Raw genomic sequence first — 57,671 nt, 5'->3', positions numbered from 1 at the left:
TTATCCAGCTCATTTTTGAAACCGGGTATCTTCCAGAGTAAAACGCCGTTGCCGGTGGTTGCTTTGTGGATTTGCAGTTCCAGCTCAAGCTTCTGTATTTGTGATTGCTGGCTAACAATGGCTCTGCACAGTTCATCGACGCTATCGGCCTGGTTTTGATAGGCACGCCTTAGCCCGGCAAAGCCATTGAGTACCTCCCCAAACTGTTTAACCATGGCTTCGTACTGGGCATAGGCTATTGTCGGAGTCGCCAGTGCCCCTGCTGTTGCTCCTTCAGTCTCGCTGGTTGCAGTGGTTGGCTCAGGCAGTATCAGCGGGTTGACCCCAGGCTTTTTGCAAACAGAGGCCAACGTCCGGGCGGGATGTTCATCATCATTATGGTAATGGGCGGGCAGTTCATGCAGAGACAGCCACTGGCCGCATTCGATGCCCGGAGGAGAATCTTCAGCGCCCTTGAAATTATTCAGCATTACGCCTCTGGCACAGGCAACCTCCAGGCTTTTCGACAACTCAGTCAACACCTGGCACTGTGCAAACTGATTAATCTCAGGACAAAATTTTCTGGCACACCGAATGTCAGCGGGCAGGGGCATGGCATCAATGTCGTCTTGGTGAGGTAGTGTAGATGGCGACTGCCTTGCCAGGTCGATGACCCCGCAATGCTGATCACCCTGAGCGCTCTCCGGCGGGTAGGGTGCGCTTTCAATAACATGGGAAGGATCATAAATTTTACTTGAGTCGCGCGTCTTGATTGACTTACTGGTTAAATTTGAACACGGGAAGCAATACAGCTGTGGCAACAGATCAGCGTCAGCTGGCCTGCACCTGAAGCAGGCACCACTGGTGGTTCGGAATAATATTGAAGTTTTTTCTTCGGATGACCGGTGAGCAGGGGCTTTATCTTTACCCTCAGTATTGAGCGGCGGTGACTCAACCTTGCCAGAGTCAACGGGAGTGGAATGGGCAGGATAAAAAAACATATACACCAACTCCTCTGGTCAGGCATTAAAAAACCTTGAAAAGCATAAATCTGTAAAATGACCGTCAGGGCTCAACCCTCCGTCATTGGGACTTATTGACAACAAATCAGATATTTGGTTCACCAGATAAAATGACCGGATGCTGCTGCGGTCCTGATGCCTGATCAAATATAATACTCTGGCATTATATTTTGGTGATTTGATGTACGTTATGTTATAACGATTTGGATTTTGAGATTGGGTGCTAGTCCCTCCGGAACAGGGTGAGGGCAATACCGAAAGGAATCGCAGAAGATGACCATCAGCCTTTGCCGGACAGCCCGTGGAAAAGACAGTAAGCAATTGCTGTCTTTTCTTATGGTGGCTGTCTATCTGCTGGTGGTGCACTACACACTGAGCCACGTCCATACGGCTTTGGAGGAAAATCAGCAATCTGAAATATTCTGGCAGAATCCAGTTATTTCGATGGTCGATGATGCCAGTGATCAACAGCACAATGAGCACCCGCATTCATCGGCCTGTATGCTGGTGTCTCAAGCCGCTTCACCCGTTCATTGGTGCAAAGTAAAGGTGCGGTTTGGTGCGGTACTTAACGACCGTCCCTATCGCTTATCAATCCATTCTTCCACGCCAACCAAAAGACACACCCGCGCACCGCCTCCCAGGTGTTGATACCCATACCGTTCGTGCTGAGCTTGTCGAAGTGCGGTGGCACCACCCTTCGACAAGCTCAGGATGAACGGGGTGTGCGGGTATTAACGCTAGCTCTGAAGTTTGATGGTTCATCACTTATTTATTTCTTTCTTTCAGGAATTGTGTATGCGTTGTGTTGCAAAAGTGGCCGCTGTTGCCTGTGCCTTGATAACAGCAGGTGTTTCCGCTGATGGGCATCGTCATGCCGGAGCCCATGTACATGGAGCCGGTCATTTGAATTTTGCCATTGAAGGTCGTCAGGTTCATATTGAACTGGAAACGCCGGGGTTTGATATTCTTGGTTTTGAATCCATCCGTTCGGAGGCTCAGCGCAGGCAACTTAAAGATGCCTTGCAGGAACTGGAAAAAGACGATTTATGGTCTTTTACGCCAGCGGCGTCCTGCACGTTGAAAGCGGCATCGGCTTCGGCCAGCGGTGAGCATGGAGAAGATCATCATGGTGATGCAGATGGACACCACCATGACAAGCATGAACATGACGACCATCATACAGATGGTCATCAGGATTCCCACCATCACAGTCATGGACACGATGACCACCATAGCGATGGTCACCATGAGTCAGCGCATATGGATATTGCTGCTACTTATGTTTATGAGTGTGCCAATATTGCCGGGCTTAACAGCATCTCTACCCGACTGTTTCAGCGGTTTGCAAACAGTGAACAGTTGAAGGTTCAGGGCTTTACCGATTCTGGCCAGGTAGCGGGTCAGATGAACCGTGAGCGACCAGAGGTGCGCTTCTGATATGAGCAGTCTCGGTCAACCGGTGATTCACCTAAAGGATGTCCAGTTTGGCTGGCAGCCGGGAACTGCGGTTCTGGATATACCAGAGCTGTTAATCCATCAGGGTGAGAAGGTGTTTATCCGGGGGCCTTCAGGGTCGGGTAAAACGACGCTGTTGGGGCTGCTGGGCGGCGTGCTCACACCGGTTGCCGGTGCTGTCTCTGTGCTGAGAAACGACATTGGTCGTTTCTCCCCGGCACGGCGGGATCATTTCCGGGCCAATCATATCGGTTTTATCTTTCAGATGTTTAACCTGATCCCTTACCTTTCAGTAGTTGACAATGTCACACTGCCGCTGGGGTTTGCCAGCAAGCGCCGTGAAAACGTGCAATCCATGGGCGTTGATGCCGGGCAGGAAGCGATTCGACTGCTAAACCATCTGGAGCTGACCGAGCCGCAGTTGCTGCAAAGGTCAGTGACGGAGCTCAGTATCGGCCAACAGCAGCGAGTGGCAGCAGCCAGAGCGTTGATTGGTCGTCCTGATCTGGTGATCGCAGATGAGCCCACCTCGGCGTTGGACAGCGATACCCGTGAGGCATTTATTCGTCTGCTGTTTGCTGAGTGTGAGGCTGCTGGCAGTACGCTGGTTTTTGTCAGCCATGACTCTGCCCTGGAAGCCTTGTTTGATCGCTCTGTGGCCTTGAATGAAATTAACCGGGCCAGTCAACATCGGCCTTTAGGCCAGCCGGAGGTGGTGTAATGTCAATACTTCATCTGGCGGTGAAAAGTCTGAGTAATCGCAAAACCACGGCATTGCTGACCATTTTCTCCATTGCCATCAGCGTAGCTTTGTTGCTGGGCGTGGAAAGGGTGCGGGTTGAGGCCCGGAACAGTTTTACCAGTACCGTGTCCGGTACCGATCTTGTGGTTGGTGCCCGCAGCAGTTCGCTTAATCTGCTGCTTTATTCGGTGTTTCATCTGGGTAATGCGACCAATAACATTACCTGGGAAACCTACCAGGAATTGTCTTCCAATAAGGCAGTCGCCTGGACTATCCCTATTGCCCTGGGGGACTCCCATCAAGGTTATCGCGTGGTGGGTACCGCTCAAACCCTGTTTGAACACTTCCGTTTTGGTGATGATCAGCCCATCAGTTTCAAAAATGGTAAGCCATTTGATGATCTCTATGATGCGGTGATTGGTTCTGAAGTGGCGGCGGTTCTTGGCTATCAGGCTGGTCAGGAAATAGTGCTCAGTCATGGTGTTGAAAGCCGGAGCCTGCAGACGCATCAGGATAAACCCTTCAGGATTTCTGGTGTGTTAAAGCCCACCGGCACCCCTATGGACCGAGTGGTAATGATCTCTCTGGAGGGGATTGAGGCGTTGCACATTGACTGGGTCAATGGGGCAGCACCTAATGCACTGTTCTCGGTTTCTGCCGACAGGGCACGGGCCATGGATTTGCAACCGTCCAGCATTACCGCCTATTTTGTTGGTTTGAAGTCCCGGGTGGCGGCTTTTCGGTATCAGCGGGCAGTGAATGAGTATCGCCAGGAAGCACTGACGGCTATTTTACCGGGTGTCGCCCTGGGAGAACTCTGGCAATTGGTGGGTTCAGCGGAAAAGGCATTGCTGGCGGTTTCCGTGATGGTGGTGATTGCGGGGTTGGTGGGTATGCTGACCACCATTCTGACGTCGCTTAATGAACGGCGCAGAGAGATGGCCATTCTCCGTTCAGTAGGTGCCCGGCCCTGGCATATCTTTACCCTGATGATGACCGAGTCCCTGATCTATGCCATCACTGGTACACTGTTGGGCTTCCTGCTGATGTATGGAATGCTGTTCGCCATTCAACCGGTATTGCAAGTGCAGCTGGGTTTGCACATTACCATTGCGTTACCGGGGATGTTTGAGTGGATTCTGGCGGTCGTCATTGTTATCTCGGCGACCATACTGGGTGCAGTGCCTGCCTGGCGGGCCTATAAAAATTCATTGGCGGATGGTCTGACGGTCAGGCTGTAGGAGAGCAAATAATGATAGCTGGAAGACAACACCCTGGCTGGATGGCCGTGGTGCTTATGCTGGCTTTTATGCCGGTGAACTTTGCCATGGCTGCAAGCACCGAAAAGCCTGCGATCAAAGAGATCAACTGGGATGATCTGATGCCGCCGGTGGATGAGGACATTGTCCGTAAATATGAGGCGGGTGAAATCAGTCAGGAAGAGGCTATTGAGTATATTGAAGAGCTGGGCAAGATTCCGGTAGCAAGTATGAATCAGCAACGGGTCAAAATTCCCGGTTACCTGGTACCGCTGAATATTGGCAAGGATCAATCAGCCACAGAGCTGTTGCTGGTGCCAACCCTGGGAGCCTGTATTCATGTACCGCCACCGCCACCCAATCAGACCATTTTTGTCCGCTATGACCAGGGCATAAAAGTCACAGAAGCGGGCTATACCCCTTACTGGCTGGAAGGAGTGATCAGGGTTGAAAACAATACCTCCGAGTACACTGACGTTGTCTATGCCATAACGGTGGAGAGTTTGAAGGAGTTTGAATAGAGAGAGAATGCTTTGCCCCGATGCTCCGGGGCAAGGCATGTTTCCCTGGCAACAGTGCTGTGAAATGGTGCATTCAATGATAACTTGTGAAGACTGCCCCTAATCGTGTTATAACATCCTATCCTGATTGGCTCCTCTGATAACCGTACTGGCGAGTGACCATGGAACCTGCACTGCATTCTGCTACGTCCCCCATTGTCAGGGAAATTGCTGAACTCCTGATGTCCAGGGGCTGGACCCTGTCTACCGCTGAATCCTGTACCGGTGGTGGTATTGGTCATGTCCTGACCGTGTTGCCGGGAAGCTCGGCCTGGTTTGACGGTGGTGTCATCTGCTATGCCAATGGCGTAAAGGCCAATCTCCTGCATGTGCCGACAGTGTTGCTGAATAAATACGGTGCGGTCAGTGAGCAGGTGGCCATCGCCATGGCCCGGGGTGTCCGCAAGCTGCTGGCAACGGATATCTCTATAGCCGTGACCGGCGTTGCCGGACCGGGGGGGGCGACACCGGAAAAACCTGTGGGAACCGTCTGGATTGCCTGGAGTGCCGGCCAGGAAACAACTGCAAGGCACTTCCATTTTGAGGGTGATCGTGATCAGATCAGGGCGCAAACGGTTGTTCAGGCGTTGCTGGGTGTTCTGACCCTGTTGACCTGAGAAACGTTAACCTGAAAAAAGATTCCTTCCTGTCGAAGCGATAAATATACTGGACAAATATCCAGTATCTGTTTAAATATACAGTATTACTTATTGAGCTGTTCCTGATGAAATCAGAATCGAACTGAGGGCGTGAAAAAATGGATGATAACAGAAAAAAAGCGTTGGCAGCAGCACTTGGCCAGATTGACCGACAGTTTGGTAAAGGTGCCATCATGCGGATGGGGGATCAGAAGCAGGAAGCAATTCCCGCAATTTCTACCGGTTCTCTGCAACTGGATATTGCCCTGGGCATTGGTGGCCTGCCGAAAGGCCGTGTTATTGAAATCTTCGGCCCTGAATCTTCCGGTAAAACCACGCTGACCCTGAGCGTTATTGCCCAGGCCCAGAAGCACGGTGCCACCTGTGCCTTTGTTGATGCTGAGCATGCCCTGGACCCACAGTACGCCGGTAAGCTGGGTGTAAATGTGGATGACCTGTACGTCTCCCAGCCGGATACCGGTGAACAGGCGCTGGAAATTACCGATATGCTGGTTCGTTCCGGTGCCGTGGATGTTATCGTGGTTGACTCTGTCGCTGCCCTGGTACCCAAGGCTGAAATTGAAGGTGATATGGGGGACTCCCACGTTGGTCTGCAGGCCCGTCTGATGTCTCAGGCACTGCGTAAGCTGACCGGTTCCATCAAACAGACCAACTGCATGGTCATCTTTATTAACCAGATCCGTATGAAGATCGGTGTGATGTTCGGCAACCCGGAAACCACTACCGGCGGTAACGCGCTGAAATTTTACTCTTCTGTACGTCTTGATATTCGTCGTACCGGTTCGGTGAAGCAGGGCGATGAGGTGATCGGTAACGAAACCCGCGTTAAAGTGGTGAAGAACAAGGTATCGCCACCATTCCGTCAGGCTGAATTCCAGATTCTGTATGGTCAGGGCATCTACCATATGGGCGAAGTGATTGATCTGGGTGTCAAGCTGAAGCTGGTGGACAAATCCGGTGCCTGGTATGCCTATAAGGGAACCAAGATTGGCCAGGGTAAAGCCAATGCTGCCCAGTATCTTTCTGATAATCCGGAAGTGGCGGCTGAAATCGAAGCCCAGATCCGTGCTGAGTTAATGAGCACTCCAGAGAAGGACGCTGCAAAAAAAGCCGAAGTTGACGCCGGAAAAAGTGCTGGCAAAAAAGGTGACGACGATGCAGCGGCAAGTGTACAGCAGGACGAGCTGCTGGCTGAGTAATTGAATGTCTGCTGATGTCATTCAATCGGTAAACGATGTCCGCCGGGCTGCTATGGATCTACTGGCCCGGCGGGAACATGGTTTTACCGAACTGGTCCGAAAACTCTCGGGCCGTTTTCCCCGGGAACTGGTATTAGACGCGCTTACCCGCTTGCGGGCAGAGCGGCTGCAAAGTGATGACCGCTTTGTTGAAAGTTTGGTCTACAGTCGTCAACAGCGGGGCTACGGTCCGGTTCGTATTAAATCGGAACTGTTTCAGAAAGGAGTTGATAGCGAGTTGATCGGTCAATACCTGCTGGAGCAGGACGATCACTGGGATGAACTGGCAAAAGCGGTAAAAGAGCGAAAGTTTGGTGCCTCTGTACCCCGGGACCATAAAGAAAGAGCCCGGCAGACCCGCTTTCTGGCCCAGCGCGGCTTCTCCATGAGCCAGATATACTCCGCTTTCTCTTCTTCATAACAGGCAGTGGCATTATAATTCCGGGAGTGAACGTAAGGTTGCCTTCATTATCATTGATGCAACCTGGCAACAGGCCAGGAAAATGTATCGTCAAAGCCCCTGGTTGCATGGTTTGAATTTACTGAGCTTGCAGCCTGAAGAGCCATCCATCTACCGTCTCCGACGTAATCGTCAGGAGCAGTACTTGTGTACCGCTGAAGTGGCAGCAAGAGCACTGGGCGAGTTGGGTGAAAACACCAATCGTCAGCTGATGGAGGCCCTGGTTCAAGTCTATTGTGACCGCTATTTATGGGCACGCAAAGGCCAGCGAAGGGAGGAGGATTCGCGCTCTCTGCACATACTTAAGCAGTACCGCTCTGCTGCTCATTAGGCCATCAGTGAAAAAAGCCCGGTAAAAAGCCTGTTAATGATGGGGTGAAGTGATCATTTTTTCCCACCATTCCTATATAATCCCCGGTTTGCGTAAATTTACTGTGAAAAGGCTGCTCATTGTGATTGCGCTGCCATTTTTGTGTTTGGGAGTGAGCGGCCTTTTCCGCTCATGGCTGACAAGAGATAACTCCCCCGGTGGGAACTGTATATGAAGACTAACGAAATACGTTCTGCTTTTCTGGAATACTTCAGGGAAAACGGCCATGAAGTGGTTGCCAGTAGCTCTCTGGTACCCCATGACGACCCAACCCTGCTGTTTACCAATGCCGGGATGAACCAGTTCAAAGACACTTTCCTGGGGCGTGAGCAGCGTGACTACAACCGTGCCACCACTTCCCAGAAGTGTGTACGTGCCGGGGGCAAACACAATGACCTGGATAACGTCGGTTATACCGCCCGTCACCACACCTTCTTTGAAATGCTGGGTAATTTCAGCTTTGGCGATTACTTCAAGAAAGAAGCGATGCACTTTGCCTGGAACTTTCTGACCGGCACGCTGAAACTGCCTAAAGAGCGTCTTTGCGTCACCATCTATGCCTCTGACGATGAAGCCTACAATATCTGGTTAAACGACATTGGTATTGCAGCGGAGGATATTATCCGCATTGGCGACAACAAGGGAGCGCCTTACGCTTCCGATAACTTCTGGCAGATGGGTGATACTGGCCCCTGTGGCCCCTGTACCGAAATTTTCTATGATCACGGTGACCATATCTGGGGTGGTCGTCCGGGTACGCCAGAAGAAGACGGTGATCGCTTTATTGAAATCTGGAATATCGTATTTATGCAGTACAACCGTCAGGCCGACGGTGACATGCAACCACTGCCCAGGCCATCGGTTGATACCGGCATGGGCCTGGAGCGAATTGCCGCAGTGATGCAGCATGTCAACAGCAACTACGAGATTGATCTGTTCCAGTCTCTGCTGAACGATGCTTCTGATATTATCGGTGGCGTTGCCACCACGGAAGCGTCCCTGCGGGTTATTGCTGACCATATCCGTTCCTGCAGTTTCCTGATCAGTGATGGCGTTATGCCCTCCAATGAAGGCCGGGGCTACACGCTGCGCCGGATTATCCGTCGTGCCTGCCGTCATGGCCACAAACTGGGGGCCAAAGAATCCTTCTTTTATAAGCTGGTGGGGTCACTGGTGCAGGTGATGGGTGACGCTTATCCGGATCTGGCGAAGAACCAGGAGCACATCGAGCGGGTTCTGCTGCAGGAAGAGGAACAGTTTACCCGTACCCTGGATAAAGGGATGAAACTGCTGGAAGAGAGCATTGCTGCTCTGCAGGCCAGCGGGCAGGGGGATGTGATCTCCGGTGAAACCCTGTTCACGCTGTATGATACCTACGGCTTCCCGGTGGATCTGACGGAAGACATTGCCCGTGAGCGTAAGCTGACAGTGGATATTGAGGGTTTTGAACAGGCACTGGAAGCTCAGCGTGAGCGTGCCCGTGCATCCAGCAAGTTTGGTGTTGATTACAATGACCAGTTGGTGATCGAAGGCTCAACTGCTTTTACCGGCTATGAGAACACGGCGGGTCAGGCTCGCGTTCACTCCCTGTTTGTGGGTGGTGAGCAGGTAGAACAGATCAATGAAGGCCTGCAGGCAACGGTTATTCTGGAACAGACGCCATTCTATGCGGAGTCTGGCGGCCAGGTGGGTGATACCGGCCTGCTGAATTTTGCCACCGGTTCTGTACGTGTTGTGGATACTCGGAAGCAGGGTGATCACCACCTCCATATTGTCGAAGTGGTATCCGGTGAACTGAAGTCTGGCGATGAAGTAGCCGCTGATGTTGATGCTGACAAGCGTCATGCTACCTCACTGAATCACTCGGCAACTCACCTGCTGCATGCGGCCCTGAGACAGGTGCTGGGTGATCATGTAACCCAGAAAGGTTCTCTGGTTGATCCGGAGCGTCTGCGCTTTGACTTCTCTCACCTTGAAGCGGTGAAGCCGGAAGAGTTAAAGGTCATAGAAGCGCTGGTGAATGAACAGATCCGTGCCAACACTCCGGTACAGACTGAACTTATGGATATGGACGCAGCCAGGGCAAAGGGAGCCATGGCATTGTTTGGTGAAAAGTACGCGGACGAAGTGCGAGTACTGACCATGGGCACCGACAACTTCTCCATCGAACTGTGTGGCGGTATTCACGCCAGTCGCACCGGTGATATTGGTGCGTTCCGAATTGTTGCGGAAAGTGGCATTGCCGCCGGTGTGCGTCGTATCGAAGCGGTGACCGGTGCGGGTGCTGAAGCTTTTGTGCAGACGCGCTTTGCCGAGCTGAACAACGCTTGTCGTGTGCTGAAAGCCAAACCGGAAAGTCTCGACGCCAAATTGCAGGCGCTGGTTACCCAGAGCAAGAGCCTGGAAAAAGAGCTGCAGCAGCTGAAGCAGAAGCTGGCCAGCGCTGGCAGTTCTGACCTGGTGTCTCAGGCGGTTGAGGTAAATGGCGTTAAGCTGCTGGCGACGGAGCTTGAGGGTGTTGACCCCAAATCATTGCGCGACATGGTTGACCAGCTGAAGAACAAACTGGGCTCTGGTATCGTTTTCCTGGCCACCAAAGCGGATGGCAAGGTGCCTCTGGCTGCCGGTGTGACCAAAGATCTGACCGGACGTGTCAAGGCGGGTGATCTGCTGAAGATGGTGGCTGAGCAGCTGGGTGGCAAAGGCGGTGGTCGTCCTGATTTTGCCCAGGGTGGCGGTTCTCAGCCAGAGAATCTTGAAAAAGCGTTGTCGTCTATTAAAGGGTGGTTGGAAGCGCAGTTGTAAGCGGTTTTGTCAGGATGGTTAGCTATTCTGACAAGTCAGCCTCTATGGGTCAGCCCGTTTTTTATTGCTTTGAGGCATACACCCCGGAGGGGATTCATGGTACATTTTGCCATCCACTGAATGATAGAGATGGCAGCTTTTGCTGTCCGGCTTCTGAATGTCTGTATTCTGTAAATTATGTTGGGCTGTTGCAGCAGGAAGCTGGTACAGGGAAGCTTGATCATCAGGAGGCTGTCCGGGAATAGTGTTCGCAGTAAGGCGCTCTATTCCCGGTCAGCCTCCGGGTCATGGCTGATTGAAGTAGAACGAATAAAATGGCGCTAATAGTACAGAAATTTGGCGGCACCTCAGTAGGCACCACTGAACGCATTCAGGGTGTTGCTGATAAGGTCAAAGGGTTCCGCGAACAGGGGCACGACGTGGTCGTTGTGGTTTCCGCCATGAGTGGTGAAACCAACCGGCTGGTGGAGCTTGCCCGATCCATGCAGTCACAGCCGACGCCACGGGAGATGGATGTTATCCTCTCGACGGGCGAGCAGGTGACCATCGGTCTTTTGAGTATGGCCCTGAATGAGCGGGGCTGCCCTGCGACGTCCTATACCGGTAGTCAGGTAGCTATTGTTACTGACAGTGTCCACACCAAGGCCCGCATCCAGCGCATTGATACCGAGCGTATCGTCAGGGACCTGGAGTTGGGGCGCGTGGTTGTGGTGGCCGGTTTCCAGGGGCGTGACGAAGAAAATAATATCACCACCCTGGGGCGGGGAGGTTCGGATACCACGGCAGTAGCCCTGGCAGCGGCCCTGAAGGCTGATGAATGCCAGATATACACGGATGTCGATGGTGTTTACACCACTGACCCGCGAGTGGTTGAGGGAGCCCGTCGGCTGGACAAGATCACCTTTGAAGAAATGCTGGAAATGGCCAGTCTGGGCTCCAAGGTCCTGCAGATCAGGGCTGTCGAGTTTGCTGGCAAATACAATGTTAACCTGAGAGTTCTGCACACCTTCCAGGATGGCCCTGGAACACTGATTACACTGGATGAGGGTATCGCCATGGAATCACCGGTAGTTTCCGGCATCGCATTCAACCGAGATGAAGCCAAGCTGACCATTAAGGGCGTGCCCGATATTCCCGGTGTGGCATCCCGGATTCTGGGGCCGGTCAGCCGGGCCAATATTGAAGTGGATATGATTGTCCAGAATACGGCTGAGGACAAAACCACCGATTTCACCTTTACCGTTCATCGTAATGATTATGAGCGGGCAAAAGTGGTGGTTGAGCAGATTGTTAAAGAGCTTGAAGCCCTTGAATACCACGGTGATATGAAAATCGCCAAGGTTTCCATTGTCGGCGTTGGCATGCGCTCCCATGCGGGGGTAGCCACCAAGATGTTTGAAGCGCTGGCGGCTGAAGGGATTAACATCCAGATCATCTCAACGTCCGAAATCAAGGTTTCCGTTATCATTGCAGAGAAATACCTGGAGCTCGCTGTTCGGGCGCTCCACTCGGCTTTTCAGCTGGACAGGGAACCAATGGAAGATAATGGGGTCTAAAACGTCAATATAAATAAAATCGTGAGCCTCGTAAGGGGGCTCTTCTGCTCCAAACCCACCTGAAATTGCAAGGGTGGAAAGAGCAACAGGTATTCAAAAGCAGTCAAAAGTAAAGCGCGTAGAGTTATCAAGCCCAAAAACCATTTCCGGCAGGTAGAAATACGAATGGAAATCCTGAACTTGGTGACTAGACTGGGTTTGCTGAATAATTCTTAAGCATGAACGGTTGAGCTGACATATACTTCATTACTTTGAACTGAGTACTAAAGCAGTTTAAAGGTCAGGCAATTTTAAGGTGAAATAATGTCTGTACTGGGGTTGGTGTCGTGTAATTTCACGCGATCATTCTGGGTGATATCATCAGCTTCTAACCAATGCACCAGCGTGCTCAGAATTGACGGTTGTTGACTTAACAGAGATGTAAATAAGGAGATTGAAATGCTGATTCTGACTCGCCGCGTAGGAGAGACACTGATGGTAGGGGACGAGGTCACTGTCACTGTTCTGGGTGTTAAAGGTAACCAGGTTCGTATCGGTGTTAACGCACCAAAAGAGGTTGCAGTTCATCGGGAAGAAATTTACCAGAGAATTCAAAAAGAAAAAGAGCACAAGAAAGGAGGAACTGGTCGCTCTTATGAAGAAGATGAAGGTTACGAGTCCGGATACGAGTCTGAATCTTACGAGTCTTACTGATAACTATTAAACTGTCGTTTATATCTCTGATTTGATTAAGGGAACCTTGTTAATCCCGGCAGACAGTTTCAAAAAAGCCTGAAAGTTTGTCAGGCTTTTTTGTATCTGTATTTGGTCAAATGGTATCGAATGATTGTTCGCAACGCGATGTCTTAAGGGGCTATTCTGCTCATCACGGGACTTAGCCCGGATATTTCATAAACGTGCTCCCGATCTCGCTTGTCCTTTGCCGCTCTAAGGGAGTTTTGCTCAGTCGACCGTACTCCCCGGTACGGTGCTCCCTCACAAAATCCCTTAGAGCGACAAAGTCCTGCGCGAGATTCGGGGCAGTTTATGAAATATCCGGGTTAGGAGGCTGGCCGAGAATAGACTGCCCTACGCGGCAACTGCTCCTGCGTTGTTCTAGCTCCTGCATCCATGCAGTCGTGCGGTGGCAGCAAATTGGTCTAAAAAGTCGGAAATTTTTAGCAAATAGAACCACTATTCACTAAAAATTTCCGACTTTTTATCCTCAATTTTCTGCCATCCTCGCTACGGGGTCGCCTAGTCGCCTAGACGGGCGCTATTCTCGGTCAGCCTCCCAGACGGCATGATTGGTATCATGACCCTGAATTAAAAAAATCTCTTAAAGCAGGAACTTTTGTCAAATGCGCTGATCTACAGTTCAGAAGCTGAATGGTCAGACAGTCAAAAAAAAGGGTGTTTCTGACTCATCGCCTCATTGATTAGTCCCCTTTTTGTCAATACGACCGGAGTTATTTATCATGCATCCAACAACAGCAATCAGTGTGCCAGCGGCCAGATCAGAAGCCGGTGGGCTTCAGACACTTGATGATCTGAAAAAACTGCATGGGGCAGCGGAGGCCTTTAATAAATGCATCGAGAAAGTCCCTGCATCGGATCAGACACCATCGCTGAAACAGTTGACACCAGATCTACCACCTGAACCGGGTATCACCACTACTACCGATCAACGCAAGATTGCCGAGCTGCCTGTTTCCATGATGCAGCAGTCATCAAAAGATGGTTTGTCCGGTGCAATGCAACAGCATGGACAGTTACCGGATGTTGCTGTCAATAACAGGCAGCCGGACACAATTGACCCAATGGTGGAAGATATCTTCCACTGCCAGAGAGATTACCTGCGATTAACAGCTCAGTTCAGCTTTAATTACGGTGTTTTTGATGCCAGTTTCAGCCCAGAGGATCAAGGCCTGGTTATCCATGGCTGCTCCAGGGACGATTATCGCCTTGGCATCTGGCGACCGGGTACGGATGGCAAATGGCTGGATGAACACAAATGGCATTCCCTGGCTCCTAACGCTGTCTTGCGTTACGACAACGAGTCGGGGGGGCTCACAATCCTGAGAGACAACCACGATGGCAGTGTCCTGGTGAGTAAGAGTAAAGATATTGATCCTGGCCAGGATGAGGTGGCGTTTGATCGCACCCCCGGAAATGAAGAAAGCCCTAAAGAGATGCCAGACTGCAGCCCTTTGCAGGACAAGATCATAACCAGGGATGTTCAAACCGGTAAAATCAGCGTATGGGGGGAGGATATCAATGGCCGTTGGACCCCTCTGACCCAGAATAAAGAGATCCGTCACTGGCCGATGAAGGATTCTGTTCAAATATGCTTCGGGGCCAGGAGCAATTGTATACTGACGTGCGAGGACAGAACAGCGACCTTTTGGAACTGTGATGATCAGAACAAGTGTCTGGAGAAAATAAAGACCATTGAGTGTAACAGCAAGATTTTAAGCGTCCAGTTCAGTGATGATGAGCGGCATGCCCTGATCTTGACCGAGGGTAACGAGGAAGTCTTTGTGGGATGCGATGCTGATGGCAATTGGTTGCAGATTGGGGAAATCATTCATCCTGAAGGTAGGTTAAATCACCTCAACGAGCATGAGGGAAGCGTAGATTATGCGTCCATTAATGCCTCCGGCCAACACACGTTGACTGTTGATAAAGATCGTAACGCCTTGATTTCTGGCTACAATGATGACGGTGCCTGGGTAGTACAAACTGAAATGCAGAATTGTGCCTATGCACGATTCAGTCCCTCCGGGCGTATGTTACGGGCAAGTCTTTATAAACCAGAGGGCAGCGGCAGCGAAATCATCTGCAGACCGACCAATGTCATCTATAAAGTCCTCGACTGCCGCAGGCCGGGTAAAGCTCAAACCCTAGAGCACCCAGGCAGTAGCGACATCATCTTCAGCCCCTCAGAGGACCTGATGTTGAGCTATGGCTTTGATTCGGAATTTGCCTGCATTTGGGGTGATGATGGGGCGGGTAATCTTGTTGAGAAAGCAAGGGCAGGTAATTATCAGATGGGGATTTCCCATGCTGCCTTCAACGCTCAGGAGGACAGTGTACTGACCCTTGATCTTAGAGGGAATCTCAAAATTCAGGGCCTGGACAGTCAGGGAAATCTGCATAAACAACTGGTGGTTAAACATTCAGATCATATTCTTGATGCCCAGTTTTCCCATTCAGGGAACCTTGCCTATAGCACTAGTTTGGGCACCGCCAGTATTCTCGGGCGTGAAACGAATGGTGAGTGGATCAAGCTGGCGCAGACGAACTCGACCTCGAATCTTGGTGTCTACGGGATCGAAGGAGTGCGTTTTAATGGTCCGGAAAATCATTTTCTGACCTACGGCAACAAACTAGACAGTAACGACCAGCGCCAGCCAGGCCTTGTGCAGCTTTGGGGTATTGATGCTGACGGCAAATGGGTTGAAAAAGACAAGATAGTACTGGATCATCGCGTTGGAATGGTCAAGTTTAGCCCCGACGGTGATCATTTATTTATCTACTGCTTCAATGAGCAAAAAGATCGTGATGCTGATTCAAATTTCAGTACTGTTTTAGTCTGTAAGATTCCTGCAACTTCGGGGCAGGAAACAGCACATACCTGAGGCTTTGGAAGATGGCTAAAAAATTCCCTGGTTAAAAAAAACTTGCTTTTCAAGGCGCTCAGGGTAACATAGCCATCGTTCCCGGTGAGGTGGCCGAGAGGCTGAAGGCGCTCCCCTGCTAAGGGAGTATACGGTTTGTAGCCGTATCGAGGGTTCGAATCCCTCCCTCACCGCCATATTTCCTTCTTTTGTTTTCAAAAACTTTTTCTACTCCTTATCACCTTGAATGTATTTTAAGGCAGTTTGGATGTATTCAGGCAGGAAGGCTCTGTCACGCTTTGGTGGTAAAGAATCACTACTCATTGCGTTCCTTTCAGACTGTAATATTTCATTAGCTATTTCAAGAACGCTGCTACAAGAAGTGCTTTCCTGCAATGCTGGTTCACCTTTCGTTCGTCTATATCGATTAATGGCATTCAGCAATTCAAAGTATTCAGATTCTATTTTGTCTTCTTCGCTTTGCTCATACCAGTCATTGACTAGCTTGGCCATCTCCGGGTTGACATCCTCAAGTGGATTGTCTGGCTCATTTGGCTGGTCCATTAAAAGGCCTAATCGCAATATATGCATCGTGGCTTCGGTTATGTTGCCGTCAATGGCATCTGCGGCAATAATTAATGCCTGTGCGGTGGTAATCCAGGGCAAATCCAGTTTTTGTATACCCAATAGATTTTCGGTCCCGTGGATTAATGACACAATCTCGTCAGACTCCCTCTGAAACTCAGGAGCTTGCCAATTAAAATCAACCTCATTGCTACTGTCATCAGATGCTTTACTTTCCGGTGACGGGGGGGTGTGTGTTTCTTTACTGGTATTTTTGGTCTGGGTATCAGGGTAATCCGTGCTTTGTTGCAAAGTATTGGAATCTTGTGGTGCTGATTTGTCCGCGGGAGCAATCAGGGATGATGAGCCTGGTTGATCAGCGGAACGTGACGAAACCGAAACCGGAACAGGATAACTGTTTGCCGAGTGCTCAGGCCTTGTTGACTGCCCGGGAGGTAAAGGTCTGGCGGCAAGATTTTGTACATGTGGTGTTGGGAGGTTTTGCGTCATATAGCTTTTGTAGGCTGCGGTCTGAGCCATTTGCTGCTGGAAATAATCACTACTGGCCGCTGAGTAAGCAGGCTGGGTATTTGCAAAACATTGCAGTTCGTTTGAGTACATCCAATGGTTCATTTGGTTCGCAGTAAATAAGTTTTGGTAATTGGCACCATTTGATTTTGTGGTTGAATTGCTGTTGTAAGCCGTGGTGTTGAGATAAGGTTTTGTGGGAGTAAACGCACCTAATTTTGCCTGATGACTCAAGTCCTGATTTTGCAGACGCTTTCTTGGTGATGAAAGGAGAGGGCTTGGTATAAAGTTTTCTGATTGTGCGATTGTTGGTGTGAGGGGCTGCTGTCCGTAGCCCATGATACTGGCATTTTCGCCTGCTCTGAATCCAGGATACGAAGTATGAAAGGCTTGATTGCCCTGCGAAAAGTGCCAGAAGGCTGACTCTTTCGTGTCTGAAAACCGCGTGCCCGGATAAATAGAATGACTGGCATAAATGTTCGCAGGCTGGTATGTCGTAAAGGATGAGCCGGTCTTGCCCATTTGATTTTGTGGTGGAACGGATGCTTGGTCACAAATCTCACTCAGGAGGTCAGTAATTTCGTTTTGTGTTTGTAGATCTGTTGTGGGTTTTGCCAGCACCTGGTTACATTGTACCTTGTCCAGATGGCTGTCAGAGCGAGTAATCTGATGGGCTGGTATGGGCTGGCTGGCTGAGGTCATGGAGGTGTTACTGTAGTGGTTGGTTGCCGGGTAGTTCAGGGGCTGCTGATTAAAATATGGCTGGTGTGCATAGTCAGCTCTAACTCTACCGGGTTGTAAGGGGTTGCTTGAAGGTTGTTTTGAATGAAAGCAATGCAGATCGGGCTTCAGGCCTTCTGTTCGAATGGTTCTGGTGATTTTAATCCGTTCATGTTGAACGGCTCCGTTTGGATCTGGGCCATTGGTAGCAGATTGACCATAAGCTGTTTGCTTTGGTGCGGAGCTTGTCGGGTAATAAATACTGCTTGTCTCGTGAGGAAAACCTGGATTCATAAAGTCAACCAACTATTTTAGTTTGATTTAAATGATCATAAAGAGACCCATTCATGGCTCATAAGTTCAAAATGATAATCTGTCCGGCGTTATCGAGTGGATGGTCCTTGACTATATCTCTTTTATCTTTTCCATTTTTATACTCAATTCTGTAGGCTGTATGTCTCTTATAAAAACGACAAAGTACAGAGATCTCCTGAGTTTATGAATAATCAATTTGATGTGATTGTATTCGGGGCGACCAGCTTCGTTGGACAACTACTTTGCCAGTACCTGGTTGATAGATTTAACGACAATGACCAGGAACGCCTTAACTGGGCGATAGCAGGGCGCTCTCAAGCGAAACTGGCTCAATTAAAGCAGAACTTACAACAGCCTGAGCTACCTGTGCTGCTGGCTGACGCTGCTGATGAGACTTCATTGAAAGCATTGTGCCAGCAAACCCGGGTCATTGTTTCGACAGTGGGACCTTATGCACTTTACGGCGAATCACTGGTCAAGACTTGTGCAGAAAGTGGTACTGATTATTGCGACCTGACCGGAGAGGTGCAATGGATCCGACAGATGTTGGACCGGTATGAGGAAACGGCACGCAACAGCGGTGCACGCATTGTTCATTGCAGTGGCTTTGACTCAATACCTTCTGATTTGGGCGTGTACTTTACCCAGAAAAAAGCCAGGGAAGTTTTGGGTTCATTCTGTTCAGATATCAGCATGCGGGTGAAAGCCGCCAGAGGTGGTATATCCGGTGGCACGCTGGCCAGTATAACTAACCTCACCCGTGAGGCGGCAAACAACCCGGCATTACGCCGACAGTTGGCCAACCCTTATCTGCTCTGCCCTGACAATGAAAGCTTGAAGGCCAGACAGGAAGTTGTTAAAACACCGACGTATGATTCCGGCTTTGGGGCGTGGCTGGCACCTTTCATTATGGCTGGCATTAATTCCCGGGTGGTCCTTCGTTCCAATGCATTGGCTGAATTTCCTTATGGCAGGGATTTCAGGTACAGCGAAGCCATGCTGATGGGGGCTGGTTTTAAAGGTCGTTTACAGTCTTCCGCCCTGGTTGGCGGACTGGGTCTGTTTATGCTGTCCATGGTGATTAAGCCAACCCGCTGGTTTATGGAGCGATTTGTGTTGCCCAAACCGGGTGAGGGACCTTCTCCCGAAGCCCAGAAAACCGGGTTTTATGATATTCGCTTTCTGGGCAAAACAGCAGATGGCCAGGAAATTCGCACCCGTGTTGTTGGCCAGGGCGATCCGGGGTATGGCTCTACCGCCAGAATGCTGGGGCAGGTGGCTGCAGGATTGGCCCTGGACTTCCACGATAAGCAGCAGAAGAGCGGGAGGGAGGGCGGTTTCTGGACAACATCCACGTTATTTGGTGATCGGCTTATTGAGCGGCTGGAAAAAGATGCTGAGATAAAATTTGAAGTAGTACCTTCCTGAAATAGCCTGATGCTATCTGTCTTTCCCGGATAGGTAGCAACCGTTTCGGCTGACTTTCTCTCCACAATTTGCTCCGTTTTCTTGCAGAGCTTTTTTCATCTAATTGAAACTTGATAGCAATAAATCTGTAACAGTCATCGCCTAATCTCTCAGCAAATCATTCTTTCAATAACAGTGTGTTTACTTAACGATGAGGGATAATCATGGAAGCCGGATCTTCAAAGTTACAGAACCATCGTGATTTTCATGAACAGCTGGAGTCGCTGGATGATCAGCCAGATAACTTCTCTGGCAACAGTACCCTGGATGACGTGGTAGAAAAAAGTCGGCGGAACTTTATGAAAGGTGGCCTGGGTCTGGCCATGGCAGGCTTTCTGGCTGGCTGTATGGGCACGACCGGGCAGAGTCATAATGCTCTGGGTGGCAGTACTGTTGGAAACCTGCGGCGGGCGGACATCGGATTCAAGCCCATTCCCATTGAGCAGGACCCCATGTTCGATGCCATCAATGTGCCTGAAGGCTATACGGCCAGCGTCTTTTTTTCATGGGGTGACCCGGTAGAGAAAGGTGCCAGACCCTGGCGGCCAGATGGCAGCAACAGCTGGCGGGAGCAGATGAAGCAGGCAGGCCAGAATCACGATGGGATCTGGTTCTTCCCATTTGCGGACCAGCCGGACGACCATGGCCTGCTGGTCATGAATCATGAGTACATTAATCCTACGCTTCACCCCAACGGTCTGACCATCACTGAAAACCCGCAGGGATTTAAACAGCGCCCGGCGCATGAAGTGAAGAAGGAGATGGCGGCCCACGGTGTCAGTATTATCGAAGTTCGCAAGCAGTCCGATGGTCACTGGCAGCAAGTCAAGGATTCCCGCTATAACCGCAGGATCACCGGGTTTACCCCCATGGATCTGACCGGTGAAGTGGCCGGTACTGATTTTCTGAAAACCGTGGCAGACCCTGCTGGTCTTGAGGTGCTGGGCACTTTGAATAACTGCGCCATGGGCGTAACACCCTGGGGGACTTATCTCACCTGTGAAGAGAACTGGAAGAACTACTTTGTTAACCGTGATGCTGAAGATTATCAGCAACGCCCAGCCCACCAGCGGTATGGTGTGGCCCAGGACAAGAACAGTAAATACTATGCCTGGGAGTCAGTAGAACCCCGTTTTAATGCGACACCTGATCACCATGCCCCTCATGGCGGTTATGTTAACGAACCCAACCGTTTTGGCTGGGTAGTGGAAATTGACCCTTTTTCACCGGACAGCACCCCGAAAAAGCGCACCTCCATGGGACGACTGGTCAGAGAGTGTTCAACACTTTCGCTGGGTGATGATGGTCGTATGGCATTCTATTTTGGCGACGATACCCGCGGCGAATACGTGTATAAGTTTGTGCCGGATCAGGCCTATAAACCCGGTAATCCAGCGGCCAACCGGGATATTCTGGATCATGGCACTCTTTATGTGGCGGTGTTCCATGATGATGGCCGTGGTGAGTGGCGGCCACTGGTGTTTGGCCACAACGGCCTGACCCGTCGCAATGGTTTTACCAGTCAGGCCGATGTGCTGGTACACGCCCGTCGTGCTGCGGATATTCTGGGGGCCACAACCATGGACCGCCCGGAATGGGTTGCCGTGCATCCGCAGACCCGGGAAGTCTATGTCACGCTGACCAATAATAAGCACCGGGGCCAAAAAGAGGATCAGCATACCAATGCCGCCAATCCCCGGGAAGATAACCGCCATGGTCAGATTGTTCGTTTTACCGAGGCAAACGCTGATCCCACGGCCACCCATTTCAACTGGGAGATGTTCCTGCTGGCCGGTGACCGCCCTGGCGCGACACTGGCGGATGGCAGCCCGGTACCTGAACACTTCGTGGGAGATATCAAGGGTGATATTTTCTCTTCGCCGGATGGTATCTGGTTTGACTATCAGGGCCGCCTCTGGATTCAGACCGATTACGGTGACGATGAGGAACGCAACAGCAATATGGGCACCAATCAGATGCTCTGCTGCGATCCGGTCACCGCAGAAGTGAAACGCTTTCTGACTGGCCCGAGAGGGTGTGAAATCACTGGTGTGACCACCACGCCTGATGGCAAAGCCATGTGGGTTAATATCCAGCATCCGGCCATCAGCTTTCCGGCCAGTGATGGAATTACACGGCCCCGGTCGAGTACTGTGCTGATTACCAAAGATGATGGCGGGGTGATTGGCACTTGATTGAACCGGGTTTCGTTTTTACCAGGGGCGAATTGGCTGATTCGCTCCTGGTCTTTACCGCTGGTGCTGAAAAGGCCTTTTTATTACCTGTCTACAGGAACTTTTTTCTGGCTTGAACATCCAAGTGGTTAAATTACGTTAAATACCCATTTTTTAATCAAGGATATGCTCAACAATGAATGTCAACCCAGGTGCTGGCACCAATGCCAATGCCAATGGCGTGAATAACACTTCTGAATTCGCTGATATTGTGGTTACGGGAGTTACCACTCTATCGTTTTTTTTGGGCTATGGTGTCTCTACTTATGCTGGCGACAACTATCTGAATCGCGCCTGTCTTGCTGGCGTTGTTGGCGCCACGGGATACCTGTTAGCTGAAAGTGTCCATCACGGTGTTGCCGCCCTCTGGAACTCAGCTGTGGCTGTACATGATTCCGTAACCACGCTTATGACTAATCTGCCCATTACCCCTTTCAATGAGGAATCTCACATTGTCAAAGCATCAACCTACGCAGGAGCTTACTTAGGCTTGAGGTACAGCCCCTTGCGGCAGCGACCAGCCCGGAACCTTGTCGATCCGTCAGCACCTCCTGATCCTTACATTGACAACACCTTTTACGCTGCCCGGGTTCTGATGGCTGGCACAAGCTCGGCCATGTTAGGTGGGGGTGTTGGATATCTATTGGGGAAAGGGCTGGACCTTACCGCAAAGGCAGCCATTTCCGGTGCCAAAATGGCTGCTGATCGTCTTGGATTGAAAACCACTGTGAGCGAGAGCCCTGAGGTTGCCTCGGGTAGCTCAGGGAGAATCCATCAGCATTCAGAGTCTGCTGAAGAAATCCTGCTGAGCCGTTCCGCAGAAATGGTACGGCAAAGATCACCTGATGGAACTGAAACAGAAACTCATTTCCAGGAAGCTGGCCGAGAATAAAAATTTCCATTTTGCAAACACAGCCACGTGTTGCGTACCAACCCCCGTAATGTCTGAACGGCACGGGTGTGGTCGTGAATGTGCCGAAAATTCCCTCATTACCTGCCAGCAGGAACTTTTTGCTGGCTTGGGCATCTACAGGGTTACCTCACGTTAAACGTTAGATTCTTCCATCGATAGCGGCTTAACTATGAATATCGACTCAGGCGCAGGTTCGACGACCAATGTTGTTATTTCTTCCTCTGTAGCGAAGGATGCCCTGACCTTGGCAGGTACCCTGTCAGGGCTTGCTTTCGGCTTTCTTGTAACCCGCCTCCCGAACGACGACAGTTTTCGGAATCGCGCCTTATATATGGGCGCTTGCAGCGTTGCGGGGCACCTCATCGCCAAAACTGCCTATCACAGTTGTGCCGCCTTCTGGCAACGAGCTGTGGAAATTCCTGATACAGTATCCACACATATCAATAACCCTGATGTTACCCCCACCAGTCAGGATTCTCATATTGCCCGGGATAGCGGCTCAACTGTGAATACCAATTCAGGTGCAGGTTCGACAACCGACTTTGTTATTTCTACCTCTGTAATCAAGGATACTTTGTCTGTGGCAGGTACCCTGTCAGGGCTTGCTTTTGGCTCTTTTGTATCTATGTCCTCGGACGACGACAATGTGCTGACTCATCGCGCATATTTGGGCGGTTGTGGCACTGCTGGATACCTTATTGCACAAAATGCCTATCACGGTTGTGCCGCCTTCTGGAAAGGCTCTGAGGTTATTCGTGCTACCGTATCCACGTGTATGAATAACCTTGGTTTTACCCCCTTCAGTCAGGATTCTCATATTGTCCAGGCATTTACCTGCGCAGGAGCGTGGTATGGCCTGTGTTGCAGTAGTGCCCTCGAAGCTCCATTACTGATTCTGTCAGAAGAGGCAATAGAAATTGAAAGACGTGGGCACTGGGGCCGCAATTATGAGCCTCCTCCTTGCTGGCCTCCTCCTGATGTTATGGACCGAATCAAGTCTGGCCCAGGCTCGGTAATGCTCGGTGCCGGTGTCGGATATCTGGTGGGAAAAACGCTGGACTATACGGCAAAAGCCGCCTTTTCCGGTGTCAGAATAGCGGCTGAATGTCTTAGATCGATAGCCACTGGTCGCTGAACAGGTAGACAGCCACCTGTTTGTGCACAAAGCCCTCTAGTTCATGGTTTCAATGAGTTTGATGTGTACCATCTCCGTTCACCCTGAGCGGAGTCGAAGGGTGCTTAGCGCGATCTATCAGAGTCCGGAGTTTCCGCCCTTCGACAGGCTCAGGACGAACGGAGTGCGGAGGCACGACAACCCGTCAAAACCTGCCAGCAGGAACTTTTTCCTGGCTTGAGTATCTACATGGTCGCCTTCCGTAAAACGTCACGTTCTTATATCTGAGAGGGACTTAACAATGGATATCAACTCTGGTACAGGCTCAACGAACAACATTATTGTTCCTGCCTCAGTAATGAAGGATTCTCTGGCTTTGGCTGGTACCATGACAGGGCTGGCTTTTGGCTTTCATACAGCCCGCTTCGCGGTCGATGACAATTTTCTGAATCGCGCCTTATATGCGGGCGCTTATGGCTTTGCGGGAAACCTCATCGGGAAAGGGGTCTATCACGGTTGTACCGCCTTCTGGCATGCTTCTGTGAAAATTCGTGATACCGTATCCACGTATATGAATCACCTTGGTATCACTCCATTCATTCAGCAGGATTCTCATATTGTCCAGGCGTGTACCTACGCAGGGGCGCTCTGTGGTCTGGGTTGCAGTAGTGCCATCACAAGTCCATTAATGCTACTGGGGCCACCAGAAAAACATGCGGCCATACGTGCGAATCATCCTGATGCTTTGAACCGAATCCTGTCTGGCACAGGCTCCGTCGTGGTTGGTGGAGGTGTCGGGTACCTGGTGGGAAAAGCGCTGGACTATACAGCAAAAGCAGCCTTTTCCGGTGCCGGAATGGCTGCAGAACGCCTTGGTTTGACAACCACTGTGGGCGGGAGCCCTGACGAACAGACCAAGAATAATCTCGACTGAGTCAATTGGTGCAACTGAAAGGATTATACAGCAGAGATCACCAGACAGAAGCAAAGGATAAGAGTGCTTCAGCAGCGGGTGGTGAATCTGTTACGATTCCATCCTGTAGAACCGGTTTTGCGACAACCTCGGGACCATGGGAATGAGTCCGGAGAGGTTGTGGCAACGAGGTGTTTATTTATGTATTTCAGAGCTTGGCTGCACTAACCCGGGAACATCTCCTGGTGGTAATCTACCCGCGCACTCCTGCTTAAATTCTGCCTTTGGCTATTTTCTATAGGTGTTTTTCTTTCATGCCCCGTTATGCTGCCAGTGTTCAATACGATGGCTCCCGTTTTTTTGGTTGGCAGGTTCTCAAGACCGGTTTGCCCACTGTGCAGGCTGCTGTAGAAGCTGCGCTGTCAAAAGTGGCAAACCATCCTGTTGCCGTTGTCTGTGCAGGAAGAACCGATGCCCGGGTTCATGGCTGTAACCAGATTATTCATTTTGATACGGATGCCGTTCGTACCGAGCGGGGCTGGGCTTATGGCGCTAATGCCAATTTGCCGGATGACGTGGCCGTAAACTGGGTGAAGCCGGTTTCTGATGATTTTCATGCCCGCTTTTCTGCCCTGTGGCGACGTTATCGTTACGTGATTTATAACCATCCCATTCGGCCAGCACACCTCTCCAAAGGGGTGACCTGGAACTATCGGCCATTGGATGTTGAGCGCATGAAGGCAGCAGCAGGGTGCCTGGTAGGCGAACATGATTTTACCTCTTACCGTGCGATTCAGTGTCAGGCAAAGAACCCGGTCAGAAATGTGACCCGGCTGGATATTTCCCGCCACGGACCACTGATTGTTATTGATGTGCAGGCCAATGCGTTTTTGCATCATATGATTCGTAATTTTGCCGGGGTGTTGATGGCGGTGGGTTGCGGCAAGCGTGAGCCTGGCTGGGCAAAAGAGGTGCTGGATGCCCGGGATCGTGCCCAGGGTGGGGTAACCGCTTCGCCCTGTGGGCTTTATTTTGTCGATGCGGGATACGATAAGGTGTTTGGGTTGCCGGCCAGTGAATCGAACCCGCACTTTATTGCGCCATTAATTCCGCTTTAAATCGGCGGTTTTTCCGGAGCTGGCATACGTTTTCCGTGCAATGGATGGGTTCCTCTCTATTGCGCTGAAAACTCTGTTCGTCCTGTAGCGGAGAACTTACTGAGCTGCAGAACCACGTTCATTCTGAGGCTGTCGAAGGGGGTGGACTGTGAACCAACCGTAAAGACGGTGCCAATCACCCTTCGACTCCGCTCAGGGTGAACGGAGATTGTGCTCATTAAAATCGTTGAAATGATTTGCCAGGTGCAGTAATCACCGAAATGTTCTGATAAGATCATTGATCGCTCAGGGGTTGCCTATTCTTTCGCATTGATCTTCGGATTGACAGTGTGAAAGCACCTTCAAACCCTTACCCTGTGGTTGGCTCTGTGTCCCGGGTAATCTCCCGACACAGGGCGTGGGAAAGAGAACACCGGGAAATGGAAGTATCTCCTCGTATAAAAATCTGCGGAATTACCCGTGTTGATGATGGTTTGATCGCTGCTGATAGCGGGGCGGATGCCATCGGTCTGGTGTTTTACCGGAAAAGCCGTCGCTGTGTTACGGTTGAGCAGGCCGTGGAGATTGTCCGGGCTCTGCCGCCGTTTGTCTCGGTGGTTGGGCTGTTTGTCGATGCCTCCGATGAGCTGATTCAATCGGTTCTGGACGCGGTTCCTCTTTCACTTCTGCAATTTCATGGCAATGAACCGGAAATCCAGTGCGCCCGCTGGGGGGTACGTTATATGAAGGCCTTCCGTGTTCATCCGGATATTGCCGTGGCCGACATGGTGGCTCCCTATACCAGTGCCTGTGGCTACCTGCTGGACAGTTATAAGCCAGGGGAGGTGGGTGGCACCGGTGAGTCTTTTGACTGGGATTTGATACCCCATGAGCTGAATAAACCGATGGTGCTGGCCGGAGGTCTGAGTCCTGATAATATCGCTCAGGCAGTGAACAGGGTTCGACCCTATGGAGTTGATGTCAGCAGTGGCGTAGAGAGTCAGCCTGGCATTAAGGATCACGATAAAATCAAAGCCTTTATCAAGGCGGCAGGAAGATGATGGTCGATCAGGAAATTTTTGAGTCCCCCGTTCTTTCTTCTGAAGAACACAAGTACGATCAACCGGATTTAATGGGGCATTTTGGCCGTTACGGTGGACGTTTCGTGGCTGAAACCCTGATGGGTGCGCTGGAAGACCTTGATCGCACCTGGCGTGAGCTCTGGCAGGACAAGACCTTTCAGGAAGATTTTGATCGTGACCTGGCTGACTTTGTCGGCCGTCCTTCACCGCTCTATTTTGCTGAGCGATGGACTCAGGCGCTGGGTGGCGCAAAAATCTACCTGAAGCGTGAAGATCTCAATCATACCGGTGCCCACAAAATCAACCATGCGGTTGGTCAGGCGCTGCTGGCCAAACATATGGGGAAAACCCGGATTATTGCCGAAACCGGTGCCGGTCAGCACGGTGTTGCCTCGGCGACGGTGGCCGCCCGTCTTGGGTTGGAGTGTGTCGTTTATATGGGTGCCAAGGACGTAAAACGTCAGGCATTGAACGTCTATCGCATGAAACTTTTGGGGGCCACCGTAGTACCGGTAGAAACCGGTTCCCAGACGCTGAAAGACGCGATTAATGAAGCGCTCAGGGATTGGGTAGCACGCCCTGAAGATACCTTCTATCTGCTGGGCACAGTTTGTGGCCCTTCACCCTATCCTGAAATGGTGCGTAATCTGCAGAGTATTATTGGCCGGGAAGCCCGTCGGCAGATTCTGGAAAAAGAAGGCCGCCTGCCGGATGCCCTGGTTGCCTGTGTGGGTGGTGGTTCCAATGCCATGGGGCTGTTCCACGAATTTATTCAGGATAAAGAGGTAAAGCTGTACGGTGTTGAAGCGGCAGGGCACGGTGTTGATACCGATAAGCATGCGGCCCGGATGAGTTCCGGTCGTCCGGGCGTTTTACAGGGCGCAAGAACCTATCTGATGACCAATGAGTATGGCCAGATTATTGAGAGCCACTCTGTATCGGCCGGATTGGACTATCCGGGGGTTGGGCCAGAACATAGCTACCTGAAAGATATCGGCCGTGCACAATACCCGGCGGCAACGGATGAAGAGGCCCTGGCGGCCTTTCGCAAGCTGACCCGCCTGGAAGGCATTATGCCAGCGCTGGAAAGCGCCCATGCCCTGGCCTGGATTGATAAACTGGCACCCACGATGAGCCAGGACCAGATCATTATCTGTAACCTGTCTGGCCGTGGTGATAAGGATATTCATACCGTTGCCGCTATTGATGGCCTCGAAGTATAAGGTGGGCACAGCATGAGTCGTGAAATAAACAGAATCAAAGCCCGCTTTGCAACCTTGCAGGGGCGTGAACGTAAAGCACTGATACCCTACATTCTTGCCGGTGACCCTCCGGGCAAGACCGTCGAGGTTATGCACCAGCTGGTGGACCATGGTGCGGATATGATTGAGCTGGGCTTTCCGTTCTCGGACCCGGTGGCGGATGGTCCGGTGATTGCCCAGGCCCATGAGCGGGCGGTATCACACGGTGTTACATTGCATGACGTTTTTGCAATGGTTTCTGAATTCCGGGAAAGGGATAATGACACACCGATTGTCCTGATGGGCTATCTCAATCCGTTAGAGATCATGGGCTACCAGCGGTTTGTTGAGTTGGCCAGTCAGGCGGGTGTTGATGGTGTGCTGATGGTGGATCTGCCACCGGAAGCCGCAGGTGATTTACTGGATATGCTGCATGACCGTGGTATTGACATGATCAACCTGATTACCCCGACCACATCCGATGAACGAATTGCCAAGATCTGCCGGGTTGCCAGTGGTTATCTCTATTATGTATCCCTGAAAGGGGTAACCGGTGCGGCAACCCTGAATACGGCAGAAGTTGAACAGCGGGTCAACCACATCCGGCGTTTTGCTGACGTTCCGGTGTGTGTTGGCTTTGGTATCCGCGATGGTGCCTCGGCTGCCGCCATCGGGCGAATGGCAGACGGTGTTATTGCGGGCAGTGTGCTGGTATCTGAGCTGGCTCAGTATGGCAATGAGGGACAGGCCTCCATTGACCGCGTTGCCAGCCGAATTGCCGAAATGCGCTCAGCTATGGACGATGACAGGACGAATGAATGAGCAACTGGTTAGTCGATAAACTGATTCCATCGTTATCACGCGCTGCTATTGCGCAGAAAAGCAGCAGTGTGCCAGAAGGGCTTTGGCGCAAGTGTGTGAAGTGTGAGGCCTTTCTCTATCGCCCCGAGCTGGATAGAAACCTGGGTGTTTGTCCCAAGTGCCAGCATCATATGCGAATCAGTGCCCGCACGCGACTGGATTACTTTCTTGACAAGGAAGGAAAGGCAGAGCTGTTTGCCGACCTTGAGCCCAATGACCGGCTGAAGTTTCGCGACACTAAAAAGTACCGTGACCGACTGGCAACGGCGCAAAAGCAGACCGGCGAAAAAGATGCCCTGGTGGCCATGCGGGGTACCGTCGAGGACATTCCGGTCGCGGCCGTTGCCTTTGAGTTTTCTTTTATGGGCGGCTCCATGGGGTCGGTGGTCGGGGAAAAGTTTGCCCGTGCTGCCGAGTTATGCCTGGCAGAGAAGATGCCGCTGATCTGTTTTTCAGCCAGTGGCGGTGCCCGAATGCAGGAAGCCCTGTTTTCCCTGATGCAGATGGCGAAAACCAGTGCGGCCCTGGAAAGAATGCGCCAGGCGGGTATTCCTTATATCTCTGTGATGACTGACCCGGTGTACGGCGGTGTTTCTGCCAGTCTGGCCATGCTCGGTGATATCAACATGGCTGAGCCCGGTGCCCTGATTGGTTTTGCCGGTCCCAGGGTGATTGAACAGACCGTCCGGGAAAAGCTGCCGGAAGGCTTCCAGCGCAGTGAATTCCTGCTGGATCACGGTGCTATTGATATGATCGTTTCCCGTTCTGATTTGCGATCCACTATCGCCAGGCTTTGCCGGAAAATGCAGGGCAGGCCGGATGCAGATGTGGAGCTTGCTGATCCTGCAGAAGAAGTTGCCTGATCCCACCTTTTATCTCTCTCATTCCCACGCAGGCCCTGAGGGGCTTGCATGGGAATGCATACGTCTGGAGATGTGACGTTGTCTTCTTTTGAAAAGAAAGAAAAAAGCCTTGCACAGTGGTTAACCTGGATGGAAGAAACTCGTCCGGAGCATGACATCGACTTTGGGCTGGACCGGATTCGGCTGGTGGGTGACAGGCTGGATTTGCTCAAACCCGCGCCGTTCATTATCACCGTGGGGGGCACCAATGGCAAAGGCTCGACGCTGGCCGTTCTTGAAGCTGTTTTGCTGGCTGCCGGTTACAGGGTAGGTCTATTTACATCACCTCATTTTCTCAAGTTTAACGAAAGAATTCGCATTAATGGCGAACAGGTCAGTGATGACTGGCTATGTGATGCTTTTGAGACGATAAATGAAAGTCGAAAAACGACATGGCTAACCTATTTTGAATTTGCCACCCTGGCTGCCGTTGACTGCTTTAAAAGGGCGGAGGTGGATGTGGCATTGATGGAAGTCGGCCTGGGTGGACGACTGGATGCTACCAATGCGATTGACCCGGATGTGTCGGTAATTACTACGGTGGCGCTCGACCATCAGGAATACCTTGGCTTTAGCATTGAAGCGATTGCCAAAGAGAAGTCAGGAATATTTCGTGCCAGTAAACCTGCGATCTTTGGTGATCAGCCCGTGCCGCAGGCAATCACCGACATGGCTGAGCGTCTTGGCAGTCCCCTGTATTGCAGAGGAGAGGCGTTTACCCTGGCAAGATCGGGTAATACGTGGCACTGGTCAGGTAGTGAAAATCAACAGCTGAACAACCTCCCTGTTCCCAATGTCGTGATTGATAATGCCGCGACGGCATTGCAAGCGCTGCAATTTTTGCCAAAGCCTATCGCTATTGAAGCTGTTCGAGAAGGTTTGTCACAGGTATCGGTTACCGGACGGTTCCAGAAGCTGATGATGGAAAATGAATCAGGAGAGTCTATCGATGTGGTGCTGGATGTTGCCCACAATCCTCAGGCAGCAGAAATGCTCAAGCAGCGTCTGGACGAGTCTCCGGCAGAAGGTAAGACACGAGCAGTGATTGCCATGTGTAAAGATAAGGATTATATGGCGGTTGTTGACTGCTTAAGTGGCGATATTGATGAGTGGTACGTTGCTCAGTTTGAGTCTCCAAGGGCGCTGGCTGAACAAGAGCTGGCAAAGAGGCTGGTTGATCGAGGGTATTCAGTTAATCGCTATCAGCAGGTTGCTGAAGCATTGCATCATGCACTTGAACGCTCAACATCTGGAGATAGGGTGCTGGTTACTGGATCATTTATGACGGTATCTGCTGCCTTGACCAACAGCCACTGAGTACACGATTTCAGTGAAATTGATGGACTCCCTCTATCAATGACTTCCAAACTCCGTTCGTCCTGAGCGGAGTCGAAGGGCGTAAACACCATGCCCTGGACAAAGATTGTGCCAATCACCCTTCGACTCCGCTCAGGGTGAACGGAGATTGTACGTCTTAAGTTCATTGAAATGGTGTGCTGAGTTTGCCTTCCACGGTCCCCGACGGAATGCAGCTAACCCCATGGACAATAAAGGTTTCACGAAAGGCACACAATATCGAGTCAAAACAGGCTGCTCCACATTCACCAAGCCCGGGGCAGTCTCACAAATTACTCAAATATCAGGCCAGAATTGTTCATTCATAATTTGTTCGTAGGTCCATGGGCATGAGTCTGGAAAATGCTCCTTGCTGATGCCGGTTTCCTTAAAGGCAGAAATCCGTGCCGCTGGATAGGCATCGTCCATCGCACCATTAATCTTTGGCTTTAGCCCAGGGTTTTCTTTCATCAATTTCCGAATGCGAAATCGCTGCTCTTCGATAGACCCCTGCCAGCTACTGCTCCTGTGATCAGGTTGATAAGCCCACTTCAGCAAATGCATGAGCAGAATATCCAGCCGGTGACTCAACAGCCGGTATTCGCTTCTGCCCATGCTTTCAATTTCCTCAAGGATATTGTCCAAATCCAGTTCTCCCAGTCTGCCCTGGCGAACGAGTTCTGCCTGTTGCTGTGTCCAGCTGTAAAAATCAGTTTCGTATAATGGTTCAGTCATACTGATAAGTCCCTTCGGTATTGCACGCTTAATTGTTGTAGGTTTGGTTGGAATTCGCTTAAGATGCAATGAGTTTCAGGCATTGACCTTTAATTGACTTCCCGCCATCTTTGCAGGGATGAATACTGTTTATCTATCATTACGGAGCGTATCTTGGGCGAGGGACTTAAGCAAAGACTAATAGGTGCTGTGGTATTGCTGGCCTTATTGATCATTCTCGCGCCCGCACTGTTCAGGGGAGGGGAGACTCATCCTCTGGTCACCTCCAGGCCTTCCCCGGCAGCCCCTAAGCTTGAATCCCCCCCAGTGCCTGCATTTGTCGACCAGCTGGATATTCCCCCGGATGTTGTTGAAGTGGTGCCTTCCTCCACTGAAACTGTGCTCGAGCCAGAAAGTGATCGTACTGAAAAAGCCACAGGTGTGGATGAATCAGGACATCTGAAAGCCTGGTCTCTCCAGTTGGCAACCTTTGCGGATAAAAACAATGCCCGAAACCTGGAAAAGCAGCTAAAGACTAAAGGGTATAGTGCTTTTCAGAAGAAAATTTCTACAGAGACAGGCAAGGTTTTTTATCGGGTCTACATAGGGCCGGAAGTAAGGCCGGATGAACTTCAGCAGCTAAAGGTTACCATCAAGAAAGAGTTAGGGCTTGAGGGTATACTGGTTCGTTATGTTCCATAATAGGCTCTCTTACGGTAGACATTCCGCCTACTACCTTCCTCGGGAAGTCAAAGACTGAACCACGAAGGTCACGAAGAGTACGAAGAGATTTTCTTGCCCTTCGTGCTCTTTGTGTCCTTCGTGGTTCCATCTGAAACTCATGGAAAGGGGAGGGGTAAGGAATTGTCCCGAAATAATTTCGGCATTTTGAGTTCGATCTCCGTTCATCCTGAGCTTGTCGAAGGGTGATAGGCACAATACATGAGGCCGGAGTTCCTGAGCTTAATGTCGACCCTGAGAATAGGCTCAAAACTCGAACTTATGGTGACGCTTGAGGTGACAAATTCAGGAAAACTTATGACAATAGATACAATGATTGACCTCAGGGATAAGGATCGCAAGGCAATCTGCACTATTGCTGAACAGATATTTGCCCCGGATACTTAAATCTGGGCTTACGGCAGCCGGGTCAAGGGAACCAATCATGACAACAGTGACCTGGATTTGGCTGTGCACTTTCCCCCGGATCAGGCAAGATGACAGACTATGAGCAGTTGAGCCTGTTTCTCGAAACCCTGCGGGACTCCAATATACCCATTATTGTCCAGGCACTTGCCTGGCAAAGTATTCCCGATAGTTTTCGTGAGGAAATAGATAAAAAACACCAGGTGCTCTGGCGCTGACAGTGAAGGAGCAACCACCGGTAGTTTTGCCTGAAGATGGGCAATCCAAAGATATTCGGTGCCTTGGTCATGAACCTCATAAAAAAATCACGAATAAGTGCTTTTCCGGTCGTGATTACTTCGTGGCTGTCGTGTAGAATCCCCGTTCTTGTAAAGCTAATAAAACAATAAGGCCTTAAACAGGCATTATTACGTTAGGGAGCTACATAAAAATTTTTACGCTGATGCAACTTTTGCTCGAGTAGATTGGTTGTTTTCCGCGCAGCTGTTTCGGCATATGCTTAAGCCGATGGGCGGTAGCGTACTTTTCGGTTGGTTTATAAGATTGAGCAGCTTATAAAACGGCTGCTAACCTTTCTTTCTACTGCTAAGTATTCACCAGTTAGTGCTGAAAAATATAGATGATGGCAATGCAGGTCGCTACCGGCAGCAGAATGTTGTTATTGCTGGTGCAGAACACACCCCCCCGGACCATTACCACCTACCACAGCTGATAAATGATTTGGTTAAATGGTACCATCCGCCCGGCTGTTAATGAACTTTGATTTGATGGGCAGTGGTTATTTACCGGTCATTATCCGCAAAGAAAACCGTCTGGCCTATTATGAGGCGCTGGACAAAGCGCCTACCCGAGAGGACTACGGGGGATTTATGGACATAGTGGCCAGCGCCCAGGAAGAGGCTTTGAATCGTTATATCAGTATTATTGAATAATAATAGTTATAACCGCATCAATGGATTCTGAGATGACCCTGAATACTTCATACCTGAAATTGCTGACGCAGAACTGGTTTCAGGCCTGTCGCACGGCTACCCGGTTGTCTGTTTCTGTCGTCAGGCTGAAGGCAGATTTACCGCTGACAGCGGACGATTTGCAAAACGCAGATGAAGACCTGATGGAAAAGCTGGATGCTTTTCGTGTTCGCTATGGTGATCTTCAGGACTGTCTTGGTGGTAAAGTGTTCCGTACTTTGCTGATGGCTGAGGATGAAGAGCCGGTCAGTATGGCAGATATTCTTAACCGGATAGAAAAACGAGGGATTCTGGACTCTGCTGATCAATGGCGTCAGTGGCGTGAGATCCGAAATGCGTTTGCCCATGACTATCCGGAAGCAGAGGCAGAAAGAGTGAATGCGTTAAACATGGCATGGCAGAATACGCCATTGCTGCTTAAGGTGGCTGAGAATGTCTACCGTTACTGTGAACAGCAAGGAATAGAGCTAACGGAGATAGAGCGTGCGGATATCTGAGGCGATGGCACAGAGTATCGTCGAACTCGCAAGAAAACATGTAGCAGAAAATGCCCGCGTCTGGCTGTTTGGCTCCCGGGCTGATGATACAAAAAAAGGGGGGGATATTGATCTTTATATTGAGGCAGACAATATCGGTAATACCCTGGAACGAAAAATTAACTTCCGGTTGGCATTTGAAGACCGCTGGGGTGAGTTGAAAGTGGATATCCTCATTCATGATACCCGGCATGAAACGCTGGCCATTCATGAAATTGCCAGGCAAGGGGTCAGGCTTGGTTAGTGATTAAAGATTAAACGACATTGACAACAGACCTGGATTGTCTTTTTACAGCGCTTTTCACAGCCTTTCTAAATAGGTTAAGCAATATTGAGACTCACGAACGAAGAGCAAAACGCCATTAGAAAGGTGATATATCAGGCAGACCCTCAGGCGCAAATATGGTTGTTTGGCTCAAGGGCGAATGACCAGGCAAAAGGAGGGGATATTGACCTGCTCATCCTGTCAAAAACACTGGGTTTGAAAGACAGGACGGGCATACGGCTGGCGCTGTACGAGATTATCGGAGAGCAGAAAATTGACCTGGTGATTGCCGCAGACGATACTGATCCATTCACCCGTATCGCGCTGGCAGAGGGAATCCGGCTATGACTAACGAGTCAGGCAAAAAGCAACAGGCAGGGAAAAAAAATACCGACAGAATCCTGTTATTAGAACAGCAGCTGTTGGCCATGGCCCAGATGGAAGCCCTGCTAAAATGGTCTCTGGATCGCTGTCAGGCCATACTACTGACTAATGACCAGATGCCGGAACAGGAAGACTTGGAAAAATTCGAATCACTCACCGCACGATTTGCCCGCTTTAACGATATTCTGTTACAAAAAATATTTCGCCTGATCGACACCATTGACCTGGAAGATGTCGGCACCGTCAGGGACAGAATCAACCGTGCAGAAAAAAAAGGGCTGATTGAGGATGCCCACCGGTTTATCGAAATCCGGGAATTGCGTAACAGCATTGCCCACGAATACCAGCCGGAAGCGCTGAGGGTTATTTTTCCTGAAACGTTGCAGGCTACACCCATTTTGCTGGATATTGCTGATCGGGTACGAAAGTACTGTCTGCGGTATAATTCCTGAAAATTGACCTGGTCATCTACCGACGAGGAAAACCCCGGGAAGCGATTCACCATGAAGCCAGAAATACCGGGATTCAATTGAATGGCAACCGAGCAGGGCAAAGGAATGGGTAGCGAACGACAAATAGCAGACGTTATCGGGCGCACCCTCTGGATTTGTGACCGTCATGCCTTGCGCCTTGAATGGGTGATGGCCGAAGTGAAAAGCCTGTTGCCATTGAGTGCCAAAGCGTTTGAAAACCTTGCCCCGGCTGAAGTGGCGTACATGGATCAATTTGCCACCCGGTTCAGTAAATTACAGGATGCCATGGGCGCAAAACTCTTTCCTCAGGTGCTGGATTTGGTGGGAGAGCAGGGGGCGTTGAACACCTTTATCGACAAGCTCAACCGGCTGGAAAAAAAAATAGGGGCGATTGATAATGCAGCCCAATGGCCTCTATTTCGTGAGATGCGCAACGCTTTTGCCCATGACTACCCGGAAGACAGTGAACTGAATGCCGAGACGTTGAACCGGGCCTTGCCGCTGGTCAGCGAGTTGTTAACGGTCTATCGTAATATTCGGGATTTTGCCTTGCGCTATGGGGCTGCTTTACCTAGTACATGATTTCAATGAGTTTACCAGGTTGTTGTTATCATATGCCTCTGCACTCCGTTCGTCCTGAGCCTGTCGAAGGGCGCAAACTCCGGCCCATGATAGATCGTGCCAAACACCCTTCGTCCGTGCATCCTGAGCCGAGCCGAAGGGCGCTCAGGATGAACGGAGAGGGTACACGTCAATCTCATTGAAATGATGTACCAGGGCGAGCAGTAATGGCTGTCAATAAAGGTGAACTCCGCTGAAAGCCCGAGCGAAGCGGTGGCGTTGTCCCGGCAGCGAACTAAAAATAGAAGTGGCAAGGCCAATTAAAAATGATCGACTACGACAAGTTTAAACAGTCACTCACTCTGCTGGAATCCCAATATCATCATCTGCAAACACTTGATGACACATTACCCGACTGGTTGCAAGAGGCAGTAGCGGAATCCGTTATCCAGCGATTTGAAACCTGTTATGACTGCATGTGGAAAGTGCTAAAGCGCTATTTGAAAAACAGCCTGGGGTTACCCGAGGTCCCCAATAGCCCGAAACCATTGTTCCGTATTGCCAATGAAAACCGACTGCTGCCGTCGGATGTTACCCAATGGATGATCTATGCGGATAGCCGCATTGGTACATCCCATGATTATGATGGTGAAAAAACAAAGGCTGCACTCGATTTGATGGGTGTATTTATAAAGGATGTGGTTGCCTTATACGAAATCATGAGCGAGGAATCCTGGTGATGAACCGCTCTACCGACCATCCCACGGAACACCTTGACCTCACACTCGATGAACTGTTACTGCTACAGGCATTGCTGAAAAAACATTTGCCAGATATCGAAGTCTGGGCTTATGCCTCAAGAGTTAATGGCAAGGCCCATTTCGCATCGGATCTTGATATGGTTGCCTTTTCCGGCCCGTAACAGGCAATTGCGATAGCTGAACTCAGGGAAGCACTGGAAGAGAGTAACCTGCCATTTCGGGTCGATCTTTTTGTTTGGGATCAGGTGCCTGAGAAGTTCCGGAAAGTGATTCGGGAAAAGTATGTTGTTGTTCAGTAGTCGTTTAGGGAAAAATCATGAAAGCCCCCGAAGCCATTGGGCTCAATGGCTATAATGACATCCCCTTACAGAGCAAAATATACATCCAGTGTCTTATACCCGACCTTCACCACCCCTTGGTAACATTTTGATTTTAAACGATTAAATATCGTGCCAACCATATATTCGAATAGAATATATGCTTCAAAATCAAATGATTACGTTATTTTGGTGGTGAAAGTGGGTTATACAAAAAAGATTTGGATGTTCTTGAAATTAATGCATTTGATTTAATGAATAGGCTATCTGTTATTTATGACGCACGTCAACAATGGAAAGTAGATCATAAACTTGCTGATATTCTGCTCTTAGTCATTTGTGCAGTCATTGCGGGTTGCGAAGGCTGGGAAGAAACTGAAGACTTCGGCAATGAGCGACTGGATTGGTTAAAAAAATATGGTGAATTTGAATACGGCATACCTTCCCATCATACAATTGCCAGGGTAGTTGCTGCCATTAACCCAAAGCAATTCCAGAAATGCTTTATTGATTGGACAGGAATGAAAACACTCGGGATTATTTTGTCTGCCAGAATGGAAGATGGTGTATTCAATACTGACGACATCAGTGTCCGGTATTATATTTCCTCTGCGGAATTAACTGCAGAAAAGTTTGCACATGCTGCAAGAGAGCATTGGGCAATCGAGAATAAACTCCATTGGAAAATGGATGTTGCAATGAGAGAAGATGATTGTCGAATCAGAAGAGGCAATGCAGCTGAAATGCTCACTGGTTTTCGACATATGGCAGTTAATATGTTAATACCAAAACCTTTAAAGCTGGTCTGAAGCGGAAGCAGAAAAAGACCGCCATGAGCACTGGATATCTGTCAGAAGACCTCGCAGGGTGGGGGGGGGGTATGATTTTTCCCTGGCAAGGAGTTCAGAAGCCTTCGTTTATATATGCATGAATCGCATAATGCTACTAAGGCTTAAGTCGTTTTAAAAGAACCTCTAACTTAACTTCCAAAAAAGCATGGCAATGGAGAAAAAATGAAGAAAGCAATAATTGGTTATACAGGTTTTGTTGGTGGTAATATTATAAAAGAAAAAAAATTTGATTACTATTATAACTCAAAGAATATTGGAAAAATTAGAAATTGTAAATTTGATGAGCTTTATATTTCTGGTGTATCTGCAGTTAAGTGGGTTGCAAATAAAGAGCCGAAAAAAGACTGGAGTGATATTCAGAAGTTGATAGATGATTTAATTACCGTAAAGGCAAATAAAGTTGTTCTAATATCAACCGTTGATGTTTATCCAAATCCTATAGGTGTAGATGAGGATTCGGAAATTGTTATAGGGGAGTGTCAACCATATGGTAAGCATCGCCTGTTATTTGAGAAAGAAATTTCAAAAATATTTGATGATTTTACAGTTGTCAGACTACCTGGGTTGTTTGGAGAAGGGCTTAAAAAAAATATTATTTTTGACTTTTTGAATAACAATATGATCGATAAAATTGACTCGAGAAATGAATTTCAATTTTATGATTTATCAAAATTGGTGAGAGATATTAATGTGGCATTAATGGAGAATATAAAGCTTATAAACTTCGCTGTTGAACCAATTTCTGTAAGAGAGGTAGCTTCTATTTGCGGTATAAATGGATTTGATAATAAACTCGATATGAAAGTAGTTAATTATGATTTTAAAACAAAATATTGTAATTTCTACGGGCTAGATAATGGCTATATCTATTCAAAAAAACAGGTTCTGGAACAGTTAAGACAGTATGTGAATGGTTGCAGGAAGGTATGATATGGAAATAGGTATCTCAAACATAGCATGGGATGATGTGAATGAAGAGCTGGTATTAGATTATTTGAAAAATAATCAAATTCAAAATATCGAGGTTGCACCAGCAAAGATTGTAAAAAATTTGGCAAGCTTCAAAGACAGGGAAGTTATGAGATATAAAAATAAAATGAATAATGAAGGTTTCAATGTGTGTTCTATGCAGGCCTTACTGTATGGCGGTCCGAAAGGGAATATTTTTGGTGAAAATTCAGAAAGAGAAAACTTAAAGTTACATTTATTTAAAATAATTGAAATGGCTGCTATTTTAAATGCCAAAAACTTGGTGTTCGGCTCGCCGAAAAACCGTATAAAAGGGGGGTTGAATAAAGCTGAGTCGTTTAGGGTGGCTGAAGATTTTTTTTCTCCAATAGCGGACTATGCAAGTCAAAATGGATGCAATTTTTGTATTGAAAATAACCCTGAATATTATGGGGCTGATTTTTTGGTGACTACGAGCGAGCTCGTCGATTTTATTAGGTATGTAAATCACAAAGGCTTAAAGGCTCATTTTGATACTGGTGGTATGTACTTGGCTGAAGAAGAAATCGAGGAGTCTATTTTAAAAAATAATTCAATGATAACTCATTTTCATATAAGTCAAAAAGATTTGAATGTAATATGTGAGGGTGAAATAAATCATAAGAAAGTATTTAAGGCTTTAAAATCAGTTGGTTATGATAAGAAAATCATAGTTGAGATGAAAAAAACAGAATCTCCTGTTGATGATATTAAAAAAGCAATGGATTATGTGAAGAAGGTTTATAGTGTTTAATTTGATCATCTTGCTGAGTGTTCTATTTTCATCTTCGGCTCAATTATTTCTGAAGAGGGGGGCAGGAAATCTACCTGAAATTGAAATACAATCGTTAATTGATATATTTCTTTTGATAAAAGAAATACTATTTAATATGTATTTGATGGTAGGTGTAATATTTCAAGTGATTGCTTTGCTAATATGGATCTTTGTCCTGAAAAAAGTTGACGTCAGCTATGCATACCCATTTATTTCAATAGGGTTTGTGTTTGTTCTTTTTGGAGGTGTTTTTTTCTTTAGGGAAGGATTAGATTTTCAAAGAATAGCTGGTTCGATAATTATTTGTTGTGGAGTGATATTGGTTAGTCGGAGTGGGTATGGTTTATAAGGGTATCGAGAAGGGACGTGCTTCTTGGTTTTATATTGTATTTTGCTGGACGATGTTTTTAGTATTTATAACCTATAATTTTGGATTGAGTGCTAAATATTTTAATATGACGCCTTGGGATGGAACATTTCAAACATTGTTCCCTTTAATCAAAATTAGTACTGGGAAGTATCCTGGGGTTGATTTCTTTTATTTTCATGGAAATGGAATTCCGTATATAATTTATCCGGGATATAGCCTCTTGAAATCGCTTGGATTTGGAGAGATTGTATCTGCACTTTATAGTACTTTTTTTGTTAATTTTTTATTTCTAGCATTCTCAATATTAGCTTTAGTTAGACTTCTTTTCGATCGCCTTGAAAGCGTTTGTATAACCTTGGTTGTAATCACAATATTTCATTTGATTCCATTTTCAGGCGGGTACATCTCCCCACTTTTTTTGGGGGCTCCAATGGCAATAAGGTTTTTTCCTCATGCTTTTATGGGGCTTATGAGTTATTATTTTGTGAGGAAAGTTAGTAGTGAAAATAATTATTTGAGGTCATATCTCTTATATGGAGTCGCGGGAGCAGTTGGTGTTTATTTATCTGCCGAACAAGGTTTCTATAGCTTTGTAGGGGGGGTGGGCTCAATTTTTTTATATTTTGTTTATAATAAGAAATTAATGAAGTCTGTTTCTGTTTCTGTTTCTCTAATTTCTTTGTTCCTGATTTTTTTGGTTATAAGCTCTTACTTGTTTTTTGGAAATTTAGAAACAATAAAGGTGATAAAGACTATATCTGATGATCAAGCATGGGTGTTTGGTGTTTTTCCAAATGGTTTTTATGATGATGTTAGTGAGATATTTTTATTCTCAATAATTTCGGCACTTCCCAGTCAAATAATTACTATATTTTCAAGTGCGCTTTTTTTGCTTCAAGTTGCGTTTTTAATGTTAAAGATGATGCGGATCGAGATTTTTGTTGTTTTTTCATCTCTATTTTTTTCAGCGTTATTGTCATGGTCTTCAAATATTGGATATATTGGTGGGCATCAAACAGCCCTCTTCTCTAGATATGCTCTATTGTCATTGTTGTTCTTTTTAATATTTTTTCTGGATAAGGTTAATGCGAACATTCAAAAGGAAAGTTAATCTTTTTTTATTTTACTTTCTTCCATTTACTTCAATACTATTTTGGGCGTATTATTCGTCTGTTAATAATCATAATATTAATAAAATTGACTATTCCAATAATACTTTTGAAGGTGTTCACCTTAGCAATTTTTATGATTTTCATATTTCCAGTGGTTCATTTGATATTAAGCATCAATATTCAAAGTTCTTAGAGTTAAGTACTAACGCTATAGCTAGAGATTTTGGGGGTAGTTTTTTTACCTCAGGCTATTCTGATAGTATGAGGGCTGAGAATGGTGGCTTTTTTACAAAATCAGCAAAGCTTGACACTGTAATTAGTTCTGATTTTTTCTTGGGTTTAAATAGGAAGTTTAGATTCAAAACAGTCGGAGGCGATAAGTTTGCGTTGTCTGAGTTCGTGGGACGAGACTTGAAACTTGAAGACATTAATGGACAAAAGTATTATGGTACGTTATTGAATGTAGACGGTAATGTTCTTGAAATTTCTGCACTACTTCCACCTTTTACTGCAATAAAACATCTGATATTTCCGAAAATAATTAAAGATCAAATAAAGCCTTTTACTATGATGTTGAATCAGGAACAGATGGGGGTTGTTCGCGGTGGACTTGTTCAAGTGATTGAACCTAAGGTTGAGAGTCAAGGATTTTATCTTAGACATCTCCCATTTCATAATAAAGAAAATATAGGGAAAAATTATACGCTATTAATTGGGGGTAAGGAGTTAAAAATTGAACAGGTAATAAGAATTAATGATAAAGAATTTATAGTAACTCATGATTCCTCATCTTTTATTGAGCCTTATTTCGATACGAGGAAAAATATTGTTAAGGTAATTCCTAGTATTCAAAAGAATCAAAGAGAGACTATAATTGACGTTGATACAAGTTTTGATGATGGTTTTTTTTATGGTAGAAATTCTGATTATGATATCAGCTTAAAATCTGCAAAAAATTTAATAGCCAAAAAAAGAATAAAACTTGATAATGATGATATAGAGTATTTTGTATCAGATGTTGATTATAATCGTAATGTGATTACTGTTGATGTTACAAAATCCTTTTGCCTAAATTTAAAACATATTGTAAAAATGGAAATGTCTGAACAATTGCGTGATAAATTCATGCAATCTGTATTTGGGTCTGAAAAAACATGTTTGGAAAAAATATTTAATTTATCATCGATACTTAAAGAAGGTTTTTACAAGCAATATTATGATTTTATCTCAGAATCAAAGCTTGATGGTGAATCCCTTTGGAAACGGGGAGGGGCTGAAATTCTATCACTTGGTGAATCGGTTCTGAGTAAGAATGAAGTTAAGCGAAGCAATAGTGCTGGATATGCTAGGGACTTTAGTATTTGGGAAATTTACCCAGGAAGCTTACTAAATTTATATTACCATAAGGTGAATCCTGCTCCAACTGAAATGATGATACATGTACTTGGGAAAGAATCAAGGCTAGAGTACTATTCATCATTCCGCAATAGTAATGTGGATTATGTAGCGTTTGCTAAGCCTGAGAGGTTTACGCAGTGGCTAATTAATTGGCATTGGCCATTTTTTAGAGAGTTAGTACACAAGTATCAGCCTATTTTGGATTTAGATGAGTTTTCCTTGTGGAAAATTGAGAAGAAAAAAGATGCTGGGAAAAAAAGAAGTCAATATTTATTGCTGGATGGGAGAACACTTATTCCTAAAAATGATGGCATCAAATTATATACTGTTCGTATTGATTACGAAATTGAAATGCCGTTTGGTTTTATACCTCTGCTTGGTAGGTCTGCTCGCTTTCTGATAAATAAAACTGGTGCTCTTAATGAAATGCCTGTGAGCATACCATGGTATGAAAGCTCATTTGAATTTCCAGTGGTCGTCAAGGATGGTAGGCCTGTTGAATTCTTAATAAGAAAGTTAAGTGATTTTATTGGGGGTTCAAATATAAAAGTGAATAATATCTATTATAAAGTTGAAGATATTGATAAGGAGAAAATTATTAAACTATTCTTTGATTCTCCTTCGGTGAGAGTGGTAAATGGATTTGATATTTAAAGGGGTCAAATCTTAAGCAGACTGCTAACGCTTTGATTGCCAACACGTGACGTTCAACAGGATAAATTTACTACACAACAGCTAGATACCCGTCCTTTGGATTTTATTCTCTCACTGATCGTTGCCCTCTTTGTTGATGGAAACTGTTACACAGGCGGATCTGCACCGTAAATTTAACGAGTTGACGGGGCTGAATATCTCAATCGTTCCTGGACAAATCAAGCTAAAAAAGACGCGCTGACTGTTCTTGTCCTGTGGTTATGGGTGTAATGTCTGGAAATATTTTCCCGCAAAGTTATGGCGTTTGATGAGAGCACCTGAATGTAGGGAAGTCCATTTTCAGAGTTTGAGCACACTCTTATTTAGGACGGCTCATTGCAAGCTATCTATGATGCGCTGAAGGAAGCGTTTCCGGCAGGTTCTCAACAATCAGACCTAATTCCGTCGAGCTTCATACGACAATGCATCTTCTAACCAACAATCTGGTGCGAGTACAGCTCACTAAAGGTACCCGTTCAGAAAGAGACTGTCTGCCACCACTGCCAACCTCCATGGCCCATATTCTGAAGCTAATGGATGCCGGTTATTTTGAGCTGGAACTCTTTCTGCCATTGATTACCGGGAGGGTCTTTTATCTGCAAGGTACCTCAAAGTAACAACCCAGCGATACTCAGCGCGTTAAGGGAGAATGGCAAGAACCACAATCGCCGTAACTGCTCAAAATTTGGTGGGAAATTTTACCCAGACACCTCTGCAGCCCAGTAAAATCGATAAAATTTTTCCAGAAAATACATTTTTACCACCAAATTTTGAGCAGTTACCAATCGCCTCAAAGTTCAAAAACTGAAGGGTGTGCTGACTCGCTTCCCTAAAGATCAATGACTCGACTTGGATATATAATGGCCGGGATTCAAAGCCTAGCGATACCGTTTGATCGTCAGCTGCAATTACAAAAAACAGAACAGAAGTGGGTCTCCATTGTGACTAACCTGAACCGTGTGGAGTTTACCTTGAGTGAGATCGGAGATGCTTCAGACCTATCCTTTACTGTGACAGATAGAGCTGATTTTCAAAGAGATCAAATCCTGCTTAGGGGGCCGTTTTTAACACTAAACCAGCGACACTGGTGTTTAGCCTGATTCTGATGTCCTTCGTGGTTATAACGTTGAAAAGATACCCTACACATGCTGCACAGGCGAACCTCTGTAAAAGTGGTAGCATTGAGGAAATCCCGACGGACAAAGCTATGAAAAGTGGGGCACACCTGTTTGGTAATATGATTTCATCGTAGAGCGCAGGAAAGTCATTGGTCTCACATTAATAAGCTTCTGGACTACTGGGGAGATAATGCCAAACGAGAATACCCTGCACAGGAGGTTGTTCAGGGTATACAAGATTTGGCCTTTGTGCAGTGAGTAGAGCTTAATGTCTACCTTAAGAAATTTTATTTCACTCGAAGCCCCACCATCAACTAAATTTTAAAGAAATTCGTCTCCTAACTTAATTCTGTAATGCAAGCCTGCCGACATTAAATGCTGTCGAAAACCACATGTTCCCATGCTGCGTGTTGGAACTCATACCTAACTCATTGACAAATTAAGGTATGGGCACTCACAGATGAGCTGCGGAGTAAGATTTCTGGGTTTTGTGAGAAGCTTTTTTAGTCGTTGGTAGTTTTAGAAGTGTTTTTAGAAAATTTCAATTTTTATTTAATATGAAAGAAAAATTCGATATTGCCGTAATTGGCGGTGGTTTTTTTGGTCTTTTTATTGCTGAATATTTTTCCAAGCTTGGGAAGTCGGTTATTTTGTTAGAAAAAGAAAAGGAGTTTATGACCCGTGCATCTTATGTTAATCAGGCAAGGGTACATAATGGTTACCATTATCCAAGGAGTGTTTTGACAGCTTTACGATCAAGGGTATCATTCCCTAAATTCAATAATGAGTTTAGAGACTGTATTTGTGATGAGTTTGTAAAATATTACATGATTGGCTCTTTGATGGGCAAGGTCACCGGGAAACAATTCAAGAACTTTTGTGAACGAATAGATATACCCTGCGAAGTGGCTTCATCACAAGTTAAAAATTTAACAAATCCTAAGCTCATTGAGGATGTTTTTCTTGCAAAAGAATTTGCATTTGATTCGAAAAAGTTAAAAGAGATAATGTTGGGGCGATTGGAGGCTACATCTGTTTACTTAACGACTAATGCTGAGGTATATAAAATTTCTGAAGCTAAAATGGGCGGTATTGATGTTAACTATTACCAACAAGAGGAAGATTTTATTATTAACGCTAGGCAGGTATATAACTGTACATATTCGCAGATAAATAAAGTTGTATCAAATTCGCACATGAAAAACATTCACTTTAAGCATGAAATGACAGAAATGTGCCTTGTAGAGGTTCCTGATGTCTTGAAAGGTGTTGGAATCACAATAATGTGTGGGCCGTTTTTCTCAGTAATGCCTTTTCCATCTAAAGGTTTGCATTCTTTCAGTCATGTACGATATACGCCTCATTATGAATGGCATGATAGTGATTCAGCTTATATTGATTCGCATCAGCATATTGCGAATATTAATAAAAAAAGTGCATGGAATAAAATGAGATATGATGCAAAAAGGTATTTGCCAATACTGGATTCATCAATTTATAAAGAATCTCTCTGGGAAGTAAAAACTATATTGCCTAGAAGTGAGAGTGATGATTCTCGACCTATATTATTTAAAGCAAACTACGGTTTAAAAGGTTTTCACTGTATTATGGGTGGGAAGATTGATAATGTTTATGATGTTATTGATGTTATAAAAAATTTAGGTCTTGATAGTTGAGGTTTTTATGGATAACTGTTTTGTATCAGTTGTGATTAATGGTTTCTGTTTAGATGATTTTGAGTCAAAAGTTTTCCAGCTTCATCAGTACCTTCAAGAAAGATTTTCTGATTTTGAAATATTAATTATTGATTCCCCAGGGAAAGTTGACATTGATATCATTATTCATAGATTATTAGTAGCTGTTTCATCAATAAGATATATAAGACTTACATCCGATGTTGATCTTGATGTTATGGTTGCTGCTGGTCTTGAGAATTCTATAGGTGATTTTGTCCTTTGTTTTGATTTGGAGCATGATCCAATCTTTAAAATTCATGACTTTGTTAAGTCTTGCCGGAGTGGTGGTGATATTGTGGTTGGAACTACAGAAGTAAGTACCTCTTTTGCTTATCGCTGCATTAGGCCGTTAGTTACTAGTATTCTAAAGGATATTGGGTATGGCATTCCTCGAAATGCTACCGGTTTACTTTGTTTTAGTCGGCGTGCTATTAACTCAATTACTGAGTCAGGCAGGTTTCACCACAAGCTTTATGTCAAGATTTCTCAGTCAGGGTATAAAATTTCTAGGCTTGAGTATAAATTAGTTGAGGGAAAAAAAATTGAAAAAACTTTTTCAAAGGGGTTTAAAGAGTCTTTTCAATATTTGGTCTTTAACTCGACAAAGCCGCTAAGATGGATGAGTGTAGTTGGCTTGTCTGCAAGCATTATTTCACTTTTTGTCGCTTCATATAGTTTGATAATTAACTTATTTAAAAATAATGTTGTTGCTGGTTGGACTACTACTATCATCTTTTTGTCGGTTATGTTTATTTTTCTTTTCACAATTATGGCCTTTTTTGGTGAATACATTGCACGGTTGCTTGATGATAGAAGTGAACATAAAGATTATTCAATTGTGTATGAGAAAAATAGCTCTGTCATGCTCAATGAAAATAGATTTAATGTTCTTTTCGACTCTGTTGAAAGTGATGTTAATCTTGTCCAAACAGGAAGGAAATCTTAAGTGAGTAACTTTGATATTCCGAAGTTTCAATGTACCGAATTTTCAGAAAAGAACTTTGACTACTGTGTTTGTGTATTTGTGATTAATGAAGGTGATAGACTTTTAAATCAGCTAAAAGAAATGAGTCAGCTTGCTTTGCAAGCTGATATAGTGATTTCTGACGGGGGTAGTACAGATGGCTCCACAAATACAGATTTATTAAAATCTTATGGTGTCAACTCACTTCTTGTTAAGGATGATTCTGGAAAGCTTGGTAGTCAAATGCGAATTGCTTTTTCTTGGGCAATGAAAAGGGGCTACAAAGGCGTTGTTGTAATAGATGGAAATAATAAAGATAGCGTAATAGATATTAATGAATTTGTTTTAAAGCTTTCTGAAGGTTGGGATCATGTTCAAGGTTCAAGGTTTATTCCTGGAGGTGAGGCTATTAATACCCCAATCACTCGGCTATTAGGGGTAAAACTTATTCATGCTCCTTTAATGAGATTGGCCAGTGGTTTTCACTATACTGACACAACGAATGGTTTTAGAGCGTACAGCATGAGTTTTCTATTAAATAGAAATGTTGGCCTATTTAGATCGGTATTTACTGGTTATGAGCTTCATTATTATTTGGCAAGGACAGCACCTAGGCTCAAATTCAAATGTATTGAAATACCAGTTACAAGAAAATATCCTCAAGATGGCGGTTTGCCTACAAAAATTACTCCAATTCAAGGGAATTTTAATGTTTTAAAAAAGCTTTTTTCTGTTGTATTCGGAAAATATGATCTTAAGAATACGGTTAGGGGAAAATCATGAAAGCCCCCGAAGCCATTGGGCTCAATAGCTATAAGGACATCCCCTTATAGAACAAAATACACATCCAGTGTCTTATACAAAAAAGATTTGGATGTTCTGAACATGAATGCACTTGATTTAAAGCTGGTCTGAAGCGGAAGCAGAAAAAGGCCGCCATGAGCACTTGATATCTGTCTGCAGTCCTCGCAAGGTGCGGGGTTTCATTATTTTTCCCTGTCAGAATGGGTGTTCACGGTCGGCCAGAATATGCAATATCGGGAAATGTTGAGTTGATGACTTTGACTTTTGCTGTTAGTGCGTTTTTTTTACATCTGTTATTTTTGAAATGTTATCGACTTCATCTCAACGTAGCCCTTTATTAAAAAATACTGTCGCTCTTTATGGGGTTCAGTTATCAGTCTTAGTTATTCCTATAATCTCAATTCCCTACTTATCCCGAATTTTGCAGGCTGAAATCTTTGGGGTCTACATGTATTGCCTGAGCTTGGCAATCTGGTTTTCTATGGTCATCGAGTATGGTTTTCAGTTATCAGCCACTCGCAGTATTGCAGAAGCTCAGGGAGATGGTCACCGGGTAGCCAGTGTTGTTCATCAGGTGCACAGTGCCAAACTTTTACTGACGTTACTGGCCGTGGTTGGCTTGGTGTTGTTTTATTATTTTGGCTCTCTATCCCGTAGTAATTTTGATTGGTATATAGCGACTGTTGTTTATTCTATAGTATTGGGCTTCAGGCCAACCTGGTATTTTCAGGGGAAAGAGGAACTTACTGTTAACTCCATTCTGGAGGTTGGTAGCGGTATTCTCTCGCTGGTCTTGATTTTTCTGTTTATCAAAAAGCCAGAAGATGGTGTGTGGGCATTGGTATTTCAATGCGGCGCTAAGGCAGCTGCCTATCTAATTACCAATGGTATGATTTATCGGCAGGTTGGCGGTTTTAAAGTCAGTATAACGGGGGCGATAGAGGCTCTACGTGATGGCTTCAGCATGTTTGTATTTACCGCTTCTGTCAGTCTTTACACCACTGCTAACGGTTTGTTGTTGGGCTTTTTTGCACCGACTGTTATCGTTGGTGGTTTTCTATCTGCAGAGAAAATTACCAAGGCCGGGCTAAGTTTATTGGGCCCTTTATCTCAGGCCATGTTTCCTCGTATAACTGCAGTTGCAGGCCAGAATCCGGAGCAGGCCAAGATGATGGCGCTCTTGATGACGGCATTTATGGCGGTCTTTGGTGTCACTGGTGCTGTTTTACTTTATTGGTTATCGCCATGGTTGGTGCCGCTGATCCTCGGGACTGGTTATGAATCTGTGATACCTATTATGCGGGTACTGTCTTTATTAATCCCGTTAATTGCCCTGAGTAATGTATTTGGTATTCAATACCTTTTGCCGAAGCGTAAAGACAAAATATTTAACCAGATCATTATTTCTGCCGGTGCGGTAAACCTGATTCTGGCAATCCTGCTGGCTGAACATTTTCAGGCCATTGGCATGGCATGGGCTGTGGTTATTTCAGAAGCCTTTGTCACCTTCGCGATGATGATGGTTGTTATCAAAAATAAATTTACTTACTGATTTGAATCGTTATGAAAATATTAATGGTAGGCGCAGGTCTGACCGGTGCGGTTATCAGCCGTGGGTTGGCTGAACAAGGTTATGAAGTAACCGTGATTGATAGCCGGGCGCATATTGCAGGCAACTGTCATACAGAGCGAGATACAGAAACCGGGGTTATGCAGCATGTGTATGGTCCCCATATTTTTCATACCGATGATGCTGAAGTGTGGGAATACGTGAACCGGTTTGCCACATTTATGCCTTTTGTCAATCGGGTGAAAGCGATGGCAAAAGGTAGTGTGTATTCGTTGCCGGTGAATCTGCACACCATCAACCAGTTCTTTGGCAAGACGTTCTCACCGGATGAAGCCAGAAAGTTTATTGCAGAGATTGCTGATAACACCATTGCTGAGCCTGAGAGCTTTGAAGAGCAGGCGATGAAGTTTATCGGTAAAGATCTCTATGAAGCGTTTATGAAAGGCTATACAGAAAAACAGTGGGGAAGGAGCCCGAAAGAACTGCCTGCCAGTATCCTTAAACGTTTACCCGTGCGCTTTAATTATGATGATAATTATTTTAATCACCCGTTTCAGGGAATGCCGGAACAGGGCTATACTGCGATGATTGGCAATATTTTGGATCATGCGAATATCCAGGTTTTACTTAATACACCTTTTCAGCATGACATGGTTGCTGAGTATGATCATGTCTTCTATTCCGGAACCATCGACGGATACTTTCAGTATCGACTTGGACACCTGCCATACCGAACCTTGAGATTTGAAAAGCACATTGCAGAGGGGGATTTCCAAGGTTGTGCCGTTCTGAATTATTGCGATGCCGATGTGCCTTATACCCGTATCAGTGAGCATAAGCACTTTTCTCCTTGGGAGAATCATGAAGGTACTGTGTACTTTAAAGAATTCAGTCGTGAATGTGGTGAGGCTGATACTCCTTATTACCCGGTCAATTTACTGGGAGGGCATGAGCTTCTGAGTGCCTATCAGGATCTTGCTGCGTTAGAAAAGAAAACGACATTTGTTGGGCGACTTGGGCAATACCGGTATATGGATATGGATGTGTGTATTCGAACAGCGCTCGATGAGTTGAATGCATTTCTGCGGAATTAAGTAATGAAAAAAGAAAAGGAAACTAACTGTGCGGTAGTGGTTACCTATAATCGCAAAGAGATGCTAGTCAAGTGCCTCGATGGTTTATTGAGCCAAAGTTTCCCACTAGATGAAATTGTCATCATCGATAATGATTCTACCGATGGTACCGGCGATTTTTTAAAATCATCAGGCTATTTAGAGTTGTCAAAGATTCATTATCGCCTGATGGATGATAATCTTGGTGGTGCCGGTGGTTTCCACAATGGACTGAAAATAGCCCATGAAAGAGGCCATGATTGGTTCTGGCTAATGGATGATGATGTTATACCCCTGAATGATGGGTTGGAAAAACTGAGCCGTTATAAAGAACAATATCATGCAGTTCAGGGGCAGCGAACCGATGTGAGTGGCGACGTCATAACTTGGTTCCAGCGATATGATATTACCAAAGGCCGAGCCGTTAATGATGAGGCAATAATGAGGCCTATTCTGGAAAATAAAGGAGTGGCAAAAACAAACTGTTGTTGTTTTGAAGGTTTGTTTTTAAGCAAAGAGGCTGTGACGACCGTTGGTTATCCGGATATTGATTTTTTTATCGCTGAAGATGACACCTATTACGGCTTCTTATTAGGCGAAGCTTTTGGAGTTTATATTGTACCTGAAGTGACTTTGCATAAGCAGCGTAGCTCAGGAGAAATTGTCATAATTTTTAATAAGCAAAAAGTTATTTTGTCAAGATTTTATCTTTACTATTACGCTAGAAATCAATTCCTTATGGATAGTAAAATATATGAAAATAATTCTACAATAAAAGTTTTATATTACGTAAAGAGTGTTTTATATTTGACGGGGAAATTCTTGGCCTATCTTTTTTTATACAGGGATGTTGCACGCTCCAATGCGATTCTGAAAGGAATTAAAGATGGTGTATTAGGTAGATTTGGCAAGGCTAAATATATTTAACTTATGTTCTAAAAGTATCTATCTGTTTATGATGGTTCATATAGTGTTGTTTGAGTTTTAGTTTAAATGTCCGATGAAAATAAAACATTTGCATTCTTAATGTGTGCTCATAAATTGGATGCCTTTTTACCGTTGGCCATAGACAGCGTTTTAAAACAGACATATATTGACTTCAAATTTTATATTATTGCAAACAACTGTGATGATGATTTGTGGTCATACTTAAGTGGATTAAAGGATCATAGAATAGAAATATACAGGACAAAAATTGGACAGCTTGCCTTCAATTTAAATTATGGTATTAACTTAATCAGTGCTGATTACGTTATTCGTTTTGACTCTGATGATATTTGCTTGCCTGATAGACTGTCTAATACAGCAAATGCGCTTAAAAAATTTAAATATCCCGATGTTTTGTCAGGTTCAGCCCAATGGATTGATGTTAATGGGTGTGTTCTTAAAGAACAGGCAGTTTCCATGGAGTCAGATGAAATCAAAAAACGTTTATGGTGGAGCAATCCTGTATGTCATCCTGCGACTGCAATATCTCTGAATACGCTTGTAAGCCATGGTGGCTACTCTTGGGGATTTGGTTCTGAAGATTATGATCTTTGGTTACGATTGGCGCGATCCACAAAGACAAGGTTTGTAATAGTACCTGAAATCTACATTCAGTACCGTATATCTGGCAATCAATCTAAAGGAGGTATATTGCCTTACTCTGAATCAGTTGGATTGATGTTCCGGGAACTTATCTTTACTAAGAAAATCCGCTTTTTCCTTGGGGGGCTTCTATGGATCATAAAAGCCTTGTTAAAAGGAAAAAGGTAAGAAAATCTATGGATGGAAACTTAGAATATATTTATGAAACAATGTAGATGTATCTTATGAAGACCAAGGTTGCCATCATTGGAACAACTGCCCAGACTCTCTTGGTATTTCGCGCAGACTTAATCAAACAACTGATTAAGGAGGGAATAACCGTTTTCGCCTTTGCCATGGACTTTGATGAGTTATCCATGGAGCGTATTCGTAAACTGGGTGCAACGCCGGTAGCTTACTCTTTATCCAGATACGGTTTGAATCCGGCGGCTGATCTGATACATGCCTGGCAGTTATCTCGTAAACTGCGTGATTTTCAAATCGATATCGTATTCTCTTATTTCTCAAAACCAGTTATTTTTGGCGGCCTGGCTGCGAGGCTTGCCGGGGTTAAACGCTGTGTTGGCATGTTGGAAGGATTAGGGTATACCTTTACTCCCACTCAACAATTTTCTTTCAAACGCTGGTTCGCCAGACACGTTCAGGTTTTGTTATACCGCTGTATCCTCCCAAGACTGGACAAAGTCATTTTTTTAAATAAGGATGACCAACATGATCTTCTTGAACGCCACTGCATTAAGGTGAAAGATGCACTCGTCCTTGGCGCTATTGGGCTTGATCTCAACGATTATGGTTATTCACCGGCACCTCAATCACCTTTTCGATTTATTTTCATTGGTCGCTTATTAGAAGAAAAAGGTATCCTTTTTTATCTGAATGCAGCAGAGGCTATCAAAAAAATACACCCTGATGTGGTTTTTACTGTGCTCGGGCAGATGGAGAAGAAAGGCAATAGTAAAAAACTGACGGAGCGGTTTCTGAAATGTCAATCTGAAGGTGTCATTGAGTTTCCTGGGCAGGTAGATAACGTAGCTGAATGGTTAACGCTTTCTTCGGTATTTGTACTTCCTTCTTATTATCGTGAGGGATTTCCCCGTAGCACTCAGGAAGCGATGGCAGTTGGGCGACCGGTTATTACCACTAATGTGCCCGGTTGCCGAGACTCAGTGATAGATGGCAGTACAGGCTTTATTGTTGAGCCTAATGATGTACAAGCACTGATTGATAAAATGCTGTGGTTTATTGAAAACTCAGAAGCTGTAGAATCCATGGGCAGAGCTGGGCGCGAGTTTGCTGTGCTCTATTATGATGCTGAAAAAATCAATACTCGCCTGATTCAAGCTATTTTTGATAACTAACCGGTTTCGTATATCTGTGAATCTTCTTGTTACCGGAGGCAGCGGTTTTGTTGGCCAGGCCCTGCTTCGATTGCTCACATCAAAAAATATTTCTTTCAAGTCTGCCATTCGCAACGCTTCAAGTGCACCTGTCAAATCTCGGGATATTGTCGTCGGCTCTATTGATGATGCAACAGACTGGTCAGCTTCTTTGAAGAATGTGGACGTTGTTGTTCACCTTGCTGCCCGTGCGCACATTATGAACGATGAAACAGCAGACCCTGTTGCGGAGTATCGCAGGGTGAATACCGGAGGCACTCTTAACCTGGCCCGGCAGGCTGCTGATTTGGGTGTTCGTCGTTTTATCTTTGTCAGCTCGGTGAAAGTTTATGGGGAAAGTACTACCGGTATACCTCCCTATTCTGAGCAGTTTGCACTTCCGACTGAAGATCCCTATGGACTTTCCAAAAAAGAAGCGGAAGTGAAGCTCAAAGCATTAGGTGAGCAGTCAGGTATGGAGGTGGTGATTATTCAACCACCACTGGTATATGGTGTGGGGGTAAAAGCCAATTTTTTAAATTTGATAAAAATGGCTGACACTTCTTTACCATTACCCTTCAGGGCTATTAACAACCATCGGAGCATGGTTTATCTCGGTAATCTTATTGACTTTATTGTTCATTGTTTGGATCATCCGGCAGCAGCTAATGAAACATTTCTGATCTCGGATGGAGAAGACCTCTCCTTGTCGGATTTGGTTTCTGTTATCAGAAAACATCTTGGTCGGCAAAGTCACCTTTTTTCAGTTCCTCCTTATATTTTTCGCGCTCTGGGCAGTTTAACGGGTAAGTCTGGAGTCATAGATCGATTGATTGGTGATTTGCAGATTGACTCTTCCAAAGCCAGGAAGCTACTTGGCTGGCAACCTCCGTTTTCTGTGGAACAGGGCATTTCGGAGACGGTCACTGGTTATTTGAAAAGCAGGAATTTAAAAGGAAAGCAGTAACGTGTCGTTGCGTATTCTTGATGTTTTTTTTTCATTGGTTGGCCTGATTCTGGGCCTGCCGGTGTTTATGCTGATTTATCTGATTGGTCTGTTTGATACGGGCTCACCTCTGTTTCGACAGAAAAGAGTTGGGCGTAACCAGCAACCATTTACGCTGGTAAAGTTTCGTACCATGGCTATAGATACGGCTTCTGTCGCCAGTCATCTTGCCTGCGCTACTTCAATTACACCAATGGGCAGTTTTTTAAGAAAGACAAAACTGGATGAGCTTCCGCAGCTCTGGAATGTGCTTAAAGGCGAAATGAGCCTGGTTGGTCCACGGCCAAATCTGTTTAATCAAGTAGAGCTGATTGCTGCCAGAGAAAAGTTGGGGGTTTATGATGTTCGCCCTGGTATTACCGGGTTGGCCCAAGTGAATCACATTGATATGTCGACACCGGAATTGTTGGCTGAAAAGGACTCCGAGATGATTAACAGCTTATCTATTAATAGCTATTTTAAGTATATTCTGTTGACAGTTACTGGGAGTGGTCAGGGCGACAGAGTGCGCTGAACCTGATGCAGTATGCTGACTCTGAGGGAAGGCAAGTTTATTCACCCCTCGTACCCATGCCGCTGCGTGGGTACGCGCAGCTTTCAAGTATGTATTCCCACGCGGAGAAGGTAGCCGCAAAACACCATAGGTCTGTAATTCTGAAAGAATTGCCGACAAAGTATAGGATTTAAAGCCTATTTGTCAGCAACCCTGCGTGTTACCGACAAATTGAACCTTCGCGACAACCTCAGAGCATGGGAACGAGCTGGGTACTTTTACCTTTTTTCAAACACGCCTCTTTTATTATCAAATTTCATTTAGTTAAGACTATTTTCAAACCAATGATCCGAAAAAAACTGATCGCCCTACCTCGGGTGCAAAAACGGTTGATAAGCCTCACGATAGACTTGCTGATTGTCTGGTTTGGTCTTTTTTCCTCGTTTCTGATTCGACTCGGTTGGGATGGTTTTTTTGACTATTCTGAACTTTTTGTAAAACTGTCCATTCTCTCACCGATTATTATTCTGCCCATTTGCATCCGGCTTGGGCTTTATCGAGCAGTGCTTCGTTATCTTAATTCCCAATTGGCCGTTACGTTGTTGCGGGTAGGAGGTCTTTCTGTTGCCGGACTGATTCTGACAACCTATGTCCTTGGATGGGATGTACCCAGAAGCCTTCCATTTCTGTTTGGGCTGGTGTTTATGCTTTTACTGGGGCTTTCACGTTACACTGCCCGATATTGGTTGCTGGGTTTTTCATTGCCAGATATTTTGATGTCACCTTTTACTGCCAGCTCTCATGGATCTTATCATCGCAGAGGGAAACCTGTTGCAGTATACGGAGCGGGTGATGCAGGGTGTCAGCTGGTATCAGCTTTAGATCGTGGATGGGATTACAGGCCAGTGGTATTTGTAGATGACAACCCAACACTAGAGGGCCGAATTGTTTATGGTCGAAAGGTCTATCATAGTAGCCAGCTCTCTCAACTGGCTGAGCAGAAATTATTTGACCAGGTATTACTGGCATTACCATCCATCTCAGATTCCAAACGCAAAGCTATTGTTCAGAACCTGGAACAGTTGCAATTGCCGGTAATGACGATGCCAGCGATGGCTGATCTGGCCAGTGGACGTTTGCAGATACAGGATATTAAAGAGGTGGAGGTTGCTGACCTGCTAGGCCGTGAACCTGTCGCTCCGGATGAGCACCTCCTGCATCGTTGCATTAAAGGATTAACGGTCATGGTGACCGGTGCTGGCGGCTCTATTGGCTCTGAACTTTGTCGCCAGATTATCCGATTAGACTGCCAACGTCTTATTATTTTTGATCATTCGGAGTTTAATCTTTATCAGATAGAGCAGGAACTAACTCGTATAAAATCGAGCCTTTCTCTGCATTTCGAGCTTATTACGGTTCTGGGTTCGGTTAATGACCCTAACCGACTGCTGGATGTAATGAGTGCTTATCAGGTCAATACTGTTTACCATGCTGCGGCTTACAAACACGTACCTATTGTTGAACATAATATTTCGCAAGGTGTTCGAAATAATGTATTAGGTACGCTCTATACCGCCCAGGCTGCAATGGTTTGTAATGTGCAAAACTTTGTTTTGATTTCAACGGATAAAGCCGTTCGCCCAACCAATGTGATGGGGGCAACCAAGCGTTTGGCTGAAGAGGTCTTGCAGGCATTCAGCACTCAGATCAATGTTGACTTATTACATCCAGGAATGTTCCGGGAAGCTGTTTCTGTAATGAATAACACTCGCTTCACCATGGTTCGTTTTGGGAATGTGCTGGGTTCCAGTGGTTCGGTCATCCCGAAGTTTCGTGAGCAGATCCGTTCCGGTGGCCCAGTTACTGTCACACACCCCGAGATTACTCGCTACTTTATGACCATCCCCGAAGCGGCCTTGCTGGTTATTCAGGCGGGCTCAATGGGAACCGGTGGCGATGTGTTTCTGCTGGATATGGGGGAGCCTGTCAAAATTGTAGACCTTGCTCGTCATATGATTCGTTTGTCCGGGTATTCAGAGAAGAATGAAGAAAATCCAGAGGGTGATATTTCTATTGAGTTTTCAGGCCTCCGACCAGGAGAGAAACTCTATGAAGAGCTCCTTATTGGAGACAATGTAAATACGACGGATCACCCTTTGATTTATAAGGCAGTGGAAGAATCTGCATCCTGGGGAGAGTTAAAGTTAGCTATCACTGAAATTCTGGCTGCAGTTGATAAACATGATTATCAAGAGGTGAGAGCAACGATTGGTAAGCATGTATCAGGATTTAAAACAGATTCTGCACTAGTTGACTGGTTATCGATGAGCTTCCGCAGCAAAAGTTCACATACTTTCCCTAGATCTAATGTTGATCATGAAGTTAATAGCTGATCTCTATAACAAGAAATCATCTTTCTATATTATGTTTTTAAAAAGACGCAGATTATGAAGAAGTCATCAAGTCTTGTTAGTGGTAGTAATGGATATGGAGAAAAACATATTTCTGCCTTTCACCACCCCGATTGATATTTTCCTGAAATCTGTTGTCAAAGGATTGATCAGATATTCAGGAACGTCGACATGTTGCCAGTTC

General features: G+C 46.4%; 56 protein-coding genes, 1 tRNA gene and 3 pseudogenes (1 of these 60 running past the window's edge). 57 read left to right on the top strand and 3 right to left on the bottom strand.

Translation table 11 applies throughout. The features are described 5' to 3' along the window. Positions 1 to 980, bottom strand: partial view of a hypothetical protein gene (locus tag ACO6UY_RS13480; RefSeq protein WP_422445272.1) — the 5' portion only. It extends 379 nt beyond the left edge of the window; 980 of the gene's 1,359 nt are visible here — the first part of the coding sequence; its start codon is at positions 978 to 980; its stop codon lies beyond the left edge, outside the window. Positions 981 to 1,274: 294 nt separating this feature from the next. Between ACO6UY_RS13480 and ACO6UY_RS13475 the strand changes: the two genes are divergently transcribed. The 14 genes and pseudogenes from ACO6UY_RS13475 to ACO6UY_RS13410 all read left to right on the top strand — a co-directional run bounded on the left by ACO6UY_RS13475 (position 1,275) and on the right by ACO6UY_RS13410 (position 15,904). Further along, a complete protein-coding gene (locus ACO6UY_RS13475) occupies positions 1,275 to 1,652 on the top strand; it encodes a hypothetical protein (protein WP_422445270.1) in 378 nt (125 codons plus the stop codon). Positions 1,653 to 1,799: 147 nt separating this feature from the next. After that, positions 1,800 to 2,441: a ZrgA family zinc uptake protein gene (locus ACO6UY_RS13470; RefSeq protein ID WP_422445268.1), complete on the top strand. Its 642-nt coding sequence runs from the start codon at positions 1,800 to 1,802 to the stop codon at positions 2,439 to 2,441. 1 nt (position 2,442) lies between these two features. Beyond that, the gene (locus ACO6UY_RS13465) at positions 2,443 to 3,180 is read left to right on the top strand and encodes an ATP-binding cassette domain-containing protein (protein WP_422445266.1); all 738 of its coding nucleotides are present in this window, start codon (positions 2,443 to 2,445) and stop codon (positions 3,178 to 3,180) included. Then, on the top strand, positions 3,180 to 4,442 hold the full coding sequence (locus ACO6UY_RS13460) for an ABC transporter permease (RefSeq protein ID WP_422445264.1): 1,263 nt from the start codon (positions 3,180 to 3,182) through the stop codon (positions 4,440 to 4,442). Before ACO6UY_RS13465 ends, ACO6UY_RS13460 begins: the two co-directional genes overlap by 1 nt. Before the next feature lie 11 nt (positions 4,443 to 4,453). Next, on the top strand, positions 4,454 to 4,981 hold the full coding sequence (locus tag ACO6UY_RS13455; RefSeq protein WP_422445262.1) for a DUF3299 domain-containing protein: 528 nt from the start codon (positions 4,454 to 4,456) through the stop codon (positions 4,979 to 4,981). A 161-nt stretch (positions 4,982 to 5,142) separates the two neighbouring features. Then, positions 5,143 to 5,637, top strand: a complete 495-nt coding sequence (locus ACO6UY_RS13450; RefSeq protein ID WP_422445260.1) for a CinA family protein — start codon at positions 5,143 to 5,145, stop codon at positions 5,635 to 5,637. Between the two features lie 140 nt (positions 5,638 to 5,777). Beyond that, the gene (gene recA / locus ACO6UY_RS13445) at positions 5,778 to 6,878 is read left to right on the top strand and encodes a recombinase RecA (RefSeq protein WP_422445258.1); all 1,101 of its coding nucleotides are present in this window, start codon (positions 5,778 to 5,780) and stop codon (positions 6,876 to 6,878) included. A 4-nt stretch (positions 6,879 to 6,882) separates the two neighbouring features. Next, positions 6,883 to 7,338: a regulatory protein RecX gene (locus tag ACO6UY_RS13440; RefSeq protein WP_422445256.1), complete on the top strand. Its 456-nt coding sequence runs from the start codon at positions 6,883 to 6,885 to the stop codon at positions 7,336 to 7,338. A gap of 37 nt (positions 7,339 to 7,375) precedes the next feature. Further along, positions 7,376 to 7,708: pseudogene (locus ACO6UY_RS13435) on the top strand (DTW domain-containing protein); the annotation flags it as partial. A 210-nt stretch (positions 7,709 to 7,918) separates the two neighbouring features. Beyond that, entirely contained in the window at positions 7,919 to 10,552 is a 2,634-nt protein-coding gene (gene alaS / locus ACO6UY_RS13430; protein ID WP_422490228.1) for an alanine--tRNA ligase, read from the top strand. 314 nt (positions 10,553 to 10,866) lie between these two features. Further along, the gene (locus ACO6UY_RS13425; protein ID WP_422445252.1) at positions 10,867 to 12,108 is read left to right on the top strand and encodes an aspartate kinase; all 1,242 of its coding nucleotides are present in this window, start codon (positions 10,867 to 10,869) and stop codon (positions 12,106 to 12,108) included. 438 nt (positions 12,109 to 12,546) lie between these two features. Continuing rightward, positions 12,547 to 12,711 (top strand): annotated as a pseudogene (csrA, locus tag ACO6UY_RS13420) (carbon storage regulator CsrA); the annotation flags it as partial. Positions 12,712 to 13,565: 854 nt separating this feature from the next. Continuing rightward, a complete protein-coding gene (locus tag ACO6UY_RS13415; RefSeq protein ID WP_422445250.1) occupies positions 13,566 to 15,728 on the top strand; it encodes a hypothetical protein in 2,163 nt (720 codons plus the stop codon). 83 nt (positions 15,729 to 15,811) lie between these two features. After that, a tRNA-Ser gene (locus ACO6UY_RS13410) sits at positions 15,812 to 15,904 on the top strand. Between the two features lie 31 nt (positions 15,905 to 15,935). Here the strand turns inward: ACO6UY_RS13410 and ACO6UY_RS13405 are convergent. After that, entirely contained in the window at positions 15,936 to 17,813 is a 1,878-nt protein-coding gene (locus ACO6UY_RS13405; protein ID WP_422445248.1) for a hypothetical protein, read from the bottom strand. A gap of 204 nt (positions 17,814 to 18,017) precedes the next feature. Between ACO6UY_RS13405 and ACO6UY_RS13400 the strand changes: the two genes are divergently transcribed. The 11 genes from ACO6UY_RS13400 (at position 18,018) to folC (ending at position 30,975) form a co-directional block, all read left to right on the top strand. After that, entirely contained in the window at positions 18,018 to 19,262 is a 1,245-nt protein-coding gene (locus ACO6UY_RS13400) for a saccharopine dehydrogenase family protein (protein WP_422490226.1), read from the top strand. Between the two features lie 203 nt (positions 19,263 to 19,465). Beyond that, positions 19,466 to 21,496, top strand: a complete 2,031-nt coding sequence (locus ACO6UY_RS13395; RefSeq protein WP_422490225.1) for a PhoX family protein — start codon at positions 19,466 to 19,468, stop codon at positions 21,494 to 21,496. Positions 21,497 to 21,671: 175 nt separating this feature from the next. Next, on the top strand, positions 21,672 to 22,427 hold the full coding sequence (locus tag ACO6UY_RS13390; protein ID WP_422460183.1) for a hypothetical protein: 756 nt from the start codon (positions 21,672 to 21,674) through the stop codon (positions 22,425 to 22,427). A gap of 190 nt (positions 22,428 to 22,617) precedes the next feature. Continuing rightward, positions 22,618 to 23,583 (top strand): hypothetical protein, encoded by a 966-nt coding sequence (locus tag ACO6UY_RS13385; RefSeq protein ID WP_422490223.1) that lies wholly within the window; start codon positions 22,618 to 22,620, stop codon positions 23,581 to 23,583. Between the two features lie 280 nt (positions 23,584 to 23,863). Beyond that, the gene (locus ACO6UY_RS13380; RefSeq protein ID WP_422467227.1) at positions 23,864 to 24,496 is read left to right on the top strand and encodes a hypothetical protein; all 633 of its coding nucleotides are present in this window, start codon (positions 23,864 to 23,866) and stop codon (positions 24,494 to 24,496) included. A 293-nt stretch (positions 24,497 to 24,789) separates the two neighbouring features. After that, positions 24,790 to 25,593, top strand: coding sequence for a tRNA pseudouridine(38-40) synthase TruA (truA, locus tag ACO6UY_RS13375; RefSeq protein WP_422445236.1), 804 nt, complete (start codon positions 24,790 to 24,792; stop codon positions 25,591 to 25,593). Between the two features lie 329 nt (positions 25,594 to 25,922). Then, positions 25,923 to 26,633, top strand: coding sequence for a phosphoribosylanthranilate isomerase (locus ACO6UY_RS13370; RefSeq protein ID WP_422490221.1), 711 nt, complete (start codon positions 25,923 to 25,925; stop codon positions 26,631 to 26,633). 71 nt (positions 26,634 to 26,704) lie between these two features. Next, entirely contained in the window at positions 26,705 to 27,877 is a 1,173-nt protein-coding gene (gene trpB, locus ACO6UY_RS13365; protein ID WP_422490240.1) for a tryptophan synthase subunit beta, read from the top strand. A gap of 24 nt (positions 27,878 to 27,901) precedes the next feature. Next, on the top strand, positions 27,902 to 28,717 hold the full coding sequence (gene trpA / locus ACO6UY_RS13360) for a tryptophan synthase subunit alpha (RefSeq protein WP_422490239.1): 816 nt from the start codon (positions 27,902 to 27,904) through the stop codon (positions 28,715 to 28,717). Further along, positions 28,714 to 29,619 carry an acetyl-CoA carboxylase, carboxyltransferase subunit beta gene (gene accD, locus ACO6UY_RS13355; RefSeq protein WP_422445232.1) on the top strand — a complete coding sequence of 302 codons (906 nt, stop codon included), beginning with the start codon at positions 28,714 to 28,716 and terminating at the stop codon, positions 29,617 to 29,619. The genes trpA and accD overlap by 4 nt, the downstream gene beginning before the upstream one ends. Positions 29,620 to 29,673: 54 nt before the next feature. After that, entirely contained in the window at positions 29,674 to 30,975 is a 1,302-nt protein-coding gene (folC, locus tag ACO6UY_RS13350) for a bifunctional tetrahydrofolate synthase/dihydrofolate synthase (protein WP_422490219.1), read from the top strand. A gap of 315 nt (positions 30,976 to 31,290) precedes the next feature. Here the strand turns inward: folC and ACO6UY_RS13345 are convergent, their stop codons facing one another. Continuing rightward, positions 31,291 to 31,728: a DUF29 domain-containing protein gene (locus tag ACO6UY_RS13345; protein ID WP_422490217.1), complete on the bottom strand. Its 438-nt coding sequence runs from the start codon at positions 31,726 to 31,728 to the stop codon at positions 31,291 to 31,293. 153 nt (positions 31,729 to 31,881) lie between these two features. On the opposite strand from ACO6UY_RS13345, the gene ACO6UY_RS13340 reads away from it, so the two are divergent. From ACO6UY_RS13340 to ACO6UY_RS13185, 32 genes and pseudogenes are all read left to right on the top strand, one after another. After that, positions 31,882 to 32,409: an SPOR domain-containing protein gene (locus tag ACO6UY_RS13340; RefSeq protein ID WP_422445226.1), complete on the top strand. Its 528-nt coding sequence runs from the start codon at positions 31,882 to 31,884 to the stop codon at positions 32,407 to 32,409. Positions 32,410 to 32,835: 426 nt separating this feature from the next. Then, entirely contained in the window at positions 32,836 to 32,928 is a 93-nt protein-coding gene (locus ACO6UY_RS13335) for a nucleotidyltransferase domain-containing protein (protein WP_422446137.1), read from the top strand. Then, positions 32,925 to 33,071: a hypothetical protein gene (locus ACO6UY_RS13330; protein ID WP_422445224.1), complete on the top strand. Its 147-nt coding sequence runs from the start codon at positions 32,925 to 32,927 to the stop codon at positions 33,069 to 33,071. The genes ACO6UY_RS13335 and ACO6UY_RS13330 overlap by 4 nt, the downstream gene beginning before the upstream one ends. Positions 33,072 to 33,456: 385 nt before the next feature. Then, on the top strand, positions 33,457 to 33,606 hold the full coding sequence (locus tag ACO6UY_RS13325) for a hypothetical protein (RefSeq protein ID WP_422445222.1): 150 nt from the start codon (positions 33,457 to 33,459) through the stop codon (positions 33,604 to 33,606). Further along, on the top strand, positions 33,582 to 33,785 hold the full coding sequence (locus ACO6UY_RS13320; protein WP_422445220.1) for a hypothetical protein: 204 nt from the start codon (positions 33,582 to 33,584) through the stop codon (positions 33,783 to 33,785). The genes ACO6UY_RS13325 and ACO6UY_RS13320 overlap by 25 nt, the downstream gene beginning before the upstream one ends. Positions 33,786 to 33,817: 32 nt before the next feature. Then, the gene (locus ACO6UY_RS13315; protein ID WP_422445218.1) at positions 33,818 to 34,321 is read left to right on the top strand and encodes a hypothetical protein; all 504 of its coding nucleotides are present in this window, start codon (positions 33,818 to 33,820) and stop codon (positions 34,319 to 34,321) included. Continuing rightward, positions 34,308 to 34,604 (top strand): nucleotidyltransferase domain-containing protein, encoded by a 297-nt coding sequence (locus tag ACO6UY_RS13310; RefSeq protein ID WP_422445216.1) that lies wholly within the window; start codon positions 34,308 to 34,310, stop codon positions 34,602 to 34,604. The genes ACO6UY_RS13315 and ACO6UY_RS13310 overlap by 14 nt, the downstream gene beginning before the upstream one ends. An 87-nt stretch (positions 34,605 to 34,691) precedes the next feature. After that, positions 34,692 to 34,973, top strand: a complete 282-nt coding sequence (locus ACO6UY_RS13305) for a nucleotidyltransferase family protein (protein ID WP_422445214.1) — start codon at positions 34,692 to 34,694, stop codon at positions 34,971 to 34,973. Next, a complete protein-coding gene (locus ACO6UY_RS13300) occupies positions 34,970 to 35,461 on the top strand; it encodes a hypothetical protein (RefSeq protein ID WP_422445212.1) in 492 nt (163 codons plus the stop codon). The genes ACO6UY_RS13305 and ACO6UY_RS13300 overlap by 4 nt, the downstream gene beginning before the upstream one ends. Positions 35,462 to 35,542: 81 nt before the next feature. Next, positions 35,543 to 36,064, top strand: coding sequence for a hypothetical protein (locus tag ACO6UY_RS13295; protein ID WP_422490216.1), 522 nt, complete (start codon positions 35,543 to 35,545; stop codon positions 36,062 to 36,064). A gap of 305 nt (positions 36,065 to 36,369) precedes the next feature. Further along, the gene (locus ACO6UY_RS13290) at positions 36,370 to 36,783 is read left to right on the top strand and encodes a nucleotidyltransferase substrate binding protein (RefSeq protein ID WP_422490214.1); all 414 of its coding nucleotides are present in this window, start codon (positions 36,370 to 36,372) and stop codon (positions 36,781 to 36,783) included. Continuing rightward, entirely contained in the window at positions 36,780 to 36,965 is a 186-nt protein-coding gene (locus tag ACO6UY_RS13285; protein ID WP_422490212.1) for a hypothetical protein, read from the top strand. Before ACO6UY_RS13290 ends, ACO6UY_RS13285 begins: the two co-directional genes overlap by 4 nt. 392 nt (positions 36,966 to 37,357) lie before the next feature. Next, a pseudogene (locus tag ACO6UY_RS13280) lies at positions 37,358 to 38,052 on the top strand (ISAs1 family transposase). Positions 38,053 to 38,134: 82 nt separating this feature from the next. Beyond that, on the top strand, positions 38,135 to 38,902 hold the full coding sequence (locus ACO6UY_RS13275; protein WP_422490211.1) for a hypothetical protein: 768 nt from the start codon (positions 38,135 to 38,137) through the stop codon (positions 38,900 to 38,902). 1 nt (position 38,903) lies between these two features. After that, positions 38,904 to 39,713: a sugar phosphate isomerase/epimerase family protein gene (locus tag ACO6UY_RS13270; RefSeq protein ID WP_422490210.1), complete on the top strand. Its 810-nt coding sequence runs from the start codon at positions 38,904 to 38,906 to the stop codon at positions 39,711 to 39,713. 136 nt (positions 39,714 to 39,849) lie between these two features. Further along, positions 39,850 to 40,083, top strand: coding sequence for an EamA family transporter (locus ACO6UY_RS13265; RefSeq protein WP_422490237.1), 234 nt, complete (start codon positions 39,850 to 39,852; stop codon positions 40,081 to 40,083). Then, positions 40,067 to 41,215, top strand: coding sequence for a hypothetical protein (locus tag ACO6UY_RS13260; RefSeq protein ID WP_422490208.1), 1,149 nt, complete (start codon positions 40,067 to 40,069; stop codon positions 41,213 to 41,215). The genes ACO6UY_RS13265 and ACO6UY_RS13260 overlap by 17 nt, the downstream gene beginning before the upstream one ends. Next, entirely contained in the window at positions 41,190 to 43,268 is a 2,079-nt protein-coding gene (locus ACO6UY_RS13255) for a hypothetical protein (protein ID WP_422490207.1), read from the top strand. The genes ACO6UY_RS13260 and ACO6UY_RS13255 overlap by 26 nt, the downstream gene beginning before the upstream one ends. 461 nt (positions 43,269 to 43,729) lie before the next feature. After that, on the top strand, positions 43,730 to 43,924 hold the full coding sequence (locus tag ACO6UY_RS13250) for a hypothetical protein (RefSeq protein WP_422490205.1): 195 nt from the start codon (positions 43,730 to 43,732) through the stop codon (positions 43,922 to 43,924). Between the two features lie 32 nt (positions 43,925 to 43,956). Further along, entirely contained in the window at positions 43,957 to 44,115 is a 159-nt protein-coding gene (locus ACO6UY_RS13245; RefSeq protein WP_422490203.1) for a hypothetical protein, read from the top strand. Positions 44,116 to 44,167: 52 nt separating this feature from the next. After that, complete coding sequence (locus tag ACO6UY_RS13240; protein WP_422490201.1) at positions 44,168 to 44,407, top strand: hypothetical protein; 240 nt, start codon at positions 44,168 to 44,170, stop codon at positions 44,405 to 44,407. A gap of 575 nt (positions 44,408 to 44,982) precedes the next feature. Continuing rightward, complete coding sequence (locus tag ACO6UY_RS13235; protein ID WP_422490200.1) at positions 44,983 to 46,101, top strand: FAD-dependent oxidoreductase; 1,119 nt, start codon at positions 44,983 to 44,985, stop codon at positions 46,099 to 46,101. A 7-nt stretch (positions 46,102 to 46,108) separates the two neighbouring features. Continuing rightward, a complete protein-coding gene (locus tag ACO6UY_RS13230; protein WP_422490198.1) occupies positions 46,109 to 47,107 on the top strand; it encodes a hypothetical protein in 999 nt (332 codons plus the stop codon). Beyond that, positions 47,108 to 47,908 carry a glycosyltransferase family 2 protein gene (locus ACO6UY_RS13225; protein ID WP_422490196.1) on the top strand — a complete coding sequence of 267 codons (801 nt, stop codon included), beginning with the start codon at positions 47,108 to 47,110 and terminating at the stop codon, positions 47,906 to 47,908. Between the two features lie 325 nt (positions 47,909 to 48,233). Beyond that, positions 48,234 to 49,481 carry an oligosaccharide flippase family protein gene (locus ACO6UY_RS13220; RefSeq protein WP_422490194.1) on the top strand — a complete coding sequence of 416 codons (1,248 nt, stop codon included), beginning with the start codon at positions 48,234 to 48,236 and terminating at the stop codon, positions 49,479 to 49,481. Positions 49,482 to 49,492: 11 nt separating this feature from the next. Then, complete coding sequence (gene glf, locus ACO6UY_RS13215) at positions 49,493 to 50,593, top strand: UDP-galactopyranose mutase (RefSeq protein WP_422490192.1); 1,101 nt, start codon at positions 49,493 to 49,495, stop codon at positions 50,591 to 50,593. Positions 50,594 to 50,596: 3 nt separating this feature from the next. Further along, positions 50,597 to 51,538: a glycosyltransferase gene (locus tag ACO6UY_RS13210; RefSeq protein ID WP_422490190.1), complete on the top strand. Its 942-nt coding sequence runs from the start codon at positions 50,597 to 50,599 to the stop codon at positions 51,536 to 51,538. 66 nt (positions 51,539 to 51,604) lie between these two features. Beyond that, a complete protein-coding gene (locus ACO6UY_RS13205) occupies positions 51,605 to 52,369 on the top strand; it encodes a glycosyltransferase (RefSeq protein WP_422490188.1) in 765 nt (254 codons plus the stop codon). 56 nt (positions 52,370 to 52,425) lie between these two features. Further along, on the top strand, positions 52,426 to 53,559 hold the full coding sequence (locus tag ACO6UY_RS13200; RefSeq protein WP_422490187.1) for a glycosyltransferase family 4 protein: 1,134 nt from the start codon (positions 52,426 to 52,428) through the stop codon (positions 53,557 to 53,559). Between the two features lie 16 nt (positions 53,560 to 53,575). Beyond that, a complete protein-coding gene (locus tag ACO6UY_RS13195) occupies positions 53,576 to 54,544 on the top strand; it encodes a UDP-glucose 4-epimerase family protein (RefSeq protein ID WP_422490185.1) in 969 nt (322 codons plus the stop codon). A 1-nt stretch (position 54,545) separates the two neighbouring features. Then, positions 54,546 to 55,097, top strand: coding sequence for a sugar transferase (locus ACO6UY_RS13190; RefSeq protein WP_422490183.1), 552 nt, complete (start codon positions 54,546 to 54,548; stop codon positions 55,095 to 55,097). Positions 55,098 to 55,333: 236 nt separating this feature from the next. Further along, positions 55,334 to 57,469, top strand: coding sequence for a polysaccharide biosynthesis protein (locus ACO6UY_RS13185; protein ID WP_422490181.1), 2,136 nt, complete (start codon positions 55,334 to 55,336; stop codon positions 57,467 to 57,469). Positions 57,470 to 57,671 lie beyond the last annotated feature (202 nt).

The organism is Endozoicomonas sp. ALE010, assembly GCF_049310165.1.
GTDB lineage: Bacteria > Pseudomonadota > Gammaproteobacteria > Pseudomonadales > Endozoicomonadaceae > Endozoicomonas.
Note: the sequence above shows the minus strand (reverse complement) of the source record. Positions and strands in the feature narration are given on the sequence as shown.

What these genes read in the sequence shown, in the direction of transcription:
- ACO6UY_RS13330 (WP_422445224.1), top strand. Translation starts at nt 32,925, where the DNA reads ATGACAGACTATGAGCAGTTGAGCCTGTTTCTCGAAACCCTGCGGGAC.
- ACO6UY_RS13450 (WP_422445260.1), top strand. Translation starts at nt 5,143, where the DNA reads ATGGAACCTGCACTGCATTCTGCTACGTCCCCCATTGTCAGGGAAATT.
- ACO6UY_RS13220 (WP_422490194.1), top strand. Translation starts at nt 48,234, where the DNA reads ATGTTATCGACTTCATCTCAACGTAGCCCTTTATTAAAAAATACTGTC.
- ACO6UY_RS13230 (WP_422490198.1), top strand. Translation starts at nt 46,109, where the DNA reads ATGGATAACTGTTTTGTATCAGTTGTGATTAATGGTTTCTGTTTAGAT.
- ACO6UY_RS13470 (WP_422445268.1), top strand. Translation starts at nt 1,800, where the DNA reads ATGCGTTGTGTTGCAAAAGTGGCCGCTGTTGCCTGTGCCTTGATAACA.
- ACO6UY_RS13475 (WP_422445270.1), top strand. Translation starts at nt 1,275, where the DNA reads ATGACCATCAGCCTTTGCCGGACAGCCCGTGGAAAAGACAGTAAGCAA.
- ACO6UY_RS13205 (WP_422490188.1), top strand. Translation starts at nt 51,605, where the DNA reads ATGTCCGATGAAAATAAAACATTTGCATTCTTAATGTGTGCTCATAAA.
- ACO6UY_RS13240 (WP_422490201.1), top strand. Translation starts at nt 44,168, where the DNA reads ATGGCCGGGATTCAAAGCCTAGCGATACCGTTTGATCGTCAGCTGCAA.
- ACO6UY_RS13265 (WP_422490237.1), top strand. Translation starts at nt 39,850, where the DNA reads ATGTATTTGATGGTAGGTGTAATATTTCAAGTGATTGCTTTGCTAATA.
- ACO6UY_RS13320 (WP_422445220.1), top strand. Translation starts at nt 33,582, where the DNA reads ATGGTACCATCCGCCCGGCTGTTAATGAACTTTGATTTGATGGGCAGT.
- ACO6UY_RS13315 (WP_422445218.1), top strand. Translation starts at nt 33,818, where the DNA reads ATGACCCTGAATACTTCATACCTGAAATTGCTGACGCAGAACTGGTTT.
- ACO6UY_RS13390 (WP_422460183.1), top strand. Translation starts at nt 21,672, where the DNA reads ATGAATGTCAACCCAGGTGCTGGCACCAATGCCAATGCCAATGGCGTG.
- ACO6UY_RS13460 (WP_422445264.1), top strand. Translation starts at nt 3,180, where the DNA reads ATGTCAATACTTCATCTGGCGGTGAAAAGTCTGAGTAATCGCAAAACC.
- ACO6UY_RS13270 (WP_422490210.1), top strand. Translation starts at nt 38,904, where the DNA reads ATGGAAATAGGTATCTCAAACATAGCATGGGATGATGTGAATGAAGAG.
- ACO6UY_RS13385 (WP_422490223.1), top strand. Translation starts at nt 22,618, where the DNA reads ATGAATATCGACTCAGGCGCAGGTTCGACGACCAATGTTGTTATTTCT.
- ACO6UY_RS13380 (WP_422467227.1), top strand. Translation starts at nt 23,864, where the DNA reads ATGGATATCAACTCTGGTACAGGCTCAACGAACAACATTATTGTTCCT.
- ACO6UY_RS13235 (WP_422490200.1), top strand. Translation starts at nt 44,983, where the DNA reads ATGAAAGAAAAATTCGATATTGCCGTAATTGGCGGTGGTTTTTTTGGT.
- ACO6UY_RS13425 (WP_422445252.1), top strand. Translation starts at nt 10,867, where the DNA reads ATGGCGCTAATAGTACAGAAATTTGGCGGCACCTCAGTAGGCACCACT.
- ACO6UY_RS13415 (WP_422445250.1), top strand. Translation starts at nt 13,566, where the DNA reads ATGCATCCAACAACAGCAATCAGTGTGCCAGCGGCCAGATCAGAAGCC.
- ACO6UY_RS13245 (WP_422490203.1), top strand. Translation starts at nt 43,957, where the DNA reads ATGGCAAGAACCACAATCGCCGTAACTGCTCAAAATTTGGTGGGAAAT.
- ACO6UY_RS13345 (WP_422490217.1), bottom strand. Translation starts at nt 31,728, where the DNA reads ATGACTGAACCATTATACGAAACTGATTTTTACAGCTGGACACAGCAA.
- ACO6UY_RS13465 (WP_422445266.1), top strand. Translation starts at nt 2,443, where the DNA reads ATGAGCAGTCTCGGTCAACCGGTGATTCACCTAAAGGATGTCCAGTTT.
- ACO6UY_RS13290 (WP_422490214.1), top strand. Translation starts at nt 36,370, where the DNA reads ATGATCGACTACGACAAGTTTAAACAGTCACTCACTCTGCTGGAATCC.
- ACO6UY_RS13300 (WP_422445212.1), top strand. Translation starts at nt 34,970, where the DNA reads ATGACTAACGAGTCAGGCAAAAAGCAACAGGCAGGGAAAAAAAATACC.
- ACO6UY_RS13275 (WP_422490211.1), top strand. Translation starts at nt 38,135, where the DNA reads ATGAAGAAAGCAATAATTGGTTATACAGGTTTTGTTGGTGGTAATATT.
- ACO6UY_RS13395 (WP_422490225.1), top strand. Translation starts at nt 19,466, where the DNA reads ATGGAAGCCGGATCTTCAAAGTTACAGAACCATCGTGATTTTCATGAA.
- glf (WP_422490192.1), top strand. Translation starts at nt 49,493, where the DNA reads ATGAAAATATTAATGGTAGGCGCAGGTCTGACCGGTGCGGTTATCAGC.
- ACO6UY_RS13400 (WP_422490226.1), top strand. Translation starts at nt 18,018, where the DNA reads ATGAATAATCAATTTGATGTGATTGTATTCGGGGCGACCAGCTTCGTT.
- truA (WP_422445236.1), top strand. Translation starts at nt 24,790, where the DNA reads ATGCCCCGTTATGCTGCCAGTGTTCAATACGATGGCTCCCGTTTTTTT.
- ACO6UY_RS13455 (WP_422445262.1), top strand. Translation starts at nt 4,454, where the DNA reads ATGATAGCTGGAAGACAACACCCTGGCTGGATGGCCGTGGTGCTTATG.
- ACO6UY_RS13440 (WP_422445256.1), top strand. Translation starts at nt 6,883, where the DNA reads ATGTCTGCTGATGTCATTCAATCGGTAAACGATGTCCGCCGGGCTGCT.
- ACO6UY_RS13405 (WP_422445248.1), bottom strand. Translation starts at nt 17,813, where the DNA reads ATGAATCCAGGTTTTCCTCACGAGACAAGCAGTATTTATTACCCGACA.
- ACO6UY_RS13255 (WP_422490207.1), top strand. Translation starts at nt 41,190, where the DNA reads ATGCGAACATTCAAAAGGAAAGTTAATCTTTTTTTATTTTACTTTCTT.
- ACO6UY_RS13250 (WP_422490205.1), top strand. Translation starts at nt 43,730, where the DNA reads ATGCATCTTCTAACCAACAATCTGGTGCGAGTACAGCTCACTAAAGGT.
- accD (WP_422445232.1), top strand. Translation starts at nt 28,714, where the DNA reads ATGAGCAACTGGTTAGTCGATAAACTGATTCCATCGTTATCACGCGCT.
- folC (WP_422490219.1), top strand. Translation starts at nt 29,674, where the DNA reads ATGCATACGTCTGGAGATGTGACGTTGTCTTCTTTTGAAAAGAAAGAA.
- alaS (WP_422490228.1), top strand. Translation starts at nt 7,919, where the DNA reads ATGAAGACTAACGAAATACGTTCTGCTTTTCTGGAATACTTCAGGGAA.
- ACO6UY_RS13295 (WP_422490216.1), top strand. Translation starts at nt 35,543, where the DNA reads ATGGCAACCGAGCAGGGCAAAGGAATGGGTAGCGAACGACAAATAGCA.
- ACO6UY_RS13200 (WP_422490187.1), top strand. Translation starts at nt 52,426, where the DNA reads ATGAAGACCAAGGTTGCCATCATTGGAACAACTGCCCAGACTCTCTTG.
- ACO6UY_RS13185 (WP_422490181.1), top strand. Translation starts at nt 55,334, where the DNA reads ATGGGAACGAGCTGGGTACTTTTACCTTTTTTCAAACACGCCTCTTTT.
- ACO6UY_RS13210 (WP_422490190.1), top strand. Translation starts at nt 50,597, where the DNA reads ATGAAAAAAGAAAAGGAAACTAACTGTGCGGTAGTGGTTACCTATAAT.
- recA (WP_422445258.1), top strand. Translation starts at nt 5,778, where the DNA reads ATGGATGATAACAGAAAAAAAGCGTTGGCAGCAGCACTTGGCCAGATT.
- trpB (WP_422490240.1), top strand. Translation starts at nt 26,705, where the DNA reads ATGGGGCATTTTGGCCGTTACGGTGGACGTTTCGTGGCTGAAACCCTG.